General features: G+C 60.1%; 59 protein-coding genes, 1 tRNA gene and 2 pseudogenes (1 of these 62 cut by a window edge). 35 read left to right on the top strand and 27 right to left on the bottom strand.

Annotated elements, in window-relative coordinates:
- The 4 genes from NKJ08_RS17705 to NKJ08_RS17690 all read right to left on the bottom strand — a co-directional run.
- Positions 1 to 162, bottom strand: the 5' portion of a protein-coding gene (locus tag NKJ08_RS17705) for a hypothetical protein (RefSeq protein ID WP_352782428.1). The gene continues 57 nt to the left of window position 1, outside the view; 162 of the gene's 219 nt are visible here — the first part of the coding sequence; it begins with the start codon at positions 160 to 162; the stop codon falls past the left edge of the window.
- A complete protein-coding gene (locus tag NKJ08_RS17700; protein WP_352782426.1) occupies positions 162 to 1,952 on the bottom strand; it encodes a phage tail tape measure protein in 1,791 nt (596 codons plus the stop codon). The genes NKJ08_RS17705 and NKJ08_RS17700 overlap by 1 nt, the downstream gene beginning before the upstream one ends.
- A gap of 771 nt (positions 1,953 to 2,723) precedes the next feature.
- Positions 2,724 to 3,395 (bottom strand): hypothetical protein, encoded by a 672-nt coding sequence (locus tag NKJ08_RS17695; RefSeq protein WP_352782424.1) that lies wholly within the window; start codon positions 3,393 to 3,395, stop codon positions 2,724 to 2,726.
- Between the two features lie 141 nt (positions 3,396 to 3,536).
- On the bottom strand, positions 3,537 to 3,833 hold the full coding sequence (locus NKJ08_RS17690) for a DUF982 domain-containing protein (protein ID WP_352532333.1): 297 nt from the start codon (positions 3,831 to 3,833) through the stop codon (positions 3,537 to 3,539).
- A 302-nt stretch (positions 3,834 to 4,135) separates the two neighbouring features.
- Here NKJ08_RS17690 and map point away from each other — a divergent pair, with 302 nt between their 5' ends.
- The 16 genes and pseudogenes from map (at position 4,136) to NKJ08_RS17610 (ending at position 17,545) form a co-directional block, all read left to right on the top strand.
- On the top strand, positions 4,136 to 4,963 hold the full coding sequence (gene map / locus NKJ08_RS17685) for a type I methionyl aminopeptidase (RefSeq protein ID WP_352532331.1): 828 nt from the start codon (positions 4,136 to 4,138) through the stop codon (positions 4,961 to 4,963).
- Between the two features lie 53 nt (positions 4,964 to 5,016).
- Positions 5,017 to 5,472 (top strand): annotated as a pseudogene (locus tag NKJ08_RS17680) (UPF0758 domain-containing protein); the annotation flags it as partial.
- A gap of 138 nt (positions 5,473 to 5,610) precedes the next feature.
- A complete protein-coding gene (locus NKJ08_RS17675; RefSeq protein WP_352532329.1) occupies positions 5,611 to 5,796 on the top strand; it encodes a hypothetical protein in 186 nt (61 codons plus the stop codon).
- On the top strand, positions 5,777 to 7,183 hold the full coding sequence (locus tag NKJ08_RS17670; RefSeq protein ID WP_352532327.1) for an AAA family ATPase: 1,407 nt from the start codon (positions 5,777 to 5,779) through the stop codon (positions 7,181 to 7,183). Before NKJ08_RS17675 ends, NKJ08_RS17670 begins: the two co-directional genes overlap by 20 nt.
- Positions 7,184 to 8,377: 1,194 nt before the next feature.
- Complete coding sequence (locus NKJ08_RS17665; protein ID WP_352532325.1) at positions 8,378 to 9,628, top strand: hypothetical protein; 1,251 nt, start codon at positions 8,378 to 8,380, stop codon at positions 9,626 to 9,628.
- Between the two features lie 412 nt (positions 9,629 to 10,040).
- A complete protein-coding gene (locus tag NKJ08_RS17660) occupies positions 10,041 to 10,418 on the top strand; it encodes a hypothetical protein (RefSeq protein WP_352782421.1) in 378 nt (125 codons plus the stop codon).
- A 2-nt stretch (positions 10,419 to 10,420) separates the two neighbouring features.
- The gene (locus tag NKJ08_RS17655) at positions 10,421 to 11,026 is read left to right on the top strand and encodes a hypothetical protein (protein WP_352532321.1); all 606 of its coding nucleotides are present in this window, start codon (positions 10,421 to 10,423) and stop codon (positions 11,024 to 11,026) included.
- Positions 11,016 to 11,204, top strand: a complete 189-nt coding sequence (locus NKJ08_RS17650) for a hypothetical protein (protein WP_352532320.1) — start codon at positions 11,016 to 11,018, stop codon at positions 11,202 to 11,204. Before NKJ08_RS17655 ends, NKJ08_RS17650 begins: the two co-directional genes overlap by 11 nt.
- Positions 11,191 to 11,763, top strand: coding sequence for an HK97 family phage prohead protease (locus NKJ08_RS17645; RefSeq protein ID WP_352532318.1), 573 nt, complete (start codon positions 11,191 to 11,193; stop codon positions 11,761 to 11,763). Before NKJ08_RS17650 ends, NKJ08_RS17645 begins: the two co-directional genes overlap by 14 nt.
- A gap of 544 nt (positions 11,764 to 12,307) precedes the next feature.
- Entirely contained in the window at positions 12,308 to 13,201 is an 894-nt protein-coding gene (locus NKJ08_RS17640; protein ID WP_352532316.1) for a macro domain-containing protein, read from the top strand.
- The gene (locus tag NKJ08_RS17635; protein WP_352532314.1) at positions 13,186 to 14,133 is read left to right on the top strand and encodes a DarT ssDNA thymidine ADP-ribosyltransferase family protein; all 948 of its coding nucleotides are present in this window, start codon (positions 13,186 to 13,188) and stop codon (positions 14,131 to 14,133) included. The genes NKJ08_RS17640 and NKJ08_RS17635 overlap by 16 nt, the downstream gene beginning before the upstream one ends.
- 790 nt (positions 14,134 to 14,923) lie before the next feature.
- Complete coding sequence (locus NKJ08_RS17630) at positions 14,924 to 15,223, top strand: DUF1236 domain-containing protein (protein WP_352525981.1); 300 nt, start codon at positions 14,924 to 14,926, stop codon at positions 15,221 to 15,223.
- A 182-nt stretch (positions 15,224 to 15,405) separates the two neighbouring features.
- Positions 15,406 to 15,609: a CsbD family protein gene (locus NKJ08_RS17625; RefSeq protein WP_352525983.1), complete on the top strand. Its 204-nt coding sequence runs from the start codon at positions 15,406 to 15,408 to the stop codon at positions 15,607 to 15,609.
- 109 nt (positions 15,610 to 15,718) lie between these two features.
- Entirely contained in the window at positions 15,719 to 16,045 is a 327-nt protein-coding gene (locus tag NKJ08_RS17620) for a hypothetical protein (RefSeq protein ID WP_352525985.1), read from the top strand.
- A gap of 351 nt (positions 16,046 to 16,396) precedes the next feature.
- Entirely contained in the window at positions 16,397 to 17,290 is an 894-nt protein-coding gene (locus NKJ08_RS17615) for an ATP-dependent DNA ligase (RefSeq protein ID WP_352782419.1), read from the top strand.
- Positions 17,291 to 17,326: 36 nt separating this feature from the next.
- Positions 17,327 to 17,545: a hypothetical protein gene (locus NKJ08_RS17610; RefSeq protein ID WP_352525989.1), complete on the top strand. Its 219-nt coding sequence runs from the start codon at positions 17,327 to 17,329 to the stop codon at positions 17,543 to 17,545.
- A gap of 951 nt (positions 17,546 to 18,496) precedes the next feature.
- Here the strand turns inward: NKJ08_RS17610 and NKJ08_RS17605 are convergent.
- The 4 genes from NKJ08_RS17605 to NKJ08_RS17590 form a co-directional block, all read right to left on the bottom strand.
- On the bottom strand, positions 18,497 to 18,631 hold the full coding sequence (locus tag NKJ08_RS17605) for a YHYH domain-containing protein (RefSeq protein WP_352525993.1): 135 nt from the start codon (positions 18,629 to 18,631) through the stop codon (positions 18,497 to 18,499).
- A 494-nt stretch (positions 18,632 to 19,125) separates the two neighbouring features.
- Positions 19,126 to 19,500, bottom strand: coding sequence for a hypothetical protein (locus NKJ08_RS17600; protein ID WP_352525994.1), 375 nt, complete (start codon positions 19,498 to 19,500; stop codon positions 19,126 to 19,128).
- A 3-nt stretch (positions 19,501 to 19,503) separates the two neighbouring features.
- Entirely contained in the window at positions 19,504 to 19,857 is a 354-nt protein-coding gene (locus tag NKJ08_RS17595) for a hypothetical protein (RefSeq protein ID WP_352525996.1), read from the bottom strand.
- Positions 19,858 to 20,041: 184 nt separating this feature from the next.
- Entirely contained in the window at positions 20,042 to 20,527 is a 486-nt protein-coding gene (locus NKJ08_RS17590) for a helix-turn-helix domain-containing protein (protein ID WP_352525998.1), read from the bottom strand.
- 83 nt (positions 20,528 to 20,610) lie between these two features.
- On the opposite strand from NKJ08_RS17590, the gene NKJ08_RS17585 reads away from it, so the two are divergent.
- The 3 genes and pseudogenes from NKJ08_RS17585 to NKJ08_RS17575 all read left to right on the top strand — a co-directional run.
- Positions 20,611 to 20,868: a hypothetical protein gene (locus NKJ08_RS17585; protein WP_352526000.1), complete on the top strand. Its 258-nt coding sequence runs from the start codon at positions 20,611 to 20,613 to the stop codon at positions 20,866 to 20,868.
- On the top strand, positions 20,865 to 22,079 hold the full coding sequence (locus tag NKJ08_RS17580) for a site-specific integrase (RefSeq protein WP_352782416.1): 1,215 nt from the start codon (positions 20,865 to 20,867) through the stop codon (positions 22,077 to 22,079). The genes NKJ08_RS17585 and NKJ08_RS17580 overlap by 4 nt, the downstream gene beginning before the upstream one ends.
- Positions 22,055 to 22,462 (top strand): annotated as a pseudogene (locus tag NKJ08_RS17575) (JAB domain-containing protein); the annotation flags it as partial. The gene NKJ08_RS17580 and the pseudogene NKJ08_RS17575, both read left to right, overlap by 25 nt.
- Positions 22,463 to 22,556: 94 nt before the next feature.
- On the opposite strand, the gene NKJ08_RS17570 reads toward NKJ08_RS17575, so the two are convergent.
- Positions 22,557 to 25,136 carry a bifunctional diguanylate cyclase/phosphodiesterase gene (locus tag NKJ08_RS17570; protein ID WP_352526208.1) on the bottom strand — a complete coding sequence of 860 codons (2,580 nt, stop codon included), beginning with the start codon at positions 25,134 to 25,136 and terminating at the stop codon, positions 22,557 to 22,559.
- Positions 25,137 to 25,496: 360 nt separating this feature from the next.
- Complete coding sequence (locus tag NKJ08_RS17565) at positions 25,497 to 26,363, bottom strand: class I SAM-dependent methyltransferase (RefSeq protein ID WP_352495377.1); 867 nt, start codon at positions 26,361 to 26,363, stop codon at positions 25,497 to 25,499.
- A 555-nt stretch (positions 26,364 to 26,918) separates the two neighbouring features.
- Here NKJ08_RS17565 and NKJ08_RS17560 point away from each other — a divergent pair.
- The 10 genes from NKJ08_RS17560 to NKJ08_RS17515 all read left to right on the top strand — a co-directional run bounded on the left by NKJ08_RS17560 (position 26,919) and on the right by NKJ08_RS17515 (position 34,676).
- Positions 26,919 to 27,275, top strand: coding sequence for an SPW repeat protein (locus NKJ08_RS17560; RefSeq protein WP_352526005.1), 357 nt, complete (start codon positions 26,919 to 26,921; stop codon positions 27,273 to 27,275).
- A 123-nt stretch (positions 27,276 to 27,398) separates the two neighbouring features.
- Positions 27,399 to 27,848, top strand: a complete 450-nt coding sequence (locus NKJ08_RS17555; protein WP_352526006.1) for a DUF2231 domain-containing protein — start codon at positions 27,399 to 27,401, stop codon at positions 27,846 to 27,848.
- Positions 27,849 to 27,916: 68 nt separating this feature from the next.
- A complete protein-coding gene (locus tag NKJ08_RS17550; protein ID WP_502904204.1) occupies positions 27,917 to 29,194 on the top strand; it encodes a PQQ-dependent sugar dehydrogenase in 1,278 nt (425 codons plus the stop codon).
- Positions 29,191 to 29,385, top strand: a complete 195-nt coding sequence (locus tag NKJ08_RS17545) for a hypothetical protein (protein WP_352526007.1) — start codon at positions 29,191 to 29,193, stop codon at positions 29,383 to 29,385. Before NKJ08_RS17550 ends, NKJ08_RS17545 begins: the two co-directional genes overlap by 4 nt.
- 145 nt (positions 29,386 to 29,530) lie before the next feature.
- The gene (gene coxB / locus NKJ08_RS17540; protein ID WP_352526009.1) at positions 29,531 to 30,415 is read left to right on the top strand and encodes a cytochrome c oxidase subunit II; all 885 of its coding nucleotides are present in this window, start codon (positions 29,531 to 29,533) and stop codon (positions 30,413 to 30,415) included.
- Positions 30,416 to 30,436: 21 nt separating this feature from the next.
- Positions 30,437 to 32,206 (top strand): cytochrome c oxidase subunit I, encoded by a 1,770-nt coding sequence (gene ctaD, locus NKJ08_RS17535; protein ID WP_352526011.1) that lies wholly within the window; start codon positions 30,437 to 30,439, stop codon positions 32,204 to 32,206.
- Positions 32,203 to 32,907, top strand: coding sequence for a cytochrome c oxidase subunit 3 (locus NKJ08_RS17530; protein ID WP_352526013.1), 705 nt, complete (start codon positions 32,203 to 32,205; stop codon positions 32,905 to 32,907). The genes ctaD and NKJ08_RS17530 overlap by 4 nt, the downstream gene beginning before the upstream one ends.
- A gap of 13 nt (positions 32,908 to 32,920) precedes the next feature.
- Complete coding sequence (locus tag NKJ08_RS17525) at positions 32,921 to 33,643, top strand: heme-copper oxidase subunit III family protein (RefSeq protein WP_352526015.1); 723 nt, start codon at positions 32,921 to 32,923, stop codon at positions 33,641 to 33,643.
- Between the two features lie 10 nt (positions 33,644 to 33,653).
- Positions 33,654 to 34,058, top strand: coding sequence for a cytochrome C oxidase subunit IV family protein (locus tag NKJ08_RS17520; RefSeq protein ID WP_352526017.1), 405 nt, complete (start codon positions 33,654 to 33,656; stop codon positions 34,056 to 34,058).
- Between the two features lie 144 nt (positions 34,059 to 34,202).
- Entirely contained in the window at positions 34,203 to 34,676 is a 474-nt protein-coding gene (locus tag NKJ08_RS17515; protein WP_352526018.1) for an aminoacyl-tRNA deacylase, read from the top strand.
- A gap of 60 nt (positions 34,677 to 34,736) precedes the next feature.
- On the opposite strand, the gene NKJ08_RS17510 is transcribed toward NKJ08_RS17515, so the two are convergent.
- The 6 genes from NKJ08_RS17510 to tig form a co-directional block, all read right to left on the bottom strand.
- Positions 34,737 to 35,555: a DUF2189 domain-containing protein gene (locus tag NKJ08_RS17510; RefSeq protein ID WP_352526019.1), complete on the bottom strand. Its 819-nt coding sequence runs from the start codon at positions 35,553 to 35,555 to the stop codon at positions 34,737 to 34,739.
- A 483-nt stretch (positions 35,556 to 36,038) separates the two neighbouring features.
- Positions 36,039 to 36,851 carry a class I SAM-dependent methyltransferase gene (locus NKJ08_RS17505; protein WP_352782412.1) on the bottom strand — a complete coding sequence of 271 codons (813 nt, stop codon included), beginning with the start codon at positions 36,849 to 36,851 and terminating at the stop codon, positions 36,039 to 36,041.
- A gap of 251 nt (positions 36,852 to 37,102) precedes the next feature.
- On the bottom strand, positions 37,103 to 38,038 hold the full coding sequence (locus NKJ08_RS17500; RefSeq protein ID WP_352526022.1) for a heme o synthase: 936 nt from the start codon (positions 38,036 to 38,038) through the stop codon (positions 37,103 to 37,105).
- A gap of 146 nt (positions 38,039 to 38,184) precedes the next feature.
- A complete protein-coding gene (locus NKJ08_RS17495; RefSeq protein WP_502896101.1) occupies positions 38,185 to 38,538 on the bottom strand; it encodes a c-type cytochrome in 354 nt (117 codons plus the stop codon).
- A 213-nt stretch (positions 38,539 to 38,751) separates the two neighbouring features.
- Entirely contained in the window at positions 38,752 to 39,276 is a 525-nt protein-coding gene (locus NKJ08_RS17490; protein ID WP_352526025.1) for a hypothetical protein, read from the bottom strand.
- Positions 39,277 to 39,436: 160 nt separating this feature from the next.
- Positions 39,437 to 40,912, bottom strand: coding sequence for a trigger factor (gene tig, locus NKJ08_RS17485; protein ID WP_352526212.1), 1,476 nt, complete (start codon positions 40,910 to 40,912; stop codon positions 39,437 to 39,439).
- 343 nt (positions 40,913 to 41,255) lie between these two features.
- Between tig and NKJ08_RS17480 the strand changes: the two genes are divergently transcribed.
- Positions 41,256 to 41,340 (top strand) — tRNA-Leu (locus NKJ08_RS17480).
- A 10-nt stretch (positions 41,341 to 41,350) separates the two neighbouring features.
- Here NKJ08_RS17480 and NKJ08_RS17475 read toward each other — a convergent pair.
- The 4 genes from NKJ08_RS17475 to NKJ08_RS17460 form a co-directional block, all read right to left on the bottom strand.
- Positions 41,351 to 42,559, bottom strand: a complete 1,209-nt coding sequence (locus NKJ08_RS17475) for an aromatic amino acid lyase (RefSeq protein ID WP_352782458.1) — start codon at positions 42,557 to 42,559, stop codon at positions 41,351 to 41,353.
- A 13-nt stretch (positions 42,560 to 42,572) separates the two neighbouring features.
- A complete protein-coding gene (locus NKJ08_RS17470) occupies positions 42,573 to 42,800 on the bottom strand; it encodes an aromatic amino acid lyase (RefSeq protein WP_352526026.1) in 228 nt (75 codons plus the stop codon).
- Positions 42,801 to 43,054: 254 nt separating this feature from the next.
- Positions 43,055 to 43,639 (bottom strand): GDYXXLXY domain-containing protein, encoded by a 585-nt coding sequence (locus NKJ08_RS17465; RefSeq protein WP_352526027.1) that lies wholly within the window; start codon positions 43,637 to 43,639, stop codon positions 43,055 to 43,057.
- Entirely contained in the window at positions 43,636 to 44,754 is a 1,119-nt protein-coding gene (locus NKJ08_RS17460) for a DUF2157 domain-containing protein (protein WP_352526028.1), read from the bottom strand. Before NKJ08_RS17460 ends, NKJ08_RS17465 begins: the two co-directional genes overlap by 4 nt.
- A 223-nt stretch (positions 44,755 to 44,977) precedes the next feature.
- Here NKJ08_RS17460 and NKJ08_RS17455 point away from each other — a divergent pair, with 223 nt between their 5' ends.
- From NKJ08_RS17455 to trmFO, 3 genes are all read left to right on the top strand, one after another.
- Positions 44,978 to 45,118, top strand: a complete 141-nt coding sequence (locus NKJ08_RS17455; RefSeq protein ID WP_091596947.1) for a DUF1127 domain-containing protein — start codon at positions 44,978 to 44,980, stop codon at positions 45,116 to 45,118.
- 48 nt (positions 45,119 to 45,166) lie between these two features.
- On the top strand, positions 45,167 to 45,307 hold the full coding sequence (locus NKJ08_RS17450; RefSeq protein ID WP_352782408.1) for a DUF1127 domain-containing protein: 141 nt from the start codon (positions 45,167 to 45,169) through the stop codon (positions 45,305 to 45,307).
- A 369-nt stretch (positions 45,308 to 45,676) separates the two neighbouring features.
- Positions 45,677 to 47,086: a methylenetetrahydrofolate--tRNA-(uracil(54)-C(5))-methyltransferase (FADH(2)-oxidizing) TrmFO gene (gene trmFO / locus NKJ08_RS17445; protein ID WP_352526030.1), complete on the top strand. Its 1,410-nt coding sequence runs from the start codon at positions 45,677 to 45,679 to the stop codon at positions 47,084 to 47,086.
- Positions 47,087 to 47,112: 26 nt separating this feature from the next.
- Here trmFO and NKJ08_RS17440 read toward each other — a convergent pair whose 3' ends face one another.
- Genes NKJ08_RS17440 through yajC form a run of 4 tightly spaced genes read right to left on the bottom strand, consistent with a single transcriptional unit; the run spans position 47,113 to position 51,343 of the window.
- Positions 47,113 to 47,940 carry a phytoene/squalene synthase family protein gene (locus NKJ08_RS17440; RefSeq protein ID WP_502906338.1) on the bottom strand — a complete coding sequence of 276 codons (828 nt, stop codon included), beginning with the start codon at positions 47,938 to 47,940 and terminating at the stop codon, positions 47,113 to 47,115.
- A 25-nt stretch (positions 47,941 to 47,965) separates the two neighbouring features.
- Positions 47,966 to 48,355 (bottom strand): Mth938-like domain-containing protein, encoded by a 390-nt coding sequence (locus tag NKJ08_RS17435; RefSeq protein WP_352526032.1) that lies wholly within the window; start codon positions 48,353 to 48,355, stop codon positions 47,966 to 47,968.
- A gap of 45 nt (positions 48,356 to 48,400) precedes the next feature.
- Positions 48,401 to 50,953: a protein translocase subunit SecDF gene (gene secDF / locus NKJ08_RS17430; RefSeq protein WP_352526033.1), complete on the bottom strand. Its 2,553-nt coding sequence runs from the start codon at positions 50,951 to 50,953 to the stop codon at positions 48,401 to 48,403.
- Between the two features lie 51 nt (positions 50,954 to 51,004).
- The gene (gene yajC / locus NKJ08_RS17425) at positions 51,005 to 51,343 is read right to left on the bottom strand and encodes a preprotein translocase subunit YajC (protein ID WP_352526034.1); all 339 of its coding nucleotides are present in this window, start codon (positions 51,341 to 51,343) and stop codon (positions 51,005 to 51,007) included.
- Between yajC and NKJ08_RS17420 the strand changes: the two genes are divergently transcribed.
- A complete protein-coding gene (locus tag NKJ08_RS17420) occupies positions 51,249 to 51,563 on the top strand; it encodes a hypothetical protein (protein WP_352526230.1) in 315 nt (104 codons plus the stop codon). The genes yajC and NKJ08_RS17420 overlap by 95 nt on opposite strands.
- A 55-nt stretch (positions 51,564 to 51,618) precedes the next feature.
- Positions 51,619 to 52,494, top strand: coding sequence for an ATP-binding protein (locus tag NKJ08_RS17415; RefSeq protein ID WP_352526035.1), 876 nt, complete (start codon positions 51,619 to 51,621; stop codon positions 52,492 to 52,494).
- A gap of 153 nt (positions 52,495 to 52,647) precedes the next feature.
- On the opposite strand, the gene NKJ08_RS17410 is transcribed toward NKJ08_RS17415, so the two are convergent.
- The 3 genes from NKJ08_RS17410 to NKJ08_RS17400 form a co-directional block, all read right to left on the bottom strand.
- A complete protein-coding gene (locus NKJ08_RS17410; protein WP_352526036.1) occupies positions 52,648 to 54,180 on the bottom strand; it encodes a peptidoglycan DD-metalloendopeptidase family protein in 1,533 nt (510 codons plus the stop codon).
- Between the two features lie 109 nt (positions 54,181 to 54,289).
- A complete protein-coding gene (locus NKJ08_RS17405) occupies positions 54,290 to 54,955 on the bottom strand; it encodes a protein-L-isoaspartate(D-aspartate) O-methyltransferase (protein ID WP_352526037.1) in 666 nt (221 codons plus the stop codon).
- On the bottom strand, positions 54,952 to 55,360 hold a 409-nt coding region (locus tag NKJ08_RS17400), incomplete at its 5' end, for a 5'/3'-nucleotidase SurE (protein WP_352782403.1). The genes NKJ08_RS17400 and NKJ08_RS17405, both read right to left, overlap by 4 nt.

The raw sequence follows: 55,360 nt of genomic DNA, 5'->3' as shown, positions 1-55,360 counted from the left end.
ATCCGCGATGCGATTGCTTGCTTCGGCGATCATCAGCCTGCGAAACAACCGGTCCTCCCGATCGTCGATCTCGGCCATGGCGCAAGCGATCCTGACCAGCTCAGTGTGTTCCTCACCGATCCTCTGAAACCGCTGCGACAGAAATTCGCCGTCGAACCCCATCAGCGCGGCCCCATAATGCGGCCAGCGTCAGACCGGCCTGTGTCGGCCCTGACCCTGCTGAGGGACGCCTGCGCGATCGGTACCGGCCGAACATTGGCGTTGAAGGCGGCAGCAGCGTCGACGCCGAGCTGCTTGCCGACACCCGCCAACATCGAAGCGAATGTACTGCCGCCTTCCCTGGCGGCCTCATTGATCGACCGCGCGGAATCGGTGATCGACCGGCCGCCGTCGTCGAATGCTCCCTTGAGATCCGCGGCAGCAGCCGCTGTGGCCCGGTCCATCGCGCTGAAATCAATCTCAGAACCGAAATAGCCGGCCGGCGTTTGTTCGAAGGCGCCGTTACGCACCGCCGCCGCCTGGCCGCGACCGTAGAGCCGGTACTGCTCGGCCACGGTTGGCGCGACGGGGCGCGCGGTCGGCAGCGGTATGCGGCCCGGCTGGTCCTGGCGCCTCGACGGCTGTTCCGGGCTGGCGCTCATCGGCCCCTTGGCGGCGATCAAGCCTTCCGGCGAACGCCAGCCGCCCTGAAACGCCTTCAGCCCCTGGTCATGATTGTCGAAGCCGTTGCGCGCCCACCACATGCGCTTTTCCCAAAAGCCCATGCCTTCCTTGTCGAGTTGCGCGTTGATGAACTGCGCCTTGTCCATATTGGAGCTGACGAAGTCCATGGCGCCGGTCGCGGCAGGCGCAATGCCGCCGCCGATGGCCCTGCTCATGCGCTCCCATGAAGCGGCCATCCTGTCGATCTTCGCCTTGTTCCCGTCGAGGATGACACCAAGATCGCGCATCGTGGCGCCATCGACATTTTCGAGCGCCTTCTGGAAACCTTCCATGGCGCCGCGCCCTTGCAACAGGGCGCGCATGCCTTGCATGAACTGGGCATCGGTGAACAGCTGCGGGATCTTCGACAGATCCCCTTTGAGGGCACGCTCGGTCAGCTCGATGAACACGTCGAGCAGGTCGCGGCCCTCCTTGCGCGCCTTGGCCATCTCCTTGCGCAGATCGATGCCGAACTTCGAGAAGCTCTTCGCCGTCTCGTTCGACTCCATCTTCTGCAGCACGTTCTGCAAATTGGTGGCGGCCGAGCTGGCATCACCGGTTTGCAGGCGCACGGTCTGAAGCATCGACGCCAGCTTGCCCAGACCCTTCTCGCCCTCGTAGCCGAGCGCGGCCATGGCCGGCGCCAGCGACGGCAGATACTGGGCCATGTCCTTCAGCTCGAACTTGCCCTGCTTGCCCGACGTGACGAGGATGTCGAAGGCACGCTGCATGTTGTCGCCGGTAAACTTGAACGAGCTGCCGATCGCATCCGCCGTGGTGGCGATGTCGGCAATATCGGCGCCGGCGGCCTGCGCCGTGGCAGAGACAGCCGGCAGGAAGGACAGCGCATCGTCCAGGCTGCGGCCGGAAGCGACAAGCGCTTCGAGACCGTCCGTGATGCCGTCCTGCGTCATCGAATAGTCGATCGCCGCGCGGTCGACCGTGCGGAACATCTCGCCAAGCTTGTCCTTGCTGGCATCGGCGTTGACGGCGATCCTCGTCAGCCTGCGTTCGGCGTCGGCGAAGTTGGTCACCAGCGCCCCGGCGCCGCGAACGACCTGGTAGCCTATCACGCCTCGCACAGCGTTCATGGCGAGCATAGAGGTCCGCGCCATCATGGTTTGCGTCCGATTGAACGCCAGCGCTTTCTGGTTGACCTGGTTGAGCTTGCTCGACATCTGGCTGAAGGCGCCCATCGAGCCGAGCTTGGCCGACAGGCGCAGAATAGCCTCGATCGTGTTGTTAGCCATTACGGTTCTCCTTTAGGTTGCGTTGTGCGTGCGGCACGCGTGCACACACATTCATGCGTGTACCGCCTGCGAGGTGGCCTACTAGAAAAATCTCGGGCTCCCCCGGGCCCGTATGGGTCGGAGATGCTGATACGGTCCCTACACCGGGGGTGGGGTCAGCCTCAGCCGGATGGCCCTTGCCGCGCAGATCGGGCGGCAGATATTTCAGCAGGTGCCGCACCTGCTTGGGGGACCGGTTGAGGCTGGAAGCAAGTGAATCGACGCTCCAACCCCGCTCACCCACCAAAAGCCGCGCCGCCTCGGCCTGCAGGCTGAGAGGTAATTTGCGGATGCTCGCCGGACGCTCCGCAAAGTTCGGCGCCCGACGCCAGAGTGCTCTCCTCAGCTTTCCCGTACCGAAACCTCGGGCTGACCCAGGCTCAGATTGATGATCTTTATCCATCTTCCTTGCTTCACCACTTAGCGATAGTTTAGCGATAGTTTGGCGATAGTTTTATTATTATAATTCAATGGGTTCGGCAGTTGCGACAGTTTTCAGTCGTTATAGGGCTGGGAGTAATTATCCCGCACCCTGTTTTCTCTACGTATAGACCCTGCAAAACTGTCGCAGACTATCGCAACCATTTGATTTTATTGGCATATTCTCGCTGTATAGACTGTCGCGAAGTGTCGCAAGGTATCGCAAGTGTCGCGCCGGAAAAGCTAATGAAAACAACGAAAGCGCCACTTTCCGGCAGTGCGCTGACCTAAAGCGGGGGTACGGGGTTTCAGTCATTTGAACCGCGCTTCATAGGTGATGATGCGGCCGGCAACACGCCGAATGCCGGTCTTCTGCATCAGCAATCCAAACCTCGTGAGGGTCAGATGAGGCGCGATCATCTCATCCGCCCATTCAATGTAGGCTTTGTGAAGCTGCCGTGCGGCGATGCCGACCCGGCAGTCTGCGACCAGGCGCGCCTCGACGAATGCGCCGACGTAGTGCAGCAAGCTCAAGTCAGGGGGTCCGGGGGATTTGCCAACTGGCGGAAGACCGAGATCCTGCCACAGCTGGCGAGCAGCTCTGGCGCCAAATAACCGACTGGCAGCGTCGACGACGTGGGCTTTCGACGCCAACTCCGACCAGTTTTCGGCAGCCGCGGCGCGCTTATAGGCTTTCCATGCGTCGGCAGCGCGCCCAGTGTTACCGGCCTGCTGCGTCCAGTCGCGCCGGCCGGCTTCGTCCAGCGCGTTCCACCAAGCCATGCCGGCGTGTTCGTCGGCCGTCGGCGCGGGATCTTGCGAGTTCGGCGATGCTAGGCTTCCGATTGCGTCGGTGCCGACGCAATCCTTTCGCTCATCAACGGAAGGCCGGTTGGACAACGCGGCGAAAGCTGCAATGTTTTCAATGGGGGCCCTGCGACCGGTTGGGCAACCTAAGTGCTTGATCTTGCGAGAAACAAGCACGCCCCTTGGGCGTACCAGAGATTTTCAAGCCTTAGCACTTGCCATCGCTGACGAGTGCTGCGTAACCTTACTGGACCACCCACTCTGATGAGGATGTCGGCAAAGGCTGCAAAGACAAATCGAGGATTTTGTTGATGGCGGCTACGCCCGCAGCCCCCTCGCCTCGCCGCTGCGCTTGCGCGGCACCATCATATCCCTGGCCAGGAGGCCGCTCACCCGACAAAAGGCCATGAAGGCCCGCCATGCGTCCTCGGTCTCGACGATGTCCACAGTGGCGCCGAAACAGGCGTTGAACGCGGCCTGGTAGGTTGGCCCCTTCCGGCGAACCGGCCATGTTTGCAGGAAATCGAGCGCCTGCTCGACGCTGTAGATTTCCTCGACCGGCTGGCCGGGCACAGGCGCGATCCGCACCGGCACCTCGAATTGCAGTCTGTCCATTCGATCTCTCCCGAACCGACGCCCCCGCAGCAACGCCGTTCGTCGCAAAAAGTTGCCGTGGCGGCTTCATGCTTGGCCGCCTTCTCGCCTAGAAATGTGTCGTCACTGCGGTAGCCAAATGAACCGGTCGGAAGGCATGGGCCGCTGCAGGCAAGGAGAGTGCCCCCAAAGGCCTGAATATCGCCGGTCTTCGGTTGTCGCCGGCAGTTCGTCCTTGAACCTTGCGCTTTCCAGTGCCAAATCTGGGGAGATTTCTCTCGCGGGGCTCATCCAGGCCTCCCATCCCTGCAAGACGGACAAAAATGGTCACCTATCTCGACGCCGCCACGGCCCCGCTCAGAAACACCGGCCAGATCCGTCTTTACGACGAGGAAGGCTTTGCCGGCATGCGCAAGGCTTGCGATCTCACCGCGCGCTGCCTCGACGAACTGGTGCCGATGGTGGCGCCCGGCGTCACCACTGAGGCGATTGATCGTTTCGTCTTCGAGTTCGGCATGGACCATGGCGCGCTTCCGGCGACGCTCAACTACCGCGGCTACACGAAATCATCCTGCACCTCGATCAACCACGTCGTCTGTCACGGCATACCCGACATCAAGCCGTTGAAGGATGGCGACATTGTCAACATCGACGTCACCTATATCCTCGACGGCTGGCATGGCGATTCCTCGCGCATGTATCCGGTGGGCACGATCAAGCGTGCCGCGGAGCGGCTGCTCGAAGTCACGTATGAGTGCCTGATGCGCGGCATTGCGGCGATCAAGCCGGGCGCCCGCACCGGCGCCATCGGCGCCGCTATCCAGACCTATGCCGAAGCCGAGCGTTGCTCGGTGGTGCGCGATTTCTGTGGCCACGGCGTCGGCCGGCTGTTTCACGACGCGCCGAACATCCTGCATTACGGCAGCGCCAGCGAAGGCGTGGAGATGCGGCCGGGCATGATCTTTACCGTCGAGCCGATGATCAATCTCGGCCGGCCGCATGTAAAGGTGCTGTCGGACGGCTGGACTGCGGTGACGCGCGACCGGTCGCTGTCGGCGCAGTACGAGCACACGATCGGCGTCACTGAGACCGGCTGCGAGATTTTCACGCTGTCGCCAAAAAACCTCGACCGCCCCGGCCTGCGAGCCTAGTGTCTGGCAGATCGGGCGTCACCTTGCCCGGCAAATGCTGGGTGCGGGCAGCCATGACCGGTGACGATGACGAGCGGGCCTTCTTTCCCGAAAAGCCAATGCGATCGCCCGCCAAGGCAGTGGCCGCCGACAAGCCGCATTATCTCGGCCATCGCGACCGCTTGCGCGAGCGCTTCGCCGCCGGTCCCAACACCCTCCCACACTACGAACTGCTCGAGCTTTTGTTGTTTAGTCTGATCCCGCGCGCCGACACCACGCCGGTCGCCAAGGCATTGCTGGCGCGCTTCGGCACGTTGGCCGAAGTGCTCGGCGCGCCTGTCGAGCGGCTGCAGGAGGTGAAGGGCATCGGCCCGGCGGTGGCGCTCGACCTGAAGGTGGTTGCTGCAACGGCGCAGCGCATGGCGCGCGGCGAGATCGCCGGCCGCGAGCTTTTGTCAACCTGGACGCAGGTTCTCGAATACTGCCGGTCGGTCATGGCCTTCGAGGAGCGGGAGCAGTTCCGCATCCTGTGACAAGCCATTGATTTTATTGGTCGGCGTCCCTGCATAGCCGGCGACGTCCTCCTAGCAATAGGAACTCTCAACTTGCAAATTTTAGCAATCCGGCCGGAAACGGGCGGGCGAACGCTGGCGCGCTTCGACCTTCAATTGGTCGACGGCGTGCGGCTCTACAACTTGAAACTGACGGAAAAACACGACGGCAAGCGGCGCGTCTTTGCGCCATCCGCCTTCGGCATCGCCGCAGCAACATTCACTACTGAAATCGCCGAACAGATTGTGCGCGCAGCGAGCGACGCATTGGGAGAGATACCGAGTGAACATTCCGCAGCCTGAAGTAGATCCTTACGACTTCTCATGGACTAACCTTCGACGCATTTGCGATGGGCCAACACTACCCCTCCCGCCTGGCGAAACGATCAAGGCTGTGATGGAAAAATACCCGCTCGTGAAGGCTCAGATTTCGGAAAAAGTGCTGGATCGCATGGAAGCGCGTGCCGCGGCGGCGGAATTAGAGGCCGCTGACGAAGTGGCAAAGGCGGCGACGCCGAAGATCGCCCCCGTCAAGATCCACGCCACTGCATTCGAACTGCGTGACCCCGCCAGCCTGCCTGAACGCGATTGGCTGTTCGGGCGCCATTACATCCGAAAATATGCGACGGCATCCGTAGGCCCTGGTGGCGGCGGCAAAACCGCCCATTCCATCAGCGAGACATTAGCCATGGTAACTGGACGCCCCTTGCTTGACCCGGACGGCCCGCTCACTAAGCCGTTGCGGGTGTGGTGGGTGAATGCAGAAGACCCTCAAGACGAAATAGACCGCCGTTTCCACGCCGCCGCGAAGCACTTCAAGGTCACCGCAGGTCAAATTGACGGTCGCCTGTTCACCGACTCCGGCCGTGACCAGGAGTTCGTTATTGCCCGCACAGAGGGTCGAGATCTGAAAATCGCCGAGCCTTTTGTTGCGGCGATGGTAGCGGAGATCAAACGACGTGAGATCGACGTCGTTATTGTCGACCCTTTCGTGTCGACACATGAGGCGCAAGAAAACGACAACTCCGCCATGCAGCGCGTGACCGCCGCATGGGTGCGCGTCGCCGATGAGGCGAATTGCGGTGTGGAACTCGTGCATCATGTCGCGAAGAACCAAGGCGAGATCACTGCAGACAGCGCTCGAGGCGGCGGAGCCTTCAAAGACAAAGTGCGCTCCATGCGCGTGTTCAACGCTATGACTGCTGCCGAGGGCGAGAAGGCTGGCGTTGACGACCCGCGCTCGTATTTCCGCCTAGACTTCGGCAAAGTGAACATGGTGGCCTCTGGGCGTTCGCAGTGGCGCAGGTTCATCTCTGTGCCGCTCGGCAATGGCGGCATCTTCAGCTCGGGTGATGAAATTGGCGTCGTTGAGCCGTGGCGATGGCCTTCGTCAGACGTGCTAGCCGAGCGGCAAGCCGAAGCCAGAATGTCGGTCGTGGCTGAGGTACCTGTCGACACGCTCTCTGGATTGAAGGTGAGGCTTGACGCGGCTGCCTACAAGGCCGACCCGAAGGGTAAGCCGTGGGCAGGCGACCTTGTCATGGAACTAACCGGAGCTACCGACCGGAAAGAGGCCAAGGCAATGCTCGAAGCGTGGGTTGAGATGGGCGAACTGGAGGTGGTGGAGGAGTACGACGCCACCGCCCGAAAGCCCCGAAACTTCATAAAGCCGACAAGTGCGCCAACGTAAAAAGTGTTGGCGCAAACCCGTTGGCGCATCGTCGCAAATCACGGTGCGCCGACGACCAACCCCTTTAAGGGTGGTCGTCGCGCGCATGAGTGAGAGAAAAAATAGTGTTGGCGCAAATGGCCTAATCGGCGCAGGCGTCGGCGCAGGATGAGAGAAACGAGAAAAACACGGATTGGAGGAGATGCGCCATGAACCTTGCACCCCGCTCAACGAGCGTCACCAGCACTACGGAGAGCGCCAAACCATTCCGCGGCAGGCGCGTGTCATGGAAGGAGTTCTATTCGCTGCGGCCTGACTTGCGGCCTGCCAATGATAACGAGCGGAGGTGTACGGCCGGCAGGGCCGACTACGTTCGGCCGGCGAAATGACACGTGGGCAACTCGCGACCTCGCCTTGGTTTTCCAGATCGGCACGAGGTGCCAGTGACACCTACTCAAACTCGAGTAGGGATCCGGTTGTCGTCCTCGCCGATCGAAGTGGACGGCTAGGCCTTCATCGACCGCAGCCAATACAGCGTAACGCTCAATCTGCTCGTCGGAAAGCTCGCAGTCTAGGACTTTGTCTCGCACTGCTTGAACTGCCGAAAAGGTAGAAACGATGCGTCCGGCGGCACAAAAGCAGAGATATCCCTCGACAGCGTCAATGACGTCGTCGGGAACAATAAAGTTAAAATAGCGCAAATTAGATGTGGTGGAAGCTACGCGGTTTAGCATTTCGCCTTCAGTAAGCCCCAGCAGACGCTGGCGCCGAAAAAGAAAAATTAGCAAGAACTATTTGGGCGACGCGGGGTTTTATCCACCGTTTTCTTGGGGGATAGGGGCGTTCCGATATCCACCACATCACGACTCGGCAATACCCGCCATGTGCTCATTCGGACATTTAATTCCGGGTTTTGATTAATTGGGAAATCAAAACTGGGTCATTTACAATATCTAGTGCCTTCGATCGTCAGAAGCCCACAATCTTGACACGCAAGGCGAAAACGCCTATAATTTGAAATTGTGTGGGCCCCATCTCCGCATAACTGCCAGTAAGACCGGCGCCGCTTTGGCGTTGATGACGACCGGCCTGGCCGGAACGGCGCCTCGAGCGCCCCAAGCATCCCTTCCGAACTTTGATTGGCAGTCGGCGCATTGCCGTCGGATTCTGCCCGGCCTGGCGGCCGGGTTCTTCAAACCTGGGGAATCTCACAACATGACCATGGAAACCGGCGCCATGCGCGCCAATGTGCCTACCTTGGACCGACCGGCGGCCGTGTCGATAGGGCATAGATTCTATACAAGGCCGGCCGCGCTGAAATGGCGAGCCGGCAACGACAACACCAAAATCAACAAACTGACGTGGGCGCAATTTGCAGACCGCATTGCTGACAAGGCGTCGGAAGAGGCTGCCATCGCGGCTGGGAAGCCCGTGCCGCCAACAATGGCACGCAAGCCTGCCCGCTCCACAGAGAAGCCGGAAGCTGAGGAATTGGCAGATTGGCATTACTGGATTGGTGCGCGACGCAAGGCTGATAACGACAATGAACCGCATAGGGCAGTGACGCGGACAAACGACGGCCCGTGCGCTGATTACATTGCTCGGCAAGCCAACCCCGGCACGTCGCGCAACTACGAGGGCGATATCTTCTCAAGGCTGGTCGCGGACGGCGAGCATGACGCGGCTCTTGTCCTGCGCTCGGTGAGTGCGCTGCTTTCGCCTGCCGAAATGGACGCCGCCAATGACAACTATTACGTCGAGGATGCAGAGAATGAGATAGGGGAAGGCTTTGGCCTGGATTACCGGATGGAGCAGGAGAAGGCGGGGGACGTAATCGAGACATACACAGAGACCGGCAAACTCCCCCGAGGCCGGTTCGAATTTCGGCAGCGCTCAGGTAATCCAGGCGGGAAGATATCCGCGGAGCAGCGTCGTTCCGAAAAAGCCGGACTGCACTTCGACAGATATTTGGCGCTGAGGGGCGTCTCAGACTTGCCGGCACAGGAATACCATTCAGACGGAGAAGCGCCGTGGTGGCGCTCCCATGCACAGAAGAGTGCACGCGCCACAGCCGAGCTTACCGCAGCCTGCGATAGGACGGATTGGAAAAAGGTTACATGGACGCGCTTCGCGCCGATGGGCGCCCGCGTTTACGGGTCGCTCAGCATCTACTCGGAGATGAAGGGAGTGGGTACCGGCCAGACTAGCGCACCGCAGCAGAGCGCCGTGCATGAGATATTCCGTCGGCACGCTGAACAGGAGTTCCGGGAAAAGATGCCTGGCCGTTCCATGCGCATTATCGATGCAGCGTTGCGGCGGTATGGCTACACAAAGATTGCGGGCGACGAGAAGCTGTCGCGCAATGGCGCCAGGAAGGCCGTCAAGGCCGCTTTGCGCGAAGCGTGGGCCGTGCTGACCAGCATTACGGAAGAAAAAAAGCCAGAAGAAAAAAAGATGGCGGCATAGGTGCCGTTTTCGGCCCTCCCATTCCGGTAGAAATAGGAGGTCACAAAACCTCCACCAGTTTAGCGCCGTCCCCCAGGTCGGTGCTTAGCCGGGTCAGCGTCGCCAGCGCGCCGGCACCCCGCCATTGCGTGAGTAGGCCAGGCGGGTCCATTTCCGTGCAGCGCCGGAATAGCGGCCTTCGATTGAGCGTCGTCTTGTCGGAGGCCGCACCCCTTTTTGCGCCAAAACTAGCCATTTTCGAAAATAGAAAGGCAAACCAAATGCCAACGACCACAGAGGCTGTGGACGTGCTTTCCGCACGTACCGGCTTCGACAAACCCCGTGTCCGCGCCGTTGCGCGCGCGCTCACAGATGCTGGGCGCCTCCCGCCTGGCGCCCCAGCCAAATCACCGGTTCTCAACTCGGCCACGTTGTGGATCTGCTCATCGGCAGTGCTGTTGACGTGCCGCTGCGTGCCGTCGCCGACACTGTCGTGAGCTATCGCGAACTGACGCCGGCTGGCGCTCCGATCGACGTACTTCCTGCGAGCCTTCAGTACTCGGCCGGCAACTATCTGGACGCGCTCGCCGATCTTGCCGCGGACGGTTCTGACGACGTGCGCAGAGCCAAACTCGAGTTTGTGAGCAACTGGAAGGAACTTGCCGTCCATCAACCAGATGGCACGATCAGCCGCTTTGTTGAGCCTGGCGCAATAGCTTCAAATTGGCAGCACGCCGGCCACCGTCGTTCGACTGCAATCAACGGAGCGGCCTTTGCCGATGCCGTCAGTGATCTTTTCGCAGGAGCATGAGCATGGGACTTCTCAAAAAATCGGAACCGACCAAACTAGAATCGCCGACTCAGGCTCCCACACCTTTCGTTATGCCGTCACTTGAAGATTCCTCGCCCGCGTATGCAGCGCTGCTTGCAAAACGGTTGGAACTCAGCGTTTCCCGCGGCGATCTTCAGACCGAGCGTCGCAAGCTGGACAAAGAGATTGCGGCCGATACGTCTAAAGCGCTGCGGCCTGCTATCGCGAATCTGCTGGGCGACGACGAAGATTCGAAGTCGCATAATTTCAAGCGCATCACAGAGATTCACCGTGCTGTGGCCGACATCGATGTCGCGCTGGATGTTTTGCGTGAACGTATTGCCGTTGAGCGCGGGAAGGCTAGCAGGATCGTCTGTAATGCTGTTCGACCTGAATACCAGAAGCGGGCGGCTGTTGTCGCCAAAGCATTAGAAACTGTTCAGGCTGCGCGAGCCTCCTATGACGACTTACGCAACCAGTTTGAGGCCGAAGACATCTCGTGGGGGTCTCTTGGACCGCTGACTCTTGGCTGGCTTGGCGACCCTCGCGACGGCCATATTCCGCGCTTCCTGAACGACGTCCGGGAGGCTGGTTATCATGGCGCTTGAACGGGCGGACGCGAAGACAGGCAAGGTTAAGCGCCAGGTGACACTGAATGGCAAAGCCCTCGATCTCGGTGACGCTTCTGCTGCTGACATCGCACGGGCAATCATGCGCAGAAAGACTGCCAAGCGCGAAGAGCGGCTGCTTGCTGCCGAGGCTAAGGTTCGCAATGCAGTTAGGTGAAATAGAGACCCGAACTGCGGAAATCGGGGCGGCGTCTGGCAGCGCTATCGAAGGCTTGGCTGTCGTCTACAATGCGAAGGCCAACATCGCAGGACTGTTCATTGAACAGTTTGCCCCTGGCTGCCTCACCAAGTCGATAAGAAGCCGGGACGTGTTGGCGCTAATGGCACATGATAGCGGGCGTGTACTCGGACGCACTAGCAGCGGGACACTGCGGCTAACCGACACCAGCCGCGGCCTGGCATTCGAGTTGGATCCTGCGATTGACACACCGGACGGCGCCGCCGCGAAAGGCCTGGTTGGTCGCGCCGATCTTAAGGGTGTCTCGCCGGGCTTCTATGTCATTAAAGAGGCATGGGATGACAACGGGCCGGTGCCGTTGCGAACCATCATCGAGGCCGAACTACTCGAGATCAGCATCGTTGGCATGCCAGCCTATGAGGACACGACGGCTGCATTGAGGTCGCTAGATGCCCACCGCAAGGCGGGCAACCAGAGCGCCGCCCTCGAACGCCTCAGGCGCAAGGCTGAGGCGATGCACCGGATGCGAGGCATCTAAGAACTCCATTGAACTGTATCCAAATTTCGAGTTTTGCGGATGCAACAATTTTCGTACCGAGCCGGCCCTTGCGGCGGTCGACCTAGAACGGCAACCACCCCTGGTGGGGTGGGTCACGATCTGTAGCCCATCAGCCCCATACCGGCTGCCAAGCCTAACGTTATCGCTTTTACAGGAATTCCCTCGCGTGCGCGCAAGCGCGCGAGGTGGCAGCGCAAAATAACCTGCAAAACCTGCGGCGTCGCGTGCGCGATTGCCGAGACGGTTTTTGGCGGCTGAACACTGACGTCGTGAAGCACCCCCCACGGGGGTCATGATGGACTTGGCGGCGTTCAGTGAAACTACCGGTTCGCCCCCATTGCGCACATAATTCCAATTGAAATGTTGAGGGTATGGTTGACGAGCCCGACTGCTGCGCGGCAGAGTTTTCTTTGAACCAGGCCTTAACCACGCCAAAGACAGAAGCGACAACATGCGAGAATCGTGCTATTCATCGCCACGATGTTCTCCTAATGTTCCGCTAGCATGCTAGCCGAGGATACACATGATCACATATTTGGAGAGTAGCGTTTTTGAGTCGCCGGCTCAAACGCTGGTAAACACCGTGAACACGGTGGGAGTCATGGGCAAGGGTATAGCAAAGGAGTTCAAGAGCCGCTATCCGCGGATGTATTCTGAATACCGTGAACTCTGCGATCAGAGGGCACTCAACGTCGGTCAAATCCATCTTTGGCGTTCAGATACCAGATGGGTCTTAAATTTCCCCACCAAGACGACGTGGAAGCTTCCCTCGAAGATCGAGTACATCCAGCAAGGCTTGGCCAAATTCGTGGATTCATATAAGGCGCTAAGCATCAGCTCGGCGTCTTTTCCTCCACTCGGGTGCGGCAACGGCAATCTCGAATGGAGCGAAGTTCGTCCCATCATGGAGGACTACCTATCTAGGGTAGACATTCCGATATATATCCATGATGTCCAAGTGGCGGCGGATTTCGTCGCCGAACACAGAGCCCCTGCGAGCGTCCCCCAAGACTTTACCGCGTTTTCAAAGGACATCGGAAAGCTTACGAAGGGCCGCAAATTTTCGACTTCCCGTGACAGCCATTTTAGTGCTGAGCTGTTGGCAGACAATTCCGTGATGGTTCAGCACGAGACTGGAAAAAGGGAGCGCATCGACCAAGATTTGCTCGAGGCTGCGTGGGTACGCCTTCGCGAGCGACTGCTGTCGTTTGAAAATTTTTCGGATGAGAAATCCCGGCGGTTGAAGGGTTACCTGTTTCCGATCTTAGCAGAATTGCCCTATGTCCGCAGCGTTAAAATCAAGGCTGGCCAAGCAGGATCAAATCGCGCCGAGGCACTTTTCATCGATAGGGATCAGAAGAGCCCCTATTCAAGCGCGTCCACCTCCAGGGATAGCCAGGAATGGCTATTTCAATAGCGCGAGCTGAACGTCACATCACCGAGTGGAGTGAAGAGCTTGCGCGCTACCCTTCGCGTAACGGGTGGGTTAGCTGCCTATTTCATGCCTGTCAGATCGAAACCGCGGCGGAAATAGTGCGGCAGCGCCGGGTCGTTTGTCGGCAGAACGTGCCGGTTGTCCTTTGCGATGTAGCTAACCAGGGCGCCCTGTGGAATAACCCATCTGCACATGAATTTGTTAGGCTCTATTTTCGGCCAAAGAATAGTTTTCACTTTAAAACCGAAGGCATCAAATCATCCATCGATCCATATCGGATAAATCCCCACATGGCGATCCCTGTGATGCTAGTGTTCGATTTGACATCCGTATTAACTCTCAATGAAAGCTACTTCGTATCTGGAAATTTTGCATCACAGGCGCTTGCGCCATTACAGGGGGACAACAACTTCAACCTGCTTAATTTTCAGTATATTTATCATGACTCTGGCGTCTCGCCAGAAATGAAGCAGACGATTCATGATGCTCGGATGGCCGAAGTTGTAGTTAGGAATGAACTCTCACTGGCGCACCTGAAGGCGGTTGTCTGCCGGACAATCCATGAAGAGAGGATGCTTAGACACCTACTCCGGGCTTCGGACGTTTCCGACATTCGGTTTGCAGTTGAGAAGGGTGGCGCATTATTTCTGCGCCGTGGCAGCTACATTACTGAGCTGTATACGCGAGATGGCCAAGTTCATTTTGACTTCACGGCTCCATCTACAGCGCGAAAGGATAAGTACTCAGTGGCCGTCGCTTGCGGGAACAGTCGCTTCGCATTCTCGCTTGAGCCCAAAGCTTGGCGAGTCCCGCAGATCGTCAACCGCGATCCGGCGGCCGAATGGAAGATCGAAATTGAGGGCTGCACGGCCTACGTAGGTCCGGTTTCGGCCACTGGTCCGATCGTCAGATAGATCAGACTTAGTTTTCTGCCTTCATCTCGGCCGCTCTCGATGCGGCCTTTTAATTTTTAGGAACCCACCAATGACCCTCAACTCTGTAACCGCCCGTTTCGGCGGTCGCGACCTCACGTACTGACCGGCAACGTCAACTTATACCTGCCGAGCTTGGCCAACGCAGCAGCCGCGACAACGGCCGCAGGAATGGCTGGCGCGGCCGTCGGAGTCGACGCCTTCCGAAGGCGACTACCAAATTGTGCCAATCCGCTGCATTTGGGCGACGAACTGGGCACGCTGCGGATGCTCGACTCCCCCGAGCAATCTGTGATGGGGCATTGCCGCGGCGCTGAATGGGGCGGCTGCCGACGCTCAACTAGAGGCTTCCAACCACCGGTTGGTAGACGAGATCAGCGACGGCGTCGCGAAATCGGCGATCTCGCGAAGGAAATTGCGCGAGGGAAGTGATCCGCGCCCTTCCTGAGCGGGATCCTGGTACAATACCCCATGGCCGTCCGAATAGCGGTTGTTTTAGCGCTTCTTTTCGCCTTCGCCTACGGTTTCGCCCATCTCGTGAAACACTATGGCGGCGTTGGCGACCGGCCCTCTCCCTGTGAAAAATTGCCACATCCTGATTGTCCTGATCCAAGCGCGCCTCCTCAGGAAAAAACCAAGCCTTGAGCTGGCGCGTGTGTGTTGGGTTCGCGCAAACTGCCAGTGGAACAAGAATTGCTCCGCACCGTTCAAGGTAAGCAACCCGTCGCGGCAGCAATCAAGCACCGCAGCGGAAACTTGCTTGGAGGTTAAAATGCGAAAGCAACTTTCATCGGCTGCGGCAGGTATCCTTTTGCTAGTTGGTGTCAGCGCCGCCGCCGCTCAGGACGTCATCATTCAGCCTGAGCAGGATACTGTGATTCGAGAGTACGTGAAAAAGAAGCCGATGGCATCCTTGAGCCTTCCGGGCGTGGAGCTCAACATCGGCACGGCTCTGCCTGATACTGTTGAGCTTTACGAGGTGCCAGACGTTCAGTACCGCTACGTGATCGTTGACGGACGAACCGTCTTGGTCGATCCGGGTACGCGCAAGATTGTGAAGGTCTACGACTGACTCGAACTCTTCACGCGAAGCCCGCCGTGCCGGAAGGTCCGGCGGGCTTTCTTGCACTCAGGCGTGGGTGCAAACGGTTCATGACCCGGCTCTGCGGCATCGGGAGGCCTTTCGCTTCCGAGAACCAAAACCGGCGTCGATCGTTTCCTAATTAGGCGATCCCCGCTTTATGGAGAAAAACCATGGACTGGAACCGCGTTGAAGGAAACTGGAAGCAGGTCAAAGGCAAGGTTAAGGAACAGTGGGGCAAGCTCACTGATGACGATCTTGACCGAATTGCCGGCAAGCGCGACCAGCTCGAAGGCAAAATTCAGGAACGCTACGGCATCGAAAAGGACAAGGTCCGCTCCGATGTCGACGACTGGTACAGCCGCCAATCGTGGTAGCGCCCTAAGTGTGCTCGTCGCCATATTGGCGGCGGGCGTCGCTGAGTGTTCATTCACCGAAGGCGTCGCTGAGCCGCCACGTTGCTGCGGTTGCCGGCTTCCAATTCGGATGATTACTGCAATCGATAGTTCCGGCATCCCGGCAGGCGATGAGGTCGATAGTTTCGTCATCGCGCCGCCCTCAGGAGCTCGGTCCGAGGCGGTGTTGCGCGAGGTCGAAGCATTCCTGAAGGGCTGCTTCCCGGAATATGATTTTCTCGCAAACGGTGACGGCGTGCCGTTCCAAGACGACTACCAGGTTGTGCCGATCCGCTGCGTTTGTGGCGACGAGCCGGGTACGCATCGCCTTCTCGGTTATCCCGACCAGTCCGTGATGATGGGCATCGCCGCCGCCTTGAAAGGTTTCAGGCTCGGCCTACCGCCAGCGCTGAATTAGCGGCTTCCAACCGGCGGTTGGTAGACGCGTTGCCGCTGTTGCGCTTAGGGTCGCTTACGGTCTGCGCTCACTCGGCAAAGCCCACCCCCCTGCATCCCCCCGCCTGGTGCAAAGCGCTTGATCGGTCCCGCCGTTCTGGCAGTGCGGCGGGACTTTTTTGCGTCAAGCTGGAACACGGCGCGAGGGGACGATTCGGTACGCGCAGCAAGCCCCTCCCTCATACGATTGCTGCAAAGATCGGTAGTGTCTCCGATCCGGCCCGCGTCTCCTCCATCCAGAGACGCGAGCTTTGCGCTCACGGAACCGAATCGTTCAAATTTTATTGAATCGGGTTGGTTGCGTGGAGTTTGTATGGCCGAAGGGCTGGCCTTTATCCCGCCGATGGAACCTAAGCTCGTCGCCAAGCCGCCCGAGGGCGCCGGATGGACTCACGAAGTCAAGTTCGACGGCTACCGCTCACAGATCATCATCGACGCCGGCAACGTACGCATCTTCACCCGCCGCGGCCTTGACTGGACCTCGAAATACCGCGACCTCGCCGCGACTGCCAAAACGCTAGACGTCGAGAACGCAATCATCGACGGCGAAATCATCGTGCTCAATGACAAGGGCCTGTCGGACTTTGCCCAGCTGCGCAAGGCGATCACGCGGCGCCAGCATGACCTCTACTTCGTCGCCTTCGACCTGCTGCACCTCAACGGCCTTGATCTGCGAGAGATGGCGCTGGAAGAGCGTCGATATCTCCTCGCCGGCATCATCCCGCCCGATATCCGCACCCAGTTCAGCCAGGCGCTGCCGGGCGAGGCAAACGCCATATATCACCTCGTCGACCAAGCTGGTCTCGAGGGGATGTTGTCGAACCGGATTGACAGTAGATACATCAGCGGCCCGACCACCAACTGGCTGAAGGCCAAGTGCTACGCAATTGGCGAGTTCGAACTGCTCGGCATCGAGCGCGAGCAAGGCAAACCGGCATTCGCCCTGATGGCCGATCCCGGCACGCGAAAATATGTCGGCAGCGCTTTCGTCAGCGTCAATCGCGAGATGCGCGAGCGACTGTGGAAGCGGTGCAAGAGCATGCTGGCCCGCCGCCGAATGGCATGCCAAGCGGCCTTCAACGCAGTGGGTGAAGCCGGGAATCAAGGTCCGCATCAAGTACCTGAGAGGCGAGGAAGACCTGCGGCATGCATCGCTGCAGGATTTTTGGGAGGAGGAGTGAGCCATGTTGCGTCCATCGACTCGTAGTGCTTTGCTGTTCACCTCATTGGGGAGGGGAATCATATGCGCAACTGGGGCGGATGGCTCGCAGCGATTCTTTTTATCGTCCTACTAAACGTCGGCGCGAATATCATCGCCCAGAAAGTGTACCCGACACTGACTCGCGACGGCACGGGTCGCAGGATTGCATACCGAGTCGTTTTCGTCGGATCGTTGTTTGCTCTCTTGGCGGCTTGCGTGTTGGTGTTGCTCGCTTTCGAAGCTGCCGGATACCGGATGTGATCACTGCCGCGCTGCTACTCGCCGGCTATCTCACCATCTTGGCATATAAGCCTCTCGACGGTTTCAATGATCGCCTTGGCGAGGGCCTCGCCCTCATGGATAGTTCCGGGCCATAGAGCAGAAGGACGGCTTCCTCGCTCGGCAGCACGCCGGCCGGGCAGGTCTCTTCAATGGCCATGCGAACCAGCTTGAGCGCAGCCCAGGCGTTTCGGATATTCTCGTCCATCCCTCGCTCGCGCTGATCGGCGGAAGGGGCCCGATCTCGACGACCTTGGTTCCGTCGGGCGTGGAGCCATCCTTCGGTCCGAGCGTGAACAGCCAGACCTTGCCTGCGACCTCCGCCGCAAGCGAGGTCGGGCTTGCAGCGCCCTGGGCCTGCGCAAGCGTCGGGAAACTCTCCAGCCGCCAGTCATTGGCCGTGTGAAGCATCTGCGCGGCGAGGACGACTTGCGGCACGCGTCGTTGCAGGATTTCAGGGACGAAGGAACTACGGAATGAGCACCCGCGGTACGAACTTCTTGCACAAAAGGCTGAGCACGGCCTGCCTGAGAGCCATCTGCCTGCACAAAGGTAGCATTGTCTTAGCTCCAGATGAACGTGAGGAAGAAACCGCCAATAGCAATTGCCGAGATGACATTGGGCCACCATACGGCATCGTGGGCCGGTTTGGCTGGCTTGTACCTGTGCCCCGTGCGGGGCAGCAGGTCCGGATCATAGCGCACGTGGCGCTTGGGGTCGTATTTGATTGGCCGTTTCATCGCGGGCCTTGACCACCAGCAAGCTTAAGAGGAGGCGCTGTGCTGGCTGACCAAAAACTTGCGCCCAAGGCAACGGGATAGCATCATTCGAACGAACACTGTTCGTCATGACGAGGAGGGAAGTGAATGCGGTCGGCGGCGCTTTCAAAGCTCTTCCGCAACAGATAGGCGGGTCATTCAGAGGGCCGCATAGTCAGTGGCAGTGGTAGTCGCCTGTCTTGTGGTTCTTGTGGCAACCATTGCTGTCGGTGCCGCCGCTGTGTGCATAGGCGCTGGTCGCAAAAGCCAAGGTCAAAGCCGCCAATACGGCCAGAATTGCAGATTTCATTTTAGCCCTCCCTTAATTAATCTGCACCAAAGTATCTTTGCAGGAGAGGTCCAAGCAACTTGCCGGACGCGCGCTAGATCGGGGGCCGGCGCCAAGATCGAAGAGATCACGCCGAAGGTGAAGAGCTAGCCTGTCAGTTTAGTGAAGTCGTGGCGCCGCGCGCGAACATGTGCCAGCAAATTCGTTTCGTTTACGACCCCTGATTGAAAGAGATTCAGCGTGGTCAAGGCCAGAATCTGACCGTCTATCGGGGTGCTGTACCATTTGGCGTCCGCGGTTACCTGGTCGACAACCCGCTGGCAGATCGCCCGATCTTTAGGTCTAAGGAACTGACTTTTCAGTGCTCGTAGCATCTCGATGCCTTGAAACGGGGAGTCACCTGCCTCCCGCGCGATACCTATGCGTGGTCTCCGAGCATGGACCCTAAACGCATTCAGACAGAAAATTGCCATTCGTTTGAGTGGTACCGATGTCGCGTGGATAAGCGGCGGTCATCAAGGGTAATTCGCCTTCTTGCCGCCGTCTTGACTGCTTGGATTGAGATGTAGCTCCTTCGGAAGTGGTAGGCTCGAACATCGCATGTGCATCTCACGTGCGAACAGCTTACGTTGCTTTTCTTGGTTGGCGTCAGCCGATGCGGCGAGCGGTAACCCGAACGGGCCGAGTAAGAGACCAGACGCCACGCCGATGGCCATCCGCTCTCCTACCTTGTCGTCATAGCCGAGAGCCGCAAGGCGAATCTGCTTGCAGTCCGGCGAGTCCCATTTTGGATCTTGTTGAGAGAGCGTCGTGGCATAGTCGGCAGGTGTTGTTGTGCATCCGGCAAGCGCCACAACGGCCACGATGGCGGTGGTGAGATGGACCTTCATAGCTCAAGCTCCGCTATCTTTGCCGAACTTGAACGTCGCAGTCGTGCCGTCGCTAAATGTTCCCGTCCCCGCGCCGCCCATCAGGTCGGGATTTCTCAAAATGTGAATTGTGCCTTTTCGGCCATCCGTACAAGTGAATTCAACAGTGAGTTGCCTCGCCGTGGAAAACTGATCGTACTTGCCTGTGCAAAGCACTCCGGATTGATTGGTGACGACGAATTTTCCTTCGGAAAGAGAAGCCGTTGCCTGTCCGTAGAACTTTTCGCCATTTGATGTGCTGCCGGATGCAGGCACCGAAACGCTTCCACACCCCGTCAGCATCAGAGCCGCTGACAGCGCCGCAAATTTATTCTTCATGATTCCCCCCGTTCCCCTGCGCAGCAAATGTGCACGGGCAACGGAGGAAGTCTAGTTGCTGCTAGGGGACAAACGATCTATCTTGCACATGGCATCTCGGAGCGGACGTGCTGGTTTCGGCAAGATCAGCTTCGACGCTTCGAGGCCAGAGCGCGCCCTGAATTTGATAATAGGGGCGCGCTTTTTATTTGGCCAGTTTCACGCCCGTGCCATTGATGAACTCGATGCCGGCGGCCTCGAGTGCGGTACGGATGGCGGCCTTGGCGTCATCGGATATCGTCCCCCTGCGCTGCTTCTCGAAATCGACAATTGTGGACAGACCAAGCTTAGCCGCATCGGCTAACTTCGGTTGCGTCCAGTCAAGAAGGGCGCGGGCGGCACGGCATTGCAAGGGCGTCATGGTTATCAACATTTTCTGTTGACGCAGGTTTGCGTCAGGCGTATCAACATATTCGGTTGATAGCCGTAACGCAACGAGGAGAATCAGATGCGCGGGCAGACAGTTAACGACAGCAGCAGAATGAGACACGTGTACAGCGTGTCGAGGGTGAATGAACGTGGCATCCCAGTTGAATGGATCGGAAAGGCGGCCGACCTCGAGACGGCGACCGAAGCCGCTAACGCCATGGGTCCCGACTACGTTGCGGGGACTTGGAGTTACCGCGCGCATTGACCGCCTTGCGCGACCTACGACAAAGCCCCGCCCAGTGCGGGGTTCTTTCTACCGCCCACACGTCCGCCGAGGAGAACCGCATGAGCCGCACCGCTGCAAATGACAATACGCCCCTATATCTCTCCGAGGCAACGATCGCGCAGCGCGTGCTAGGGGCCAAATCCAAGGTGCAATGGGCAGCCGTTGCCGCAGTGTGGGAGCGCGAAGGCTTGCCCCGCGTCGATCCCATTACTGGCTATCGCTATTGGCCTGCCGTGCGCGCGTTTCTGGACAGACGACACGGTCTCCACCAATCTCACCTTCCGACATCCGTTGACGGCGTGGAGAACTGGTCGTGAGCGATTTTCCTGGCCTCAAGCGAAAGCGTAACAAGGACGGCACCGTCCGTGAATATTGGGAAGCCCGCGGGGACCTAGCAAGGCGCGGGTTCCGCCCCTCAAGCATTCGTCTTCACTATCCGGAAACCGCAGAAGGTCGGGAGCATCTGTCGGCCCGCTGCCACCTCCTTCAGGCTCAAATGCTCGAATGGGCGACGCACGAGAGTCACGGCGCCCCCAGCTTTGACGGCTCGTTGACGAGCCTGTCACGCCTTTTCCAGACGAACGAAGACTCTCCATACCGATCGATGAAATGGAACAGCCGGGAGAATGTCACCAAGTGCCTCGTCATCATCGAGAGCACAGTCGGCTCGCGCCATGTTGGAAAACTCCTCGGACCCGATTTCAAGCGCTGGCACAGGCAATGGGGCGAACCGAAAGAGCCGACAGAGAAAGAATCCAATCCCCCTCCCCGGCCGTGGCGCGCGAAACACTGCATGGATGCCGTGCGGCAGTTGATTAGCTACGGTGTGACGCTGGGTTATGACGACTGCTTCCGCGCAGACACCATCTTGTCGAAGATCCGTTTCTCGACGCCACCTGCCCGCAAATCGGTCATGACTGCCGAACATGTCGAAGCCATTCGCAAGACCGCCCATGCTGAGGGCTGGCCGTCGATCGCCCTAGCCACCGTTTTGCAGTTCGAACTGACCATGCGCCAGAAGGACGTGATCGGTGAGTGGGAGCCGGTTCAAGACGCTAAGGGCGGAATACTTCATCGCGATACACGATGGGCCAACGGAATGGTCTGGTCGGACATTGGCGCCGACATGGTCTTGCGCAAAACGCATACGAAAACAGGTTTTGCAGTCGAGCACGACCTCAAACTCCACCCGATGGTGTTGGAAGAAGTCGCTCGCGTGCCGCTAGAGAAGCGCGTCGGGCCGATGATCTTGGCTGAGACGACCGGCGAGCCCTACAAGCATCGCAAGTTCACTGAGCGTTGGCGCAAGATAGCGGACAAGGCTGGCTTGCCACGGCATGTATGGAATATGGACGCACGAGCCGGAGCCATCACTGAGGCTTACGATCTTGGCGCGACCGAAACCGACGTCATGAAATCGGCGGGCCACAAGAACCGGCAGACTAGTGCTCGGTACAACCGCGGCACCATCGAACAGACGAGCCGCGTTGCTCAGCTGCGTCTGGCGAAACGAAACAAGAATCCCTGATAGGGGACGCGCGGGGGACGTTTGAGGGACGTCTTCCGCAAGCCATTGAAAAGAAGAAGGAAACGAAAGGAGGGAAACACATCCGCATCCTGTTCCTCGACAAGAAGAACGCACTGATCGCCGACGAAGTGCAGCAGGTCGGCACCGTTGACCACACGCCGGTCTATCCGCGCGAGGTGGTCAGGCGCGCCTTGGAGCTCTCGGCGACGGCGATTATTCTAGCTCACAACCATCCATCGGGCGATCCGACGCCGTCGCGCGCCGACATCGAGATGACCAAGCTGATCATCGAGACGGCCAAACCGCTTGGCATTGCCGTTCACGATCACATCATCATCGGCAGGAAAGGCCATTCCAGCATGAAGGGCCTGCTGCTTATTTGATTATTTGAGGGTTGTTGTTACCGGCCTGGCCTGCCACGCGCATATTGATGCGACGCTCAACGCCGATCGCGCCGGTAAATGCGGGGACTCACGCTCAGCTGGCTGTGCGCAGCCGCCGGGATCGAACAAAGGCCTTTAGTCCGTCGGAATCGAGCGCGTAGCCGAAGGCATAACCCTGCAACATGTCGCAGCCCAGGCCTTTGAGTATCCGTGCGTGCTGCATCGTCTCGACACCTTCCGCCACGACCTCGATACCCAAGGACTTGCCGATGTCAATGATTGACGAGACAACCTGCCTTCTTTGCGGCGATTTGACGATTGGGGTGACCAGCTGCCGATCTATCTTTAGCCGGCGAGGCTGCAACTTGAGCAAACTGACTATCGAAGCGTAACCGGTGCCAAAATCATCTATTTCGATGTCAATCCCGAGTTCTTTTATCTGCTCGATATTCCAGGTGACAAGGTCGTCGTTTTCGTCCAGGAAAATTGACTCAACAAGCTCGAATGAAACTGTCCCTTTTTTGATATTTTGTTCTCGCAAGCTCTTGATGAGCTCCTCATCTTGAAGGCGTCGCGCCGAAACATTGACCGATACCCGCGGAATGTGGAGTCCAGCATCGGACCATTCTTTGAAGTCCAAAAGCGACTGCTTCAATATGGCTTGGTCGATGATCGATACCACATTCAGTTCTTCCGCAATTCTCAGGAAGACATCGGGCGCCAAAATACCCTTTTCTGGATGTCTCCACCTCGCCAGCGCCTCAACCCCAACGATTTCGAGCGTCTTTGCGTCAAATTGGGGCTGGTAGAAGGGGATGAACTCGTTGCGCTCAAGGCCGCCGAGAATTTCGTCGGCAATCCGCTTTGTATCGACGATTTCGCTTTGCATCGCGTCGGTGAAGAATTCGTATCGATTGCGCCCACGCCTCTTTGCTCGGTAAAGCGCGATATCGGCGTTTACCAGCAGGTGTTTGGCTTCGATATTTTTTCCGTTGTCGACTGCGATTCCCACGCTGACACCAAAACGGCATCGATGGCCCTGGTAGTAGACCGGTTCGCGCATCTGGCTGATGACGCGGTCAGCGAGCAGCGCCAGTTGCTTGGTATCGTCGCGCACCACGCACAGAACGATGAATTCGTCTCCTCCGATGCGGGCGACGAATCCCTCGTCGCCGACCTTCGATCTGAGGACTGTTGACGCGTGAACCAACATTGCGTCACCGGCGGCGTGGCCCAGCGTATCATTGATGTGCTTGAACCGATCCAGATCGATGTGAAGCAGTGCCGCATGCCCGCCTGAGCGCCTGGCGTTTGCCGCGTAATCTTCCAGTACCTGGTCGAGGTAACGCCGGTTGGGCAAGCCGGTCAACGAGTCATGAAGCGCGATGTGCTCTATGCGCGCTTTGGCCGACTCGAGTTCTGCATTTTTCGACTCGGACAGCTGTTTTGCGCGAAGCAGATCCTGGTTCAGCAGGACATCGGCTGTAACGTCCCATTCCGCGCCGATCATTTTTGGAGTGTTGTTTGCGACCCGGTAAACGATCGCCTTGGACCGGACATGACGGACCTCGCCATCCGGACGCACAATCCGGTACTCCGACAAATATGGTCGTCCGCTGGCCACCGCGCTGTCGAAATCTGCGTTGGCGGTAGCCAAATCATCTGGGTGGATTGCACCCGCCCAGTCTATGTAGCCCCGGTGCTCCCCGGTTGATTTGCCATATATCTCATTTACGCGATCATCCCACGTAAGGTCGTTGGTCGCGAGATCGTGTTCCCAAACCCCAATAGCCGAGGCTTCCAGAGCGAGTTCCAGGCGTCGTGACAATCGACGCAATTCCGCATAATTGCGCTGTCTTTCGCCGATCAGGCGACCTGTGACCAGGAAGGGGAACACAACCAAGGCCCCGGCCGTCGCCATGATCGCGCGCAACAACCATGCGTTACTTGGCGTCGAAGGCCAGCCATTTTTGGGAATGGCCGCGATCTGCCACGAACCGGACGGGAGCAAAACGTCGGCCGTCACCGGATCGCTTTTGCCGATCCGCTCATTGCCGTAGAATTGGTCTCCATTTTGGCCGAGAGCGTCCCTGCCGATCAGCGCTATGTCAATCCCGAGATCGTCGTCAAGCAGCCCGCTCGCCCGATAGAGACGCTGCACGTCGACAACGGCGGAAATGATGCCCCAGAACCTTTCCGTATTGCCCGCGCTCCGCACGAAAACCGGAAAGCGACCGATAAAGCCTTGTCCTCCCTGCTTCAGATCGACGGGACCGGCAAGCACCAGCTTGCGTTCGTCTCGCGCCCTTAGCGCAGCCGCACGCTGCCGCTCGTTCTTGCGGTAATCGAGGCCCATCGCCTGCTCGTTACCCTCCATCGGGTACATCAGGGAAACGACCAGATCGGGCGCGCCGGCAATATTGTTCAATTGCGAGTCCGCGCCAAACAGATTACTCGCCAGCGAAGCGAAGCGTTGCTGTCCCATATAGGGCTCAGTTACGACCGCAGCGACCAGTCCATGCACGAGTTGAAGGTTTCCGTTGATATTGCCTTCGAGCTTGGCGCGGATGAGGTTGACCTTGGTCAGCACGTCCGCACGGACGGCCTGGTCCGAGACGATCTTGTTCTGGTGCTCCGCGAACGCTGCGCTGATAAGGATGACGACAAACGCGATCGCCGCCGGAATATTTGCCGACGAAAAGACGGCCTCCTTAATGCCGCCGAACCTAGCGCGGAAAAAAGCCAATAGGCGATTCCTCAATTGCCATTTCAGGTTCTCGGGTCGATCCGATGAGGAATATTAGCGTTCAATGTTTAATTTGACCTTCACACTCCTGAAAAATTTCGCATTTCCGACGGCTGACGCCGGCTGTTATGTCGACATCGACACCACCGCCCGCGCGATGTTGAAGGCAGGCTGCATGAAGCGGACCAACATGAAACGAGATCAGCCTTGCTCGGAAGACCGTAGACACGAGCGCCATTGCACACCTCGATGCTCCGACCCGAGTACGTCAAGAGCATTGACCTTGGGCTAGTGGCCCTCAATCGACTTGTGAGACACAAGATATGGTATCTTGCCGACGCTCCGCTTCGTCGCGCCAATGGAATAGGCCATCGGTATCTTGGGAGAGTTCTCTGGCAGGCCGTACATATCCTTGCCGGCCCGCACTGCAAATGAAAAGTGCTGCCACGAAACCGTGTCATGCTCATTGAGAAAATCGAGCGTCAGACCAGCTGAAATCAGCGCGTTCACCACGTCACTGATCGGGTGGATCCACTCATAATAGCGAGGATGCTTCAAGATGCGGTCATCGCCGGTGTAGGTCAGTTCCTCGTTCCAGGCGAGCGGCCGAGCTATCGGCGTTCGCCAGTCGTGCTTCAACTCCAGAGCCGCGGCCTTTCGATTGCACTGAAACATCAATGGATGGCCCTCTGCCATGTAGAGCCGGCCGCCGGGTCGCAGGAGATCGGCAACCACCCGCGCCCAACGGAACACGTCGTCCAGCCAGTTTACCGAACCCCAGGTAACGTAAGCGATGTCAAAGGTCCGGCCCAGAGCTTCGACCGCCTCGAACAGTGGCGCTTCCACGAAACGCACGTCGGTGCCTGCCTTCGCAGCGAAATCCCGCGCCGCCGCGATCGCCGCGGGTGAAAAGTCGAGGCCGGTCACGCTGCCCGCACCAAGATTCTTCAAGCTGATTGTGTCAAGGCCGATGTGACACTGCAGGTGGACGATATCCTTGCCGGCAATATCGCCGACCTCGCGCGTTTCCAGCTCATAGAGATTGGATCCGCCTGCCAGCACATTCTCGATGTGGTAGCTGCCCGTTGTGTCGGTCGAGTGCAGTTCGGCCCGATCATCCCAATTAAGGCGGTTCGCACCCAGAAACGGTTCCAAATTCCCCCCACTCCCAGCCCGGACTGACGCATGGTAAACAAGTCGTTAAGATACCTTTGCAGCGAAAGTATCGCGCGTCAATCCGGACCGGTCGTCTCTCAAACACGCTTCGGCGGCAACCAAGACGAGCAAGAGCTTCCCGTTGCCAACTTATTTTGTCCCAAGCCTATAATTGTGCCGTTCGTGCTCGTCCTGCGCAGTCAGGTTGGCCTCAACCCTCGGGGCCTAAGAGCTGCGATCCATGACAAATGTTTCATCGGCTCGAGAAAAGAATGAGCTGCCCGCGCCGCTGTCCCGCTGCCCTGACCAGTGGCACGGCACCTTTGGATTTGATCGATCACCGTCAAGTGATCCAGCATGCTGGTCTCGAGTGGAACATAAAGCCTGGAATTCAGTTAGATAGCCGGATTTGACCGGAGTTCCGCCAGATACGGAGGTCCGGCCGGGTAAGGGCATTGGCGCGACGCGGAGTGGGCGGCTTCGGGCGCATTTCGCCGAACCTCAGGCACCTTGCCGAACTCGGGAGCCACAAACGCTCTCTCTATGGAGGATGCCATGAACCAGTGGACAAACGCTAGGCTCTGTGACGTAGCCAACCTGATCCTTGGGGCAATTCTGTTCTTTTCTCCTTGGATCTTCGCCTTTGCGGCAGGCCCACCGACGCAGAACGCCCTCGGCAGCGGAATCTTGATCGTCGTGCTTTCGGTTGCCGCCCTCGCGGCATTTGCCGTCTGGGAAGAGTGGGTGAACCTGGTCGTCGGACTGTGGGTACTCGTATCGCCCTGGGTGCTTGGATTCCAGGCGACCACTGCGATGACCGTGCATGTCGTAATCGGCATTCTGGTCGCCGTCCTGGCCGCAATCGAGCTGTGGATGATGTACCAGAACCCGCCGACGCAGTCCGCGGCTTAGCAGCCGAGCAAGTATCGGCTGTCTCGACCCGCACTTTGCGGGCGTTGTTGATAGGCGCTGCTGCTGGTGTCGCGGCAGCGGCGACCATGCTGAGTTGGTCTGATCGGGGCAAAAGGAGCGCATATGGTTGGTGACAATCCGCGTTCGACGGCTAGGATTGCGGGGCATCCCATTCATCCGATGCTGGTGCCATTTCCGATCGCCTGCTTCGTCGGCACCCTGCTGACGGATTTGGCCTACTGGCGGACAGCGGAGATGATGTGGGCGAATTTCTCCGCTTGGCTGGTTACCGTCGGCGTGATCATGGGCTGCCTTGCGGCGATCGCAGGCTTGATCGATTTCCTGGCCAATTCGCTGATAAGAGCGCAGCCCCCCGCCTGGCCGCACGTGCTCGGCAATCTGCTTGCGCTGGTGTTGTCCGTGATCAATATGCTCGTGCACACCCGCGATGCATGGACTTCCGTCGTTCCAACCGGCCTGATCCTCTCGGCGGTTGTCGTGCTCATCCTCATCTTCACTGGCTGGCTGGGCTGGTCCCTGGTGTACCGGCATCACGTCGGAGTGGCGGATTGACGCGCGTAGAAAGCTCCATCAGACAGGCCGGGCGCATCGCGGCGTCTATCCTCACCTGCACCGCGGCGATTACCCTTGCCGCGTGCAGCGGCAACGACCCAGATCCCGGCAGCCAAATAGGGCCGAACCCAAACCTGCCCGAGCCGATCCAATATTTCTTCCCGCCCATGCATCTCGCTTCCGTGGTCGGATGGAAGAACGGCGGAAAGCCGACCGTTGCGCAGGGGCTGCAGATCCAGGCTTTTGCCAACGGCTTGCAGCATCCGCGCTCGCTTTATGTGCTTCCCAATGGCGACGTCCTGGTGGTCGAGTCCAAGGCGCCGGGCGGCGAACCAATCAAACGGCCCAAGGATTTGGTGATGGGCTGGATCGAATCCTGGGTCACCTCGGGCGGCGACAGCGGCCCAAGCAATCGCATTACGCTGCTGCGTGACGCCGACGGCGATGGCAAGCCGGAGCTGACCAGCGTATTCCTCGACCACCTCAACTCGCCCTTCGGCGTGGCGCTGGTGGGGAGCGATCTTTACGTCGCCAACACCGATTCCATCGTCCGTTACCCCTACACCACCGGTGACACCAAGATCACCGCGCCCGGAACGCCGCTGACTGCCCTGCCCGGCGGCCCGATCGACCACCACTGGACGAAGAGCCTTGTGGCAAGCCCTGACGGCTCTCTGCTCTATGTCGGCATAGGCTCGAACAGCAACGTGGCCGAAAACGGCATCCAGGCGGAGAAAGACCGCGCCGCCATCTGGCAGGTGGACAGGGCTACCGGCCGGTCACGCATTTTCGCAAGCGGATTGCGCAACCCGAACGGCCTGACCTGGGAGCCTGAGACCGGCGCGCTCTGGGCAGTCATCAACGAGCGCGACGAGCTCGGCCCCAATCTCGTGCCGGATTACCTCACGTCGGTAAAGGACGGCGGCTTCTACGGGTGGCCATACAGCTATTACGGCCAGCATCTCGATCCGCGCGTCATGCCCCAGCGTCCGGACCTGGTCGCGAAAGCGATCGTGCCGGATTATGCGCTGAGTTCCCACGTCGCCCCTCTCGGACTGGCCTTCTATACGGCAACCAGCCTGCCCGAGACATATCGCGGCGGCGCCTTCGTTGGCGAGCATGGCAGCTGGAACCGCACGCGCTTCAATGGCTACAAGGTGGTGTTCGTACCATTCAGCGGCGGCCGTCCGAGCGGCGTCGCGCAGGACGTGGTGACCGATTTCCTGGACAAGGACAACAAGGCGCGCGGCCGGCCCGTCGGCCTGGCGGTCGACAAGTCCGGGGCCTTGCTCATCGCCGACGACGTTGGCAACACGGTGTGGCGGGTGACACAAGCTGGCCAATGACGCGTGGCATTCTCGTAACCGGCGTGATGGGCGGCATGATCGCGGCAACCCTGCTCGGCATATTCTTCGTGCCGTTGTTCTTCACCCTGGTGGCGAGACTTTCCGCGTGGCTCCCGCCTTGCGCGATGAGGGTTTGCCGGAAGTGCCGGGCGGCTGAGTTGAAATTAGAAGAAGGCCTGCCGCTGATCTGACCCGAAGGTCCGCCTGCACCGAGAAATTGTATTTTTTGCCGTTCCACAGCCGGCTCTAGAATTTTCATCGCAAATCGAGCTATGATGCACTTGGTATTTCCCGGGACGGCTTTGCGCCCCCTGGATCGCCGGGAGGAAACGGGACATGGCCGTTGCGCTTGTACTCGTTCTGATAGTCGTGGGCTCGGTGTTGTTCCACTTCCTGAGCCCATGGTGGTGGACGCCGATTGCCTCGAACTGGGACTATATCGACAACACCATCATCATAACTTTCTGGATCACCGGCGTCGTCTTCGCCGCCGTGGTTCTTTTCATGGCCTATTGCGTCTTCCGCTTCCGTCATCGGGAAGGCAATCAGGCGGCATATGAACCGGAGAACAGGCGGCTCGAATCCTGGCTGACAGTCGTCACCGCGGTCGGTGTCACGGCTTTGCTCATTCCCGGCTTGTTCGTCTGGAGCCGGTTCGTCAACGTTCCAAGCGACGCAACCGAGGTCGAAGTCGTCGGCCAGCAATGGCAATGGAGTTTCCGCCTGCCCGGTAAGGACGGTAAGCTCGGCACATCCGACACCCGCGACGTCAACGCTGAAAATCCGCTCGGCGTCATCGCCACCGATCTCAACGGCCAGGACGATGTCGTGGTCGAAGCGGCCGATCTGCATCTGCCGGTCGGCAAGCCGGTCAAGATGCTGCTCCGCTCGATCGATGTGCTGCACGATTTCTACGTGCCGGAATTCCGCGCCAAGATGGACATGATCCCGGGCTCAGTCACCTATTTCTGGTTCACGCCGACCAAGACCGGAACCTTTCAGGTCCTGTGTGCCGAACTCTGCGGCCAGGGACATCCGATGATGCATGGCGTGGTCATGGTCGATACGCAGGAGGATTATCTGGCGTGGCTCGGCCAGCAGCAGACGTTTGCGCAACTGTCGGCGCCCCAGCAGACGGGCTCGGCAAGCCAGGCGCTGGGCCAGACAACGGCGTCAGGTTCGAAGATTGCGGCAAAGCTCGAAACCGTCGGGTCTCGCTGAAAAGGACACGGAGGTGTTCCTATGGTTGATATCACGCCTGCAGATGCCATCCCGCCAGCCGAAGTCGCGGAAATGGAACTCTACCACCCGCACAGCTGGTGGACGAAATACGTTTTCTCGCAGGACGCCAAGGTCATTGCCATCCAGTATTCGGCGACGGCGACAGCGATCGGCTTGGTGGCGCTGGTATTGTCCTGGCTGATGCGGCTGCAGCTCGGCTTCCCCGGCACGTTCGATTTCATCACCCCGGAAGCTTACTACCAGTTCATCACAATGCACGGCATGATCATGGTGATCTACCTGCTCACGGCACTCTTCCTGGGCGGCTTCGGCAACTACCTGATCCCGCTGATGGTTGGCGCTCGCGACATGGTCTTTCCCTATGTCAACATGCTGAGCTACTGGATCTACCTGCTTGCCGTGCTGGTCCTGGTGTCGAGCTTTTTTGCGCCCGGCGGACCGACAGGCGCCGGCTGGACGCTCTACCCGCCGCAGGCGATCATGACCGGTACGCCAGGCGGCCAGGACTGGGGCATCATCCTGATGCTCGTCTCGCTGATCCTGTTCATCATCGGCTTTACCATGGGCGGCTTGAACTACGTCGTGACGGTGCTGCAGGGCCGCACGCGCGGCATGACGCTGATGCGCCTTCCGCTCACTGTCTGGGGTATTTTCACCGCCACTGTCATGGCGCTGCTCGCCTTCCCGGCGCTGTTCGTCGCCTGCGTGATGATGCTGTTCGACCGCGCGCTCGGCACCAGCTTCTTCATGCCGGCTATCGTCGAGATGGGCGAACAATTGCAGCACGGTGGCGGCAGCCCGATCCTGTTCCAGCATCTGTTCTGGTTCTTCGGCCACCCCGAGGTCTATATCGTCGCGCTTCCGGCCTTCGGCATCGTATCCGACCTGATCAGCACCCATGCACGGAAGAACATCTTCGGCTACCGCATGATGGTCTGGGCCATCGTTGGCATCGGCGCGCTGAGCTTCGTGGTCTGGGCGCACCACATGTATGTCAGCGGCATGCATCCCTATTTCGGCTTTTTCTTCGCCACCACGACACTGATCATCGCAATTCCAACAGCCATCAAGGTCTACAACTGGGTGCTGACGCTGTGGCGCGGCGACATCCATCTCACCATACCAATGCTTTTCGCCCTGGCCTTCATCGTCACCTTCGTCAATGGCGGGTTGACCGGGTTGTTCCTCGGCAATGTCGTCGTCGACGTTCCGCTGTCGGACACGATGTTTGTCGTCGCCCATTTCCATATGGTCATGGGCGTCGCCCCGATTATCGTGATCTTCGGCGCGATCTATCACTGGTATCCGAAGGTCACCGGTCGGATGCTGAACGAAACACTGGGCCAGTTCCATTTCTGGGTCACTTTCCTTGGCGCCTACCTGATTTTCTTTCCGATGCACTATCTCGGCTTGATGGGCGTGCCGCGGCGCTACAACGAACTGACCGACATGACGGTGATGACGGAATCGGCGCACCACCTGAACTCGTTCATCAGCATCATGGCGTTCATCGTCGGCTTTGCTCAGATTGTGTTTCTGTTCAATCTGATCTGGAGCATCCGCCATGGCCGTGAGGCCGGCGGCAATCCTTGGCGGGCCACGACGCTCGAGTGGCAGACGCCCGAAACACCTCCGGCCCATGGCAATTTCGGCAAGGAACTGCCGATCGTCTATCGCTGGGCCTATGACTACAGCGTGCCGGGCGCCAAGGAGGACTTCATTCCGCAAAACGTTCCGGGCTCGTTCGCCCCCTCCAGGGAGCCGGCATGAGCGTAATTCTGGTCTTCCTGCTCGTGATCGCCGGTATTGCCGGCTGGTGGCTTTCCCACCAGCGGCTGATGACCAAGCCATGGCTCGAGCAAGGTATGGCCGGGGATTTTGTCGGTATGGAAGGATCGGCGCTGCCGACCGCCAAGATCGGGCTCGGCGTCTTCCTCGCCGTCGTCGGCTGCCTGTTCGCACTGTTCACCAGCGCCTATTTCATGCGCATGGCGCTGTCGGACTGGCAGCCGCTGCCCATCCCGCCCCTGCTCTGGCTTAATACCGGCGTACTGGTCTTGAGCAGCATTGCGATGCAGTGCGCTTCGCTCGCGGCGCGCAAGGGTCAAGTGGACATGGTCAGGCTCGGCCTTGCCACCGCTGGACTTACGGCGCTCGCCTTCCTGATTGGACAGCTTGTGGCATGGCGGGAACTGAGCGCAGATGGCTATTTTCTGGCCTCCAATCCGGCCAACAGCTTCTTCTACCTGCTAACAGGAATGCATGGCCTGCATATACTGGGAGGGCTGGTCGGCCTGGGCAGAACGACCGCCGGCGCCTGGAACGGAGCGCGGCCGCAACGGCTTCGCCTCAGCGTCGAGCTGTGCGCCATGTACTGGCATTTCCTGCTTTTCGTCTGGCTCGCCATCTTCGCTCTTCTGGCCGGCTGGGCTTCGACTTTAATCGACATTTGCCGAGGGTTGCTGACCTAGGAGGAACGGGCGGATGGCAGAGACGACACTGACCCACATCGGCCGAACGGAGCCGCGGCCGGCAGGCTGGCAAGGCATTGCCGACGACTGGTCCTCGGATCAGCGCGCGTTCAAAAACGTGTCCTGGGGCAAGGCCATGATGTGGATCTTCCTGCTCAGCGACACTTTCATCTTCGGCTGCTTCCTGCTCTCCTACATGACCGCGCGTATCTCCACACGCGTGCCGTGGCCCAATCCGAGCGAGGTCTTTGCCCTGCGCATCGGCGGCTCCGAGATTCCGTTGATCCTTATCGCCATCATGACCTTCGTGCTGATCTCGAGCAGCGGAACGATGGCCATGGCGGTGAATTTCGGCTACCGCCGCAACCGCCGCAAGACGGCAGTCCTGATGCTTCTGACCGCAGCACTCGGCGCGACCTTCGTCGGCATGCAAGCCTTCGAATGGACCAAGCTGATCACCGAAGGCGTGCGGCCTTGGGGCAATCCCTGGGGCGCTGCACAGTTCGGGTCATCCTTCTTCATGATTACCGGCTTCCACGGCACGCATGTGACGATCGGGGTCATCTTCCTGATCATCGTGGCGCGAAAGGTCTGGCGCGGGGATTACGATGTCGGACGGCCCGGCTTCTTCACCAGCCGGAGGGGCCGCTACGAGAACGTCGAAATCATGGGGCTCTACTGGCATTTCGTCGACCTGGTCTGGGTGTTCATTTTCGCATTTTTCTATCTTTGGTGAGAGGCAGAACATGGCTGAAGCAACCGCAAACGGCCTGCGACAACACACGCTCGACGGCGTCCATACGCATGATGCGACGACGACCGGCGTTACCCCCGCGGAGGTTCACCAGGAGCACCCGATCAAGCTCTATCTGGTGGTCTGGGCATGGCTGTTCATCCTCAGCACCTGCTCCTATCTGGTCGACTATTTCGGTCTCCACGGCTATCTCAGATGGTCGCTGATCCTGATCTTCATGATCCTCAAGGCAGGGTTGATCGTCGCCATCTTCATGCACATGGCCTGGGAACGGCTGGCGCTGACATATGCAATCATCCTGCCGCCGGTGCTGGTGCTGGTGTTCGTGACGATGATGGTCTTCGAAGCGGACTACACGCTTCTCACCCGAATGGCATTTTTCGGGGCTGGCCCCTGACATGCAATCCGGATCCAGGCGGTCCGGTCCTGGAGCCTTCGCCTTGAAACAATCTGCAGCTGGTCCATTTCTGTTGGTATCGGAAACGGCAGGCGATGCCGACGTTTCCACATGCGTCGCGAACACCAGCAAGGGGCGCCCAAGATGACCATCGCAAACAGACTGAAGGACTTCATCGATAGGAAAGGAATTTCCTACGATACCGTCGAGCATCACCGCACGGCGACAAGCAGACAATCCGCCATTGCGGCACATGTGCCTGGCAGCATAGTGGCCAAATCGGTGGTCGTTCACCACGACCGTGGCTATGCGCTGGCCGTGGTTCCAAGCACGCATAGGATCGAACTTGCGACATTGCAGGATGTCATGGACAAGCCTCTTGGACTGGCCTCCGAAGACGAGGTGATCTCGTTGTTCGGCGATTGCGACGTCGGGGCTGTCCCGCCGATCGGCGCTGCCTATGATGTGCCGGTGGTCGTCGATCAAAGTCTCGGCGACGCTCCCGAAATCTATTTCGAGGGCGGCGACCACAGGACGCTGGTTCATGTGAGCGGCAAGGATTTCCGCGACCTGACAAAAGACGCGCGCCAGGCCCGCTTCAGCCACCCGGCCTATTGAAAGCTCCGACCCACTCTGCCCGCACCGGCCCTCTCGCCGGTGCGGCAGAGCAGATTTTTTTCAGCTCACCGGTCTGGTGGCCGTCGGCGATTCCACAACCTTCCGATAGACATGCCAGGTGGCATGACCAAGGATTGGCAGCACGACTGCCAACCCGGCGAACACTGGCAGCGAGCCGATGATCAGGGCAACGGCGACAATAAGGCCCCACACCGCCATCACGATCGGGTTGGCCAGGACAACGCGCACCGAGGTGTGGATGGCTTCGTAGGCGCCGACATCGCGGTCGAGCAACAACGGGAAGGCGACGACCGTGGTGCACAACACAACCGCGGCGAACACGAAGCCGATGGCGTGACCCAGGATGATGAGCGTCCAGCCGCGTCCCGTGGCGAATATTTCACTGATGAAGCTGGAGAGCGATTGCGGTGGCGCCGGGCCGAACAGGGTCTGGTAAAATATCTGGGCCGTCAAAAGCCAGGCGATGAAGATCGCAAGCAGCATGATGCCGACCGCCGCGATAGCCGGCAGCGCCGGAGAACTCCTGACCTCAAAGGCGTGCCTCCACGAGGCGTCGAGCCCGGCTTCCCGTCGCCGGCTGATCTCATAGAGGCCGATCGCCGCGAACGGACCAATTAGTGCAAAGCCGGACACAAGCGGAAACAGCAATGGCAGCGTGTTGTTGCCTGATGTCCAGACAGCAAGCACGACCCCCGCAAGCGGGTAGATCAGGCAGAGAAAAACGATGTGCGATGGCTTGACCATGAAATCGTCGACGCCACGCCTGAGCGCATCGAAAAGATCGGAGACACCGATTTTTCGAACTCTGGTGTGTTCCAACGTCTCGCTGGCGCCTGCTATCACGTGAAAGCTTGCCATGACCATTCCTCCAGACCAGGTCCGGTAAGGTCGCGGTTTTACGGTGCTGCCGTTTTGCATGACTGGCCACGCGAAACCGCGACCTGCACCATCATCAATATACTCTCATGCGAGGGACTTGTCGCGCTTGTAAGAAGGCCTCGGCGGCCCGACTAGCTCTGGAGGCTTTTCTTCGATATGCTCTTCAAGTCGAAGGTGAAGGTCATGGATGGAAGGACAGTTCTCATACTCGGCCTTGGCGTCGTTGTTCTGCTGTTGCTGGGATTTTGTGCACTGCCAACCTGATGTTTGAGTCGGCCTTGACTTCTCCAATCGCCGAGCCGAAGTCTCGGACGGGCAGCAACTCTAGAACGCTGAATTAATCCAGATGCATCTAGGGCGCGTACTCATAAATTCGGTTCATGTCCGTTTCAGTCCGAAAGCAACGCAACTGCTGCGTAGCAGCGGAATGTCGCGAAGTGCCGGAACGGGATATTCCAACACCTAGACCACAGCCACGATTACGTGTGCCTGAATTTTGGCAGCAACCTCGCCGCTGCCATGTTTGTCTGCAATCGCAGATGCGGCATAGTCGGTTGCGGCCTCCAGTTCTCCTGCGCCTCTGGCCTCGATTTCGTTTCGAAGAAGAGTTCCCTGACAATAAGCAACGGCCGGAAGGCGCGGCGAGGATGCACGGCTTTGTTCGGCTCTCGTCTCGATCACCACACGGGAGAAGCCTGCGTCCTCCAGCTCGCTACGGATCAGTGCCGTATCGTGGTAGCCGTGCGGCGTGCGTGCCAGAAAGCGCGGCGGATCGTTCGGAAAAATCTTGGCGAGAGCATTCGTCACATCATCCGCAAATACATTCTCCTCGATGCGATCCCATACGTTGAATAAAAAGTGTCCTCCGGGCTTCAGGACTCGCTTTGCTTCGCGGTAGGCAGATGAGCGGTTGGGAAAGAACATCGCGCCGAACTGACAACAAACGAGATCGAAGGCCGCATTTTCAAACGGTAGCGCCAGAGCATCAGCTTGGCGCCATTTGATGCGACTGTCGGGAGCTTGTCGCGAAGCGGCGTAGTCGAGCATCGGCTGGTTGAGGTCGGTTACGATATAGCTTGCGTCAGGGGACAGTTTTGGCGCCAGTGCGCGGGTGACAACCCCGGTGCCCGCGGCGGTTTCCAAGACGGCCCTGGGCGAAACGGACGCTGCTCGCTGTGCAAGACCTGCGGCGAACGGCTCGAAAATCAACGGCACCATATAGCGATCGTAATTTTCCGGAATCGAGCCAGCAAACACCTTGTCCGTTTCCAACATTTGCTATCCCCCGCCGTCCGTTTTGATTGGCTCGCGAGCCTAGCATACAATTGTTGGTTTTGGGTCGCTTTCGACCGAGAGGCGTCCAACAGCATATGCAGCTATGTCGGGCCGTAGCTCCGCGAAAGCGGAAGTAAGATCAGGCTATTGGTGTCTATCATGATGGACGTGGCGGGTTGATGATGCGCCCGCGTGCATCCGCCGATGGCTGCGCGTTTATGAGTCCACGGCCTAAGGCGGGGAACAAGTCGTCAGTAGCCGGCTGACACGACCGCTCGCATTGCAATGGTGTCGGCAAGCAGCGCCGCAAAAATCGCGAAAAGATAAATAATCGAATAGGCAAACAGCGCCTTTGCTGGCTTCATTTCCTTGTCGGCGATGACGAGGACCTTCCAGGCATGCCAGATGAAACCCGCGCCCAATGCGGCCGAAACAATGCCGTAATATCCGCTCGCGAAGCCGAAGGCCCAAGGAAGCACGCCGATTGGCGCAAGAAGCAGCGAATAGGCGAAGATTTGTTTTCTGGTCGAGGCCTGGCCAGCCACATTCGGCATCATCGGGATGCCCGCCGCGGCATAATCGCCGACCTTGAAGAGGGCCAGCGCCCAGAAATGAGGCGGCGTCCAGAGGAAAATGATCAGAAACAGAATGACGCTATCAATGCCGATCGCGCCGGTTGCAGCCGCCCAACCGATCACCGGAGGAAGGGCGCCCGCAGCGCCGCCTATGACGATGTTTTGCGGCGTCGAACGTTTCAGCCACATCGTATAGATGACGACATAGAAAAAGATGGTGAACGCCAGCAGCGATGCGGCAAGCCATCCCACCAGCACGCCGAGCGTCATGACCGACAGTGCGGAAAGCACCAGGCCGAAGCCGAGAGCTTCGCCAGGCGTGACGCGACCTGACGGGATCGGCCGCTTTGACGTGCGAGACATCAAGGCATCTATGTCCGCGTCATACCACATGTTGAGCGCGCCGGCGGCCCCTGCTCCAACCGCAATTGCGCCGATGGCGATTACGGCGATAACCGGATTCATCACACCGGGCGCCATCATCAGGCCGACGAAGGCGGTAAAAACGGCGAGCGCCATGACCCGTGGTTTCAAAAGCGCAAAGAAGTCGCCGGCCGTCGCTTCCGAGAGGCGGACGCCGGTATCCTTGAGACGGCTTTCTCTAGTCGACATTCAGACGACCACCAATGGGAACGGTAGCCTAGCCGGCCAATGTTTTTTTTGCAACGAGCCGCCCTCCCCATCGACACTGCCGGTGGATTTCGGTCGAGGCCTGCCTCGACCTGTTTGCGATACCAAGATGCGGCGGAAGTACCGGGTTATTTGGAGAATTGCTTCAGATAAGCGATGACATTGGCGACGTCCTCGTCCTTTTTGAGGCCGGGAAATGCCATCTTCGTTCCTTTGACCATCGCCTTGGGATCGTGAAGGTAGGTCGCCAGCGTGGCTTCGTCCCATTTAACGCCGGATTTTCCAGCCTCGGTCATGGCCTTGGAATAGCTGAACCCCGGATGCGTGCCGGCCGTTCGGCCGATGACGCCGTTCAAGGACGGACCGATCTTGTTCTGGTCCTTGTCCGCGATGTGGCAGACCTTGCATTTGGCGAAGACCTTCTCACCCGCCGCGGCATCCTGTGCCCGCGAGGGATCGGCAATGACGGTCGCGACGGACATGACGGTAAAAAACACAATGGCACGCATGGCATTCCTCCCTGATCGCCAATTTGCCCTGGCTGACCTGCGCATGCCGACATTTAGTCCGCCAGCATGCGCTCTTGTACGGCAGAACGGATATCCACTGCCTATGGAGTTGCGGCACCTACATACCACAGAACCCGGCCGGCAGGTAGAGTTCGACAATGCAAAGGTTTAATGCGGACAATCTGCTCAAGGCAATTTGGTGTTGCAGGCGGCGGCGATCCGGCCGACCGCCTCTTCAAGGCCGGCAAGATCGAAATCGGCTTCACCGCGCCCTGAGAGCAGCCCGAACCGCCAGGACAGCAGCAGCCGGTTCGCGGCAACCAGTCGCCTGACGCCGTCGACGCCGTCGCGGACCAGCATCCTGCCGCGCGTGCCAACCGACCAGCTTTCGTTGACCTTGCTGGATTGGTCGACAGTCACCGACATGGTGATGGTTCGGCTGGCGGAGACGGCATCGTTCAGTTGCAGCCATTCGCTCCAGCGCGGTTCACCCGCGGTCCGGCAGGCGATCGTCAATACCGGGCTGTAGCTCAATGCGCCGCCTCCGGTGATGAGCTTGTTGGTGGCGTAAAGCGAGGCGGTGACAAGGCCATCGCTGCCACTGTCGAACCGCCAGTTGTCGAGAACCGTATCAGCCTGGGCGATGCCGCAGACCGACGCAAGCAGGAACGCCGTCGCAACCACGCTTCCGATACCGAGGAACTGTCTCAACGATGCCTCCAACAACCGCGGCGGTCCGCAACTTAGCGCAGATAATGATCAAAGCTTCCTGTCGCCACCCCGACCGCCAGATGCGTGAAATCCGTTGCGTCTGCGCCACAACGAAAAAGGCCGCCTCGAGAAGGCGGCCTTTCGGAATTCAGTAGGGACGTTATTCAGCGTCCTTGGCGGCCTTCTTCTTCGGTGCGGCCTTTTTCTTGGGCTCTTCAGCGTCGTCGTCGGCCTTCTTGGCGTCGGCCTTTTTCGCAGCGGCCTTCTTCGCCGGCTTCGCCTTGGTCGTCTCCGTATCCTCGTCGTCGGCCAGCAGCTCTTCCTTGCTGACCTTGACGTCGGTGACCGAGATCTGGCCGAGCAGATGGTCGACCACCTTCTCTTCGAACATCGGCGCGCGCAGCGTGTTCAGCGCTTCGGGGTTGCTGCGGTAGAACTCGAAGGCTTCCTGCTGCTGGTTGGCCGGATAGCGGCGCACCTGCTCGAGCAGGCCGCGCTGCAATTCCTCGTCCGACACGGTGACGCCGGCCTTCTCGCCGATTTCGGCGAGAACAAGGCCGAGGCGCACGCGGCGTTCGGCAAGCCGCATATACTCGGCACGCGCTTCTTCTTCCGTCGTCTCTTCATCGGCGAAGGTGCGGCCGGCGGCTTCGAGATCGCGGTTGACCTGGTTCCAGATGTTGTTGAACTCGGCCTCGACGAGCTTGGACGGCGCCTCGAACGAGTAGGCGGCGTCGAGCTGGTCGAGCAACTGGCGCTTGATCTTCTGACGCGTTATCGAGCCGAACTGGTTCTCGATCTGACCGCGCACCACCTCACGCAGGCGCTCCAGCGACTCCAGGCCGAGATTCTTGGCCATCTCGTCGTTGATCTCAAGCGCGCCGGGCTTCGACACTTCCTTGACGGTCACGTCGAAAGTGGCCTCCTTGCCGGCCAGATGCGCCGCCTGATAGTTTTCGGGGAAGGTGACCGTGACCTGCTTCTCATCGCCGGCCTTGCCGCCGATCAGCTGATCCTCGAAGCCGGGGATGAATTCCTTCGAGCCGAGCACCAGCGGCTGATCGGTACCGGCGCCGCCGTTGAAGGCTTCGCCGTCGATCTTGCCGACATAGTCGATCGTCACGCGGTCGCCCTCGGCGGCCTTGCCGGTCTTCGGCTCGTAGGTGCGAGCGGATTCGGCGACGCGCTTGACCTGCTCGTCGATCTCCTCATCCGGCACGTCGAACACCTGGCGCGTCACCTTGATGTCGGAGAAATCCTTGATTTCGATCGGCGGAATGACCTCGTAATTCAGGCGAAACTCGAAATCGGCGCCGCCGGCCAGGATCTTCTCGGCTTCCTTCTCGTCCTCGGTCATGATCACTTCGGGCTGCATGGCGGCCTTTTCGCCGCGCCCGGTGATGATCGAACGGGTCGAATCATTGAGGATCTCATTGACCACTTCGGCCATGAACGACTTGCCATAGACCTTGCGCAGGTGCTGCACCGGCACCTTGCCGGGGCGGAAGCCGTTGATGCGAACCTTGTTCCTGGCGTCCGAAAGCCGCGCCATCAGCTTGGCTTCCATGTCACCGGCCGGCACGGTGATTTTGATCTCGCGCTTGAGACCGGAGTTGAGCGTTTCGGTGACCTGCATCATAAAACCTTTGTTTCCACCAATGAGGCCGCCAAACGGCCCCTGCCGTTCGCAACCTGCCGGTATGATCTTGCCGGGAATGGCTTTTGGTGCGGGACTTGGCGATTTGTCCGCCAAACGCGGCTCAAATCCTCCAGCAATACGCTCCAAAATGTGAATAAGTCTTTGTTTTTCCTACTTCTTGTCACATTCTGCAGAAGCGGATCGTCGCGTTCCGTCACATTCGACACGCCTTTTGTCACAGGCGCGGCTGATTTTCAACCATCTTCGCGTTCCGGGCAATGATGCTGATGTGGGCTCTGACATTGACAGAATGATGGCTACATGAGATTGGCCGGGCGACGCGGATGTGGCGGAATTGGTAGACGCCCTGGATTTAGGTTCCAGTGCCGAAAGGCGTGGGGGTTCGAGTCCCTTCATCCGCACCAATATGACGGCCTACTCCTCGATGACCTGCTCGGTGAACCATTCGGCCAGCTTCGCAAGTTCCGGTCCCAGTACCCGGTCGGAACCGACAGGCGGCACAATGCTCCTGATGTCAGCCACGAACGACTGAAGCGCCGGAGGAGCGGCGCGCTCGGTGACATGCAGCGCTTGCGACGCGATCACCGCCAGCATCGCCATTGCTGCATCGAGGCAACGGCCGGCGCGTGCTTCCTTCGTCCATGCGAGGAAAACCGTCGTGGCGACATCGTCCTGCCCGGCGCCGGCCGATTCCGTTCCCGGGATGAACGTGCGCTGCGCCGAAAGCTTCGCCTGCTCCAGATAGCCGGTGATTGCCATCGGCACGTAGCCGACATTGCCGTGACCGTCACTGTCGGCCCAATGCCGCCCGGTCATCAAAAGATCCGGTAGCAGAGACACCCTGCCGTTCAGCAGCTTCGAGGCATGGCGGTCGCAGAGCAGGCAGATATCGGCCCAAATCGCCGCCAGATCGTCCAGGGCCGGCGTCGCCATGGCATTGTGATAGCCCCCGGTGCTGATGCAGCGGCCGAATGGGTGCGTCTCATCCGGCGGGACATAGACCGGATTGTCCGATATTGAGGCCAGCGACACCGTGGCCGCCCGTTCCGCACCGGACAACGCACGATGGGCATGCCCAAGAATGCGGGGAACGATGCGGTAGCTGACAGGCGCCTGATAATTGCGGCGCCCGTCTCCTGCGCCAACAAGGAACTCCCTCAATCCCCGCAGGGCCGCAGCTTCGTGTTCGTCGCCCCAAAGTGCATCGAGCGCCGGGTCATAATGTTCGAGCGGCGCGCGAAACGCCTCGATCGAAAGCGCAAAGACTTTTTCGGCCAGGCGCACGCGGCGGCGCGCCGCCAAAGCCGCGTCGGCCACGAGTGCGGCGGCGCAAGGCGACCCATTGATCAGCGATCCCCGCTCCTTAACTTCCAGGTCGAAGCGCGTCGAAAGCCCTGCAAACAGGGGATAGAGGGCGAGGATCTCGCCGGCCCCGCCCTGACCTAAGGACGGCACCACAGGCATGGGTCCGCCGTCCAGCATCGCGGCAACGGCGAGCGCCATGCGCGGTGTGGTCGCCGCGTTTCCCTCAAGGAAATTGGTCAGCCGAGCAAACACGATCGCCCTGACCACCCGATCAGGCAAGGGCTCGCCAAAGGACGTGGCGGCTGCGAATGCCTTGATGCGAGCGTGGCGATCACGCTCCCCAGGTTCGAGCCGCCTGCTTGCCAGTTCCCCCCATGGCCGTGGTGACCCCGTAGATGACCGGCACCGGGTCGGTTTCGATGAGACGCAGGAACGAGGCGCGGCACTCGGCAATGCGTTGCAAGGCCTCGCTGCTGATCTGCACCGTGTCTCTTTTCCAGGCGACCCGGAAAACAGTGTCGAGATTTATGTCTTCTCGCATCGTCAGGGTGATTGCCATGAGCCATGCTCTCCGCCAAAATCGATGTTCACGCATATCGGCGAGGTGATCGTCAGCCGGAACCCACGCCTGAGCCACGCTTTCTTGGGTGTGTTGAGATTCAGGTCAGGCCGAGCCGGAGTCGAAGACGGGCGCGAAGCGACCAAACAGGTGGGTTCTGAGAACCGGAGCGGAGCGTACGTTTGGATACGTGAGCACCGGAAGCGCAGGAAGCCGCCGTTTGCAGGCCGGCATCATCTGAATATCAACGCACCCTAGTAAAGTGGCTCCTCGAACAGGATCTTGTCGCCATCCACCAGCGCCTTGATCTGCGCCGTGCCGTTGGCCGCGATCGCCACACGGATACCGAACGGCCGCACCCGCATGTCGTTCTGGATCGCCATCCCCTCGCCTTCCGGCAGATAGAAGCGCTCGATGCCGTAATCCGGCGAGATCGCCGTTGCTTCCGGGTTGAGATCCCAGCCTGCGGAGACGTGTCCGACGATGTCGACTTCATCGGCTGCCGCCGGTGCCGGCGCTTGCCCGAACCATGCCGCGGTCGGACCCCAATAGCCGTCGACGCCCTGCTTCAGCCTGACCACGATCGAGGTGTCGTCAGTCGTCCGTTTGTCGGCCGGGATGTTGCCGATCAGCTTCAACGGTATGCGCGAAATGTCGTAGCCGAGGCGAATATAGTCGCCGCGCAGGAGATCGCGCGGATCGATTGGCTCGACCTTGAGCAGAACTTGCTTGCCGTCGCGCAGGATGGCCGCGCGGCCGGCGATGATCCAGCTTAAAAAGCCGATCTGGACGAGCGCCAGAACCAGCGCCGAGATGATCAGTCTTTTGCCCGTCATCATGCCGCCGCTCCTGTCATGTCCGGGGTGTTCATGCGCTTTTCAATGCGGATAATGACGAAAGCAAGAACGCCGAGAAGCACCGCCGCCGCCAGGAAGAAGCCCGCCGTGTCGAGCATTGATTGCAGCATCACCACATAGATGATGGCGAGTTCGAAGGCGAAGCCTGCATAGGCAACCCAGCGCAGCCCCCGGCTCTCGCGGCCGCCGAGCACGATCGCGGCGACGATGCCGGCCAGCGCCACAGCCGAGGCAATGGCAAAGCCGCTGGTGTAGCTGCTTTCGTCCGCCAGCTCGAATTGGATCATCGCCAGGCCGGTGAGAAACCCGATCAGCGCGTGCAAGGGCAGCCGGCCGCCGAGTTGCAAGACCCTGTCGACGGGCTCGGCAGCAAAGATCCCGGCGGCAAAAAGCAGCGCCGACGCGACAACCAAGGGGATCGCGACCTGCAGCGTGTCGTGGTCCATCGCCAGGAGCACGAGATAGAAGAGGACCGACAGGATGATCAAATGGCGCGCCGCCTGGCTGCGCGTCCAGAACGAAACGGCAAACAGCACCAGCGCCATGACGACAAACAAATGCGGGAATTCCGTGCGCCTGAAATAATCGAAGCCTTTCAGGAACAGCCAGGCGTCGGCAATGCCGACCGATGCGACGGTCAGCGGGTTCGAGCGCAGCGCAACCGCCGCCAGCGCCGTGCCGCCGCCCCAGGTGATCAAGGCCGACGCCTCGTCGCCGGACAGGTGATACATCTGGCCGATCAGCGCGATCGATCCGCCGAACGCCGCTGCCGCGACGATCCATAGCGCTTCGCCGATTGCCGTATGGTCGCGCATCTTCAGCACCGCACCGCCGACATAGCCGGCAAGGATGACGGCAAAGAGTGCCCCGACCCGCACCAGCCGCGGCATGACTTCCCAGTTGGCGGCGACGAAGATCAGGATAGCCGCGCCGAACAACAGCGCCGCCATCATAGCCAGAATCGAGCCGAAGCTCAGCGACCCGCGTTCGTTGGCCTCGACGTCGCGCGTCAGCGCATCGGCTGTCGGCGCGTCGATCAGGCCCGCCTGCTGCCATCGCCCGATATCCGACCTGACCCGTGACGAATAGCTCGCCATGCCCCTCCCCCTTTGCTTGGCCCTTTTTTAGCTCGTCCGCCCAAGCGTTTGACCTGACGGCATTTTCCGGTTTGAGCGGAAAACTGGGCGCGCGTTAATGTTGCATTGCACAATTTGCATTGCTGCCATGCACCAATAGCGCTTTTAAATCGATATGACCCCACCTATTTTCACGGTGCACACAAAGACGGAATGATCCGAAAGAAAGACGAAACGAGATACCATGAACCTGATCCGCAACTATCGCAACTGGCGCCGCTACCGGGACACCGTTTCCGAGCTGAGCCGCCTGAGCACCCGTGAACTGACCGACCTCGGCATCAGCCGCAGCGACATTCATTACGTCGCCCGCAAGGCGGTCTAATCCTTCGGACCGCAAATGGTCCGAACCAGTTTTGAAAAGAGAACGACAATGAACCTGATCCGCAACTATCGTAACTGGCGCGTCTACCGCGAGACGGTTACCGAGCTGGGTCGCCTGTCGAACCGCCAGCTTCATGATCTCGGCATCGTCCGCGACGAGATCAAGATGGTCGCTCGCAGGGCGATCTAGCCACAGGAATTTCGCCAGGGTCGACCTCCTCCCCGACCCTGACGGATACGGTCAGCCTTCACCTCCTCCCGAGGGTTGACCACCAAAACGGCGCCCGCCGGACCTCCTCCCCCGGCGGGCGTTGTTCTCAAAAAGGGTTTCGCGCCCTTTCAAATGGCGAAATGATTTTCGTCAAAGCCGACCTCCTCCCCGGCGATGACGAATCCGGTCGATCTTCACCTCCTCCCGAGGATCGGCCAGCAAAACGACACCCGCCGGACCTCCTCCCCCGGCGGGTGTTGTTGTTTTGGGCAGTCTTTCCCAGCAGCCCACTTGCGGTGCCACGCCTGGCAATTGCAATCGCCGCGCCAAGGCCTTATTTCGGCGCTCATGAACAAGAATCCCATTCACGTCATCGGCGGCGGTCTCGCCGGCTCCGAAGCCGCTTGGCAGGCGGCCGAAGCCGGCGTTCCCGTTGTCCTGCATGAAATGCGTCCTATCCGCGGCACCGATGCGCACAAGACCGACGGGCTGGCCGAGCTCGTCTGTTCCAATTCCTTCCGCTCCGACGATGCGCAAGCCAATGCCGTCGGCCTGCTGCACGCCGAAATGCGGCTCGCCGGTTCGCTGATCATGAGCGCCGGCGACGCGCATCAGGTGCCGGCCGGCGGTGCGCTAGCCGTCGACCGCGACGGGTTTTCCGAAGCGGTGACCAGAAAGCTCGAAGCGCACCCGCTCATCACCATCCAGCGTGAGGAAGTGCCAGGCCTGCCGCCGGCAGATTGGGACCAGGCGATCGTTGCCACCGGCCCACTGACCGCGCCGTCGCTCGCCCAGTCGATCGCGGAAGTGACCGGCGCCGACGCGCTCGCCTTTTTCGACGCCATCGCTCCAATCGTCCATTTCGACACGATCGACATGGACATTTGCTGGTTCCAGTCGCGCTACGACAAGGTCGGCCCCGGCGGCACCGGCAAGGATTACATCAATTGCCCGATGGACAAGGAGCAGTACCTTGCTTTCGTACAGGCGCTAGTCGACGGCCAGAAGACCGAATTCAAGCAATGGGAAGGCACGCCCTATTTCGACGGCTGCCTGCCGATCGAGGTGATGGCCGAGCGTGGCGTCGAGACGCTGCGCTACGGACCGATGAAGCCGATGGGGCTGACCAATGCACACAATCCGTCTGTAAAGGCCTATGCCGTCGTCCAGCTTCGCCAGGACAATGCGCTGGGCACGCTCTACAATATGGTCGGCTTCCAGACCAAGCTGAAGCACGCTGAGCAGGTGCGCATATTCCGCACCATTCCCGGGCTGGAAAACGCCGAATTCGCCCGCCTCGGCGGCCTGCACCGCAACACCTACATCAATTCGCCGACGCTGCTCGACGCTTCGCTGCAGTTGAAGTCGCGGCCCGGCTTGCGTTTTGCCGGCCAGATCACCGGCTGCGAAGGCTATGTCGAGAGTGCCGCCATCGGCCTGCTTGCCGGGCGTTTTGCCGCCGCCGAAAGGCTTGGCAATACACCGTCGCTGCCGCCCTTGACCACCGCCTTCGGCGCATTGCTCAACCATATCACCGGTGGCCATATTGTCTCCGATGACGAGCCGGGAAAGCGCTCCTTCCAGCCGATGAACGTCAATTTCGGCCTGTTCCCGCCGGTGGACGCGCCAAAGATCGAGGGCAAGCGGCTGCGCGGCAAGGACAAGACGGTCGCCAAGCGGCACGCGGTGACATCGCGCGCGCTTGCCGACTGCCGCGAATGGCTGGGGTTGCCTTTTCGGGCGGAAGCTGCGGAATAACTGTCGGGTTGGTTACGCGGCAGCCTCTATGCGGCCGGCCAGCCTTGCGTGGCGCGCCGGAACAAAAGCCAATGCCGGCGCAAGGCTGAGAGCCGAGCCACATCCTTGAGAGGCGAGCGGCGGGCATTCTCTATTCTGTCGAGGTAGGCGCTCGACAGAGCCAGCGGCAGAAACGCCGGACGCAATGAAACCGGCAAAGCGGAAGCCCCCTGCTCGAAGGCGGAAAGATGCTCCCGTGCCAGAGCGATCATCGCGGCAACGACGCGTTCCGCGGCTGGCCCGCCATTACCGCTGACGAATTCTCGCGCCGACGACCCCGCCGCAGCCAAAATGTCGGCCGGGACAAAGCACTGTCCCCGCTTGCGATGCAGCGGCAGCAGAAGCAGCAGACCGGTCATCGCCTGCGCACAACCTGCCCTGCCGGCCAGTTCGGCAAAACGCGGTGCTTCGACCGGGTCGAGCACCATCGCCGCAAGCTGGATGAGCGCGGCGGCAGTCTCGCCGCAATAGCCTTCGAGATCGGTGCGCGATGGCATCGGGTCGTCATAGAGATCGAATATGCGCGCTTCGAGCATATTCTCGAAAGCCGCCTTCGGCAGGCGGTGAGCGGAAATCGTCGCCTTCAGCGCGTCCGCCACAGGATGGCCAACCCCCGCCCCATCCTCTTCGGCGGCGATGACATCCCGCCACCATTGCAGCCGGACTTCACCCGGCAGCGCTTCGCGGATGCGATCGCGGATGCCGGCGATTTCGGCGTTGAAGGCATAGAGCGAAAACAGCGCGTCCCGCTTGTCTTCGGGCGCATAGAGGGCGGTGAGATAGCGGTCGTGGTCGGCGGCACGCACCGCTTCCATGACGATATTGGTGTTTTCGGCCACGTCAGTCGACGGCGATGAGTGCTGCGGCCACGGCGCGGTCTTCCGCCAGCAGCACATTGTAGGTCCGCACGGCCGCCCCGGTCGACATCGGATCGGCGGAAATGCCTGCCTCCTTCAGCGCAGCACGCAGCGCGGCAGGCAATGGCCTCAGATCCTTGCCGCTGCCGACCAGCAGGATCTCGACCTTGTCGGCCTCGTTAAACAGCTTGGTGAAATCCGCTGCCGTCAGCGCCAGCGGATCGGCCGGTTCCCAGCCATAGATGCCCGAAGGCAGACACAGCAACGAGCCGCGATGCGACATGTCGGCAAAACGGAAGCCGCCATTGCCGTAAGCCTCGATCGGTGCGCGGCCGGGGAAATGCGCCTCGCGGATGACGATGACTTTGGCCACTAGTGGTCCGATTCTAACTGGCGCGGCAAGCCGTGCGGCGGGCCGTCAGGTGGCTATGGCTTTGCCGCCGCCCACCGGCTTTTCCTCGTCCGACGCTGTGGCCTGCGGCCGCAACTTGAACAGAATGAGCAGCGGCGCGGCAATAAAGATCGACGAATAGGTGCCGAACACGACGCCGAACAGCATCGCCATGGTGAACGAGCGGATCACCTCGCCGCCGAACAGCACTAGCGCCAGCAGCGCCAGGATCGTCGTCACCGAGGTCAGCGTCGTCCTCGACAGCGTCTCGTTGATGGCGTTGTTCAGCAGTTGCGGCAGCGGCATTCGCTTATATTTTCGCAGATCCTCCCGAACGCGGTCATAGACGACGATCGTATCGTTGAGCGAATAGCCAATGATGGTGAGGATCGCCGCCAGCGACGACTGGTTGAATTCCAGGCCGGTGATGACGAAGAAGCCGATCGTCATGACCACGTCGTGCACAGTCGCAACGATGGCGCCGACCGCGAACTGCCATTCGAAGCGGAACCAGACATAGATCAGGATGCCGAGCAGCGCGACAAGCATGGCGATGGTGCCTTGCTTGGCAAGCTCGCCTGAGACCGTCGGCCCCACCACTTCGACGCGGCGGAAATCGTACTGGTCTTGCAGTTCGCCGCGCACCTTGTCGATGACGGTCTGCTCGGCATTCTCGCCGCCCTCCTGCGTACCGACGCGGATCAGCACGTCGTTCGGCTCGCCGAACTGCTGAACCTGCACCTCACCGATATTGAGTTCCGTCAGCCTGCCGCGGATGTCGGCCAGATCGGCATTGCCGGTCTTGGACTGCACCTCGATCAGCGAGCCGCCCTTGAAATCGATGCCGTAATTGATGTCGATGGTCATGAACCCGACGACCGACAGGACTGAAAGCACGCTGGACAGCGTGAACGTCCAGCGGCGGATGCCCATAAACGGAATTTTCGTTCCGGGCGGAACGAAAGTCACAGGCGCCCGCGGCAACTCCTTCGGACGGGCCCGGCGAAGCCAGATCGACACCAGCAGGCGGGTGAAGGTGAAGGCGGTGAAGACCGTGGTCAGGATGCCGATGGCATAGGTGACGGCAAAGCCCTTCACCGGCCCGGTGCCGAGATAGAACAGCACCACGGTCGCGATCAGCGAGGTGACGTTGGAATCGACGATTGTGGCCAGCGCCTTGCTGAAACCGGTATCGATCGCCTGGATGACCGAGCGGCCGGCACGTCGCTCCTCGCGGATGCGTTCATAGATCAGCACGTTGGAATCGACCGCCATGCCGATGGTCAGTACGATACCGGCGATACCGGGCAAGGTCAGCGTCGCTCCAAGCAGCGACAGCAGCCCGACGATCATCGCCACATGCACCGCCAGCGCGATGTTGGCGAGGAAGCCGAAGAAGCCGTAGGCGACGAACATGAACGCCACAACCAGGATCGAACCGATGATGCCGGCGACTTTGCCGGCATGAATGGAATCCTGTCCGAGGCCAGGGCCCACCGTGCGCTCCTCGATCACCGTCAGCGTCGCCGGCAAGGCGCCGGCGCGCAGCAGCACGGCGAGGTCGTTGGCGCTCTCAGCGGTGAAATTCCCCGATATCTGGCCGGTGCCGCCGGGGATCGGTTCGCGGATCTGCGGTGCCGAAATCACCTGATTGTCGAGGATGATGGCAAACAGCTTGCCGACGTTCTGTGATGTCGCCTGGCCGAACCGCTGCGCCCCTTTCGAATCGAAGCGAAACGAAACAACCGGCTCGTTGTTCTGGGAGTTGAACGTCGCCTGGGCATCGACGAGGTTTTCACCCGAAACGATGACGCGGTTCTCGATCAGATACGGAACCGGCGGGTCGTCCTGCGAATACAGCACCGAGGATCCCGGCGGCGGACGGCCGTTCAGCGCGTCCTGCACCGGCATCGATTGGTCGACCATCTGGAAGGTCAGCTTGGCGGTCTGGCCAAGAATTTCCTTCAGCCGTTGCGGGTCTTGGAGACCCGGCACCTGCACCAGGATGCGGTCGTCACCTTGCCGCTGGACGATCGGCTCGGTCGTGCCGAGTTCATTGACGCGGCGGCCGACGACCTCGATCGACTGCGTCAGCGCTGCCGAAGTACGATATTTGATGCCCGCATCGGTGACGGTGAACTTGAGCAGGCCGGGCTCGGAATCATCCAGCGTCATCTCCTGGATCGAGCCGCCGCTGAACAAGCCGGCCGCCACCGGATCGGTCAACGTCTTCAACGCCTTCTTGGCAGCGTCGATCTGTGCGGGATCGGTGATGCGGACCTGCACCGTGCGGCCCGTTCCGGCAAGGCCGGTATAGCCGATCTTGGCATCGCGCAGCAGCGTCCTGATTTCGTCGCGCGTCGTCTCCAGCCGATCTTTGATCAGATCGTTCGGATCCATCCTGAGCAGGATATGCGAGCCTCCCTGCAGGTCGAGGCCGAGCGTCATCTGCCGCTTCGGCACCCAGTCGGGAAGCTTGGCCAGCGTGCTGGCAGAAAAAAGGTTGGGCGCAGCGAGGACCACTGTGGCGGCCACGGCCAGCCAGATCAGGATCATCTTGAAGCGCGAAAAGTAAAGCATATGGCGTCGTCCGTCAGGGCGTACTGGCGGATCGTTCCGCCGACAATTCGGTTATTTCTTGGCGTTCTGGTTCGCCACCGGCTCGCCCTTGACGCGCACGTCGGCAAGCGTCGAGCGCAGCGCCGTCACCTTGGTGCCGCCAAGGTCGATCTCGAGCTCGTTGTCGTCGATCACCTTGGTTACCTTGCCGACCAAACCGCCGCCGGTGACAACGGTGTCGCCGCGGCGAACCGCCGCCAGCATCTCGCCGCGCTTCTTCAGCTGCGTGCGCTGCGGCCGGATGATCAGAAAATACATGATCACGAAAATCAGAGCAAACGGCACGATCTGGATAAACATTGCGGACGAGTCCCCGCCGATGCCTTGGGCGTATGCCGGTGTCACGAACATCGAGGTACTCCTGAACTTTGAAAAACAGCCGCAAGGCGGCCCCGCCAAATTTGGCCGGAATATAGTCGGTAAAGTTGCCAATGCAACTGCGCGGCCGGGCAAATCGGCTGCTTTTCCGGCCTGGCGAGCCGTGTTAGAGGGTGATCCCGAAAAGCGACGCTCGGTTTTCGCAAAAGATCATGCCCGAACAAATGCTTGGCACGAGTTTCGAAACCGCTGAAATCAGGTAGGTTGCCCTGCCGCACCGTCCTGAACGCGAACAAAAAAGATAAGAGATGACCGACAGCACCATCGCTATCCTGAACCAGAAGCTCGACCGCCTGATCGAGGCGGTCGCCCGCCTCGCCTCGCCGCCGGTGCCTCAAACCGACCTAGGCGAGGCCGATTGCTTCGTCTGGCAGGCCGATCCTGGCTATCTGGAACCGGTGCGCAAGGTCAACCGCGTCGATATCGGCCTGATCCGCGGCGTCGACCGAGTCCGCGACATACTGGTCGACAACACCGAGCGCTTCGCCTCAGGCTACGCCGCCAACAACGTGCTGTTGTGGGGCGCGCGCGGCATGGGCAAATCGTCGCTGGTCAAGGCAGTGCACGCCTCGGTCAACGCCTCGGCGAAGCTAGACCTTCCGCTCAAGCTGATCGAGATCCATCGCGAAGACATCGACACGCTGCCGAAGCTGATGGGCCTGCTGAAGGCAGCACCCTTCCGCTTCATCCTGTTTTGCGACGACCTGTCATTCGACCATGACGACACGTCCTACAAATCGCTGAAGGCAGCACTTGAAGGCGGCGTCGAGGGCCGCCCGGCCAATGTCATCTTCTATGCCACCTCGAACCGGCGACATCTGTTGCCGCGCGACATGATCGACAATGAGCGCTCGACCGCGATCAACCCGTCGGAAGCGGTCGAGGAAAAGGTTTCGCTGTCGGACCGCTTCGGCCTGTGGCTTGGCTTCCACAAATGTTCGCAGGACGAATATCTCGACATGATCGACGGCTATGTCCGCCATCACGATCTCGCCATCGATCCCGAGACGCTGCGCGCCGAGGCGCTGGAATGGGCGACAACGCGCGGCAGCCGTTCGGGCCGCGTCGCCTGGCAATTCACCCAGGATCTGGCAGGCCGGCTCGGCAAGTCGCTCAAGGACTAGACCATGATCCCGAACCGAAGGTCAGCGTAGCAAAAAAGGAGCCCGGTTTCGGACTAGATCATGGTCCAGAAAAGCAACAGAAGAAGCCCGCACCTTGCGGAGCGGACTTCTTCGGCGGGCTGAAGGTCAGGCGGCCCGCAAGTCGCTTTTTCTCTATTCGAGATAGCCTGACGGATCGACCGGCGCCGAGTTCTTGCGCACTTCGAAATGCAGTTTCGGCGAGTCGGTGGTGCCGCTCATGCCGGACAGGGCGATTTCCTGGCCGCGCTTGACCTTTTGGCCGCGCTGCACCTCGATCGAGCTGGCATGGCCGTAGACGGTGACCAGACCGTTTTCGTGACGCACCAGCACCGTGTTGCCGAATTCCTTGAGGCCATCGCCGGCATAGATGACGACGCCATTTTCGGCTGCCTTGACCGGCGTTCCCTCAGGCACGGCGATGTCGACGCCGTCCTTGCCGCCGCCGAAGCTTGAAATCACGCGGCCGCGCACCGGCCAGCGCATCTTGCCGATGCCGGTTGCATCCGGCGCCACCGCATCGTCGTCCTCGGCCTGCTGGATGACTTTCGCATCCTTCTTTGGCGGCGTGTAGGAGGCGAGCGTCTGCGTCGGCGTTGTCTTGGCCGGTGGCTGAGTGGTGGCCGTCGTCACCGGATCGACCTTTGCCGGCTTCGCGCCGGCGACAACAGCGGTTCCGCCGGCCGGCACTTTCAGGGTCTGGCCGATCTTGAGCAGCCCGTCCTGCATGCCGTTCGCCTGTTTCAGCGCAACGACGCCGACGCCGGTCTTTCTGGCGATGGCGGACAGCGTATCGCCTTGCTGTACCGTGTAAGTGCCGCCGGCACCGGCCGGCTTGGCCATCGCCGAGGCTGTTTTGAGCGCAGTCTTTCCATCCTTCGGCTGGCTTGCGGCGGCCGAGGCATCCACCTGCGCGGCAGACTTGCCTTCCCTGAGCTTCGGCTGCTGCGGCAGCACGGCCACCTTCTCCGGCGCGTCGGCCGGCTGATCGTGCCTGGTGCCGTTCGTGGGCTTGGCGTCGGCGACTTTCGGCGCGGCGCCGTTGCTCGAGTAAGCATAGGCCGGGATGACGAGCTTCTGGCCGGTCTTCAGCCCTTTGGTCGCGCTCAGCCCGTTGACTTTCATGATGGCATCGGCCGGCACGCCGTAGCGCCGCGACAGGCCGGAAATGGTCTCGCCATCCTTGACGACGATCTCGGTTGCATGCGGTGCGCCGGCGGCCGTCGCCATGCGCGGCGCGTCGGGCTCGGCGTTCTTGAACGGCCTTGCCGCCGGAGCAACGGTGCCGGTTGCCGTCCTGTCGACACGAGGAGCGGCAGGCGTCAGGGCCGGCGCGGCAGCGGTACGCACCGGGCGGGCGGCAGGGGCCAGGGCGGGAGCCGGCGGCGGCAGTTGCTGTGCCGTAACCGGTTCGAGGCTTGAGCGGCTGACCGACTGGGTGTGGCTGCCGTCGATCGGGGCGGCCGCAACATCGCCCGGATAGGGCTGGGCAGCATCCTGCTTGTCGATGATGGCGCGCTGGTTGTTGGTCGAGGCGGTGAACACGTCGTCGACGCTGTTGAACCGCGCCACCTGGGAACTACACCCCGTCGCAGCGCCTGCGATCATGAGGACGGCGCAGCCACGCGCCAGATTGCGTCCGTTTGCCTTCAAAACACTGAATTGCATCGCACTAACCCGCACAGACCCGGTACAACTGAGTGTGATTAAAGCGCGTTAATGTTACCGGTCGGTTAAACCTGTAGAATCCGACGCAAATTTTCTTAAAATTTTTAAGTCAGATGACCGCGGCGACGCCGTGCAAGATCGGCTGCAGGCGCACCAGGCCGATATCCTCGCGTTCGAAGCGGCTGCCGACCTTGGTCAGCTTGGCCAGCACTTGCTCGCCCTCGTCGGGTCCGATCGGCGCGATGACGATGCCGCCGCTCGACAATTGGTCGAGCAGGAAACGCGGCAGGCTGTCGAAGGCCGCCCAGGCGACGATGCGGTCGAACGGCGCTTCGTTGGCCAGCCCGTTGGAACCGTCCGCCTGGCGCACGATGACATTGCCGATGGCGAGTGCCTCGAGGCGCTGCCGGGCCTGTTCGGCCAGCGTCTTGTAACGGTCGATGGTGACGATCCGAGCGGCAAGCCGCGACATCACCGCCGCCGTATAGCCGGACCCGGTGCCGATCTCGAGCACGCGGTTTCCCGGCTCGATGGCAAGTGCTGCGATCACCGCCGCCTGCAGGTCGGCGCCTTCGATGGCCTCGCCGCATTCGATCGGCAGCATGCGGTCCGACCAGGCGATCGAATGGAAGTGGGCCGACAGGAAGCCGCGCCGCGGAGTCGCCTCAAAGGCGGCGATCAGCACCTTCGGCACCGTGCCCCTGCCGCGCAGGCGAAGCAGAAAGGCGGCAAAACCTTCGCGGTCGTCGACCGCCGGAGCGTGGTTCAAGTTCATGCGAGCGCCTTGGCCAGTTGATCGCGGATTTCATGCGCGGTGAGATCGAGCTGCAGCGGCGTCACCGACACCAGCCGATTGCGCATGGCATAGAGGTCGGTGCCTTGCTTGCCTTCTACTGGCTCGCGGCCGAAGCGCAGCCAATAGTAAGGCAGGCCGCGGCCGTCGCGGCGCTCGTCGACCCACAGGCTGTGGACGAGCTTGCCCTGCGAGGTAACGACCGTGCCGGCGATCTCTTCGGGCGGGCAATTCGGAAAGTTGACGTTGAGCAGCACGCCGTCCGGCAACGGCATGGCGACAAGTTTTTCGAGCAGCGCCGGCGCCAGCGCTTCGGTGGTGGCTAAGGGAACGACCCGTTCCTCGCCCAAATAGCAATAGGCCTGTGACTTATACAAATCTCCTAGC

Source organism: Mesorhizobium sp. M0244, from assembly GCF_040321795.1.
Classification (GTDB): Bacteria; Pseudomonadota; Alphaproteobacteria; order Rhizobiales; family Rhizobiaceae; genus Mesorhizobium.
Note: the sequence above shows the minus strand (reverse complement) of the source record. Positions and strands in the feature narration are given on the sequence as shown.

Coding starts and splice junctions, on each gene's coding strand:
- NKJ08_RS17620 (WP_352525985.1), top strand. CDS start 15,719: ATGATTACTGCAATCGATAGTTCCGGCATCCCGGCAGGCGATGAGGTC.
- NKJ08_RS17405 (WP_352526037.1), bottom strand. CDS start 54,955: ATGAACTTGAACCACGCTCCGGCGGTCGACGACCGCGAAGGTTTTGCC.
- NKJ08_RS17465 (WP_352526027.1), bottom strand. CDS start 43,639: ATGATGACGGGCAAAAGACTGATCATCTCGGCGCTGGTTCTGGCGCTC.
- NKJ08_RS17595 (WP_352525996.1), bottom strand. CDS start 19,857: ATGAAGAATAAATTTGCGGCGCTGTCAGCGGCTCTGATGCTGACGGGG.
- trmFO (WP_352526030.1), top strand. CDS start 45,677: ATGAACAAGAATCCCATTCACGTCATCGGCGGCGGTCTCGCCGGCTCC.
- NKJ08_RS17520 (WP_352526017.1), top strand. CDS start 33,654: ATGGCTGAAGCAACCGCAAACGGCCTGCGACAACACACGCTCGACGGC.
- NKJ08_RS17700 (WP_352782426.1), bottom strand. CDS start 1,952: ATGGCTAACAACACGATCGAGGCTATTCTGCGCCTGTCGGCCAAGCTC.
- NKJ08_RS17420 (WP_352526230.1), top strand. CDS start 51,249: ATGATCACGAAAATCAGAGCAAACGGCACGATCTGGATAAACATTGCG.
- NKJ08_RS17630 (WP_352525981.1), top strand. CDS start 14,924: ATGCGAAAGCAACTTTCATCGGCTGCGGCAGGTATCCTTTTGCTAGTT.
- coxB (WP_352526009.1), top strand. CDS start 29,531: ATGGCCGTTGCGCTTGTACTCGTTCTGATAGTCGTGGGCTCGGTGTTG.
- NKJ08_RS17590 (WP_352525998.1), bottom strand. CDS start 20,527: ATGCGCGCGGTAACTCCAAGTCCCCGCAACGTAGTCGGGACCCATGGC.
- NKJ08_RS17640 (WP_352532316.1), top strand. CDS start 12,308: ATGATCACATATTTGGAGAGTAGCGTTTTTGAGTCGCCGGCTCAAACG.
- NKJ08_RS17470 (WP_352526026.1), bottom strand. CDS start 42,800: ATGGCAATCACCCTGACGATGCGAGAAGACATAAATCTCGACACTGTT.
- map (WP_352532331.1), top strand. CDS start 4,136: ATGGTCACCTATCTCGACGCCGCCACGGCCCCGCTCAGAAACACCGGC.
- NKJ08_RS17585 (WP_352526000.1), top strand. CDS start 20,611: ATGAGCCGCACCGCTGCAAATGACAATACGCCCCTATATCTCTCCGAG.
- NKJ08_RS17500 (WP_352526022.1), bottom strand. CDS start 38,038: ATGTCGACTAGAGAAAGCCGTCTCAAGGATACCGGCGTCCGCCTCTCG.
- NKJ08_RS17525 (WP_352526015.1), top strand. CDS start 32,921: ATGGCAGAGACGACACTGACCCACATCGGCCGAACGGAGCCGCGGCCG.
- NKJ08_RS17510 (WP_352526019.1), bottom strand. CDS start 35,555: ATGGCAAGCTTTCACGTGATAGCAGGCGCCAGCGAGACGTTGGAACAC.
- NKJ08_RS17530 (WP_352526013.1), top strand. CDS start 32,203: ATGAGCGTAATTCTGGTCTTCCTGCTCGTGATCGCCGGTATTGCCGGC.
- NKJ08_RS17440 (WP_502906338.1), bottom strand. CDS start 47,940: ATGGAAGCGGTGCGTGCCGCCGACCACGACCGCTATCTCACCGCCCTC.
- NKJ08_RS17635 (WP_352532314.1), top strand. CDS start 13,186: ATGGCTATTTCAATAGCGCGAGCTGAACGTCACATCACCGAGTGGAGT.
- NKJ08_RS17645 (WP_352532318.1), top strand. CDS start 11,191: ATGCAGTTAGGTGAAATAGAGACCCGAACTGCGGAAATCGGGGCGGCG.
- NKJ08_RS17600 (WP_352525994.1), bottom strand. CDS start 19,500: ATGAAGGTCCATCTCACCACCGCCATCGTGGCCGTTGTGGCGCTTGCC.
- tig (WP_352526212.1), bottom strand. CDS start 40,912: ATGCAGGTCACCGAAACGCTCAACTCCGGTCTCAAGCGCGAGATCAAA.
- NKJ08_RS17505 (WP_352782412.1), bottom strand. CDS start 36,851: ATGTTGGAAACGGACAAGGTGTTTGCTGGCTCGATTCCGGAAAATTAC.
- NKJ08_RS17690 (WP_352532333.1), bottom strand. CDS start 3,833: ATGGACAGACTGCAATTCGAGGTGCCGGTGCGGATCGCGCCTGTGCCC.
- secDF (WP_352526033.1), bottom strand. CDS start 50,953: ATGCTTTACTTTTCGCGCTTCAAGATGATCCTGATCTGGCTGGCCGTG.
- NKJ08_RS17650 (WP_352532320.1), top strand. CDS start 11,016: ATGGCGCTTGAACGGGCGGACGCGAAGACAGGCAAGGTTAAGCGCCAG.
- NKJ08_RS17610 (WP_352525989.1), top strand. CDS start 17,327: ATGCGCAACTGGGGCGGATGGCTCGCAGCGATTCTTTTTATCGTCCTA.
- NKJ08_RS17410 (WP_352526036.1), bottom strand. CDS start 54,180: ATGCAATTCAGTGTTTTGAAGGCAAACGGACGCAATCTGGCGCGTGGC.
- NKJ08_RS17615 (WP_352782419.1), top strand. CDS start 16,397: ATGGCCGAAGGGCTGGCCTTTATCCCGCCGATGGAACCTAAGCTCGTC.
- NKJ08_RS17515 (WP_352526018.1), top strand. CDS start 34,203: ATGACCATCGCAAACAGACTGAAGGACTTCATCGATAGGAAAGGAATT.
- NKJ08_RS17450 (WP_352782408.1), top strand. CDS start 45,167: ATGAACCTGATCCGCAACTATCGTAACTGGCGCGTCTACCGCGAGACG.
- NKJ08_RS17560 (WP_352526005.1), top strand. CDS start 26,919: ATGAACCAGTGGACAAACGCTAGGCTCTGTGACGTAGCCAACCTGATC.
- NKJ08_RS17655 (WP_352532321.1), top strand. CDS start 10,421: ATGGGACTTCTCAAAAAATCGGAACCGACCAAACTAGAATCGCCGACT.
- NKJ08_RS17665 (WP_352532325.1), top strand. CDS start 8,378: ATGACCATGGAAACCGGCGCCATGCGCGCCAATGTGCCTACCTTGGAC.
- ctaD (WP_352526011.1), top strand. CDS start 30,437: ATGGTTGATATCACGCCTGCAGATGCCATCCCGCCAGCCGAAGTCGCG.
- NKJ08_RS17545 (WP_352526007.1), top strand. CDS start 29,191: ATGACGCGTGGCATTCTCGTAACCGGCGTGATGGGCGGCATGATCGCG.
- NKJ08_RS17625 (WP_352525983.1), top strand. CDS start 15,406: ATGGACTGGAACCGCGTTGAAGGAAACTGGAAGCAGGTCAAAGGCAAG.
- NKJ08_RS17555 (WP_352526006.1), top strand. CDS start 27,399: ATGGTTGGTGACAATCCGCGTTCGACGGCTAGGATTGCGGGGCATCCC.
- NKJ08_RS17460 (WP_352526028.1), bottom strand. CDS start 44,754: ATGGCGAGCTATTCGTCACGGGTCAGGTCGGATATCGGGCGATGGCAG.
- NKJ08_RS17605 (WP_352525993.1), bottom strand. CDS start 18,631: ATGAAATCTGCAATTCTGGCCGTATTGGCGGCTTTGACCTTGGCTTTT.
- NKJ08_RS17415 (WP_352526035.1), top strand. CDS start 51,619: ATGACCGACAGCACCATCGCTATCCTGAACCAGAAGCTCGACCGCCTG.
- NKJ08_RS17495 (WP_502896101.1), bottom strand. CDS start 38,538: ATGTCCGTCGCGACCGTCATTGCCGATCCCTCGCGGGCACAGGATGCC.
- yajC (WP_352526034.1), bottom strand. CDS start 51,343: ATGTTCGTGACACCGGCATACGCCCAAGGCATCGGCGGGGACTCGTCC.
- NKJ08_RS17455 (WP_091596947.1), top strand. CDS start 44,978: ATGAACCTGATCCGCAACTATCGCAACTGGCGCCGCTACCGGGACACC.